Raw genomic sequence first — 57,671 nt, forward strand, 5'->3', positions numbered from 1 at the left:
TGCATCAGCCAAAATCTTTATCAAGAAAAACCTTGGTGCCTTGGTGCAGTATTCGAAAAAAAACAACGTCGATCTTTTTGGGACACTAAAAGTTTATCTACTTCATAATGGCAATGTAAGAGAGGCCTCTAATGCATTATTTATACATCGAAGCACTTTAGAATATAGAATTGACCGTATCTCTGAACTATTAGGTGTCGATTTAAATAATGCAGAAGTGCGGTTTGAGCTATTGATGGCATATAAGCTTTATAGTCTTTTTGATTTTGATTCAACTGAGTTAATGTAAAAAAGTTTAAGCCTTCCCTTACCATTTCAGGCATTAACTGAAGTTAAAAAATTCCGTATAATTGTTGAACTATAAGATAGAGTGCTAAAAAAGAGCTGTTAAATTACGACGGCTTCTTTTTTTTTGCTGTCGTCCTTGTGAATGAGAATGGCTGAACTTGTAAAATCTACTACTAAGCATAAACACGCATTAAATTCACAGGGGGTTTTTAAAAATGAAAAAACAATTTTTTCTTTTTTCCATCATTCTTACTTTTGCTTTTTTTCTAGTGGGATGTGGTGGCACAGATCAAGACAATAATGCTGGAAATGAAGAAAACAACGATACTGAACAAACAGGCTCCTTATTTGACGAAATCAAGGAAAAGGGTGTTCTAACAGTAGGAACAGAGGGTACGTATGCACCTTATACCTTCCATAATGAAGAGGATAAATTAACAGGATTTGATGTGGAAGTCATTAGAGAAGTCGCTAAGCGTATGGATCTTGAAGTGGAGTTCATGGAAACCCAATGGGACTCAATGTTTGCAGGTCTAAATTCAAAACGATTTGATTTAATAGCAAACCAAGTGGGGATCAATGAAGACCGTCAGGCTAATTATGAATTCTCAGAACCTTATACCTATTCCTCAGCTGTCCTTGTTGTAGCAAAGGATAATAGTGATATTGCGTCATTTGAAGATTTAAAAGGCAGAAAAGCTGCGCAATCTTTGACAAGTAATTACGGTGCAATCGCTCAAGAGAATGGCGCTGAAATCGTAGGTGTAGAAGGGCTTGCTCAGTCGATTGAATTGATTAAGCAAGGACGTGCCGAAGCTACTGTTAATGATAAGCTTGCTGTTCTTGATTATATTAAATCACAAGGTGATGAGAGTATTAAAATCGCTGCTGAGTCAGACGATGTTTCGGAAATGGCCTTTACTTTTAACAAAGGGAATGAAGACTTGGTAAAGGCAATTAACGAGCAGTTGGCTGCAATGAAGGAAGATGGAACATTAGCAAAAATTTCGCAGGAATGGTTTGGTGAAGATGTTTCTACAAAATAGTCTAATTTTCACGATTACTGCCAATATGGAGGGATGGGAGTTATTTATCAATTCCCTTCCCTCCATGCTTTCTGGAGCGATTCAATATACGATTCCACTCACACTTATATCATTTATAGGCGGAATTATTCTTGCGTTGCTCACAGCAATCATGCGATTGTCTAAATCTAGATTCTTTCAGATTCCAGCTATTATCTATGTTTCAGCGATTCGAGGAACGCCTTTACTTGTCCAATTATTTATTATTTTTTACGGACTTCCCAATATCGGAGTCAATATTGACCCTTTTCCAAGTGCGGCAATCGCATTTATTTTAAATGTTGGCGCCTATGCATCAGAAATTATTCGTGCATCCATTTTATCGATACCAAAAGGTCAATGGGAAGCTGCGTTTACAATTGGAATGACAAGATGGACAGCCTTAAGGCGCATCATTCTTCCTCAAGCCGCAAGGGTATCCGTACCGCCACTGTCTAATTCATTTATTAGCCTTGTAAAAGATACATCCTTAGCTTCATTGGTGCTGGTGGCTGAATTATTTCGTAAGGCCCAGGAGATTGCTGCAAGGACGTACGATTTCCTCCTATTATATTTGGAAGCTGCTCTAATCTATTGGATAATTTGTTTCATTTTATCACTGTTTCAAGAAGTACTCGAACGAAGGTTAAGTCGACATGTCTTAAAGTAAAGGGGTGAGGGTATGTTTTTATCTGTTAAGGGTTTGGCAAAATCTTTTGGTGAAAATGAAGTATTAAAAAATATTGATCTCGAGATTAATAAAGGGGAAGTTGTCTCCATTATTGGCCCATCCGGATCAGGAAAAACAACGATGCTCCGTTGCTTTAATGGTCTTGAACAACCGGATAAAGGAAATTTTCAGTTTGAAGATGGATTATCCATAAATTTTGGAGAAAAATTGAGTAAACAGAACGTCATTCGTTTAAGTCGAAAATCGGGAATGGTGTTTCAATCCTATAACCTTTTTCCACATAAAACAGCCCTTCAAAATGTCATGGAAGGCCCACTAATTGTTCAAAAAAGAAATAAGACGGAAGCAAGACGTGAGGCAGTGGATTTACTAGAAAAGGTCGGATTAAAGGAGAAAATGGATTTATACCCTGACCAATTATCTGGCGGACAGCAACAGCGGGTAGGAATCGCGAGGGCATTAGCACTAAAGCCGGAGCTGCTCTTATTCGATGAACCGACTTCCGCCTTAGATCCTGAACTAATTGGAGAAGTGTTAAAGGTGATGAAGGACTTGGCTCATGAAAATTGGACCATGATTATTGTCACTCATGAAATCCAATTTGCAGGTGAGATCTCAGATAAAGTCCTGTTTATGGATGGAGGGTATGTTGTTGAGCAGGGCAAACCAGATGCGGTATTAAAAAATCCAAAGGAAGAACGGACAAAACAGTTCTTACAACGAATCTTAAATCCGACGTAAAAAATATGCTTGAATAGAATCTATTAGATATAGGGAAATTAAAACCGTAATGCTTTTCTTAACTACATAGGTGGTGTTAAGTATGGGCTTTTTAGACAAATTGTTTGGCAAAAATACAGCAACGGAGGATCCAAAAATGACTGAAGAAAAATTAAACATTGGAATTATTCTAGGCAGTACACGTGAAGGTCGAGTTAGTCCACAGGTAGGAGAATGGGTAAAGGGTTATGGTGACAAGAAAGGAAATGCTAACTATGAAATTGTAGATATTAAAGAGTACGATTTACCGTTCTTAGGAACAGCTGATGCACCTGGGATTGCGAAATGGAATGAGAAATTAGCAAGTCTTGATGGTTTTATATTTGTTGTTGCAGAATACAATCACAGTATCACAGGGGCATTGAAAAATGCGATGGATTTAGCTCGAGAAGCTTGGTACAATAAATCGGCTGGAATCGTTAGCTATGGTTCAACTGGTGGCGCTCGTGCGGCCGAACATCTTCGTGGAATCTGTGGTGAATTAAACATTGCGGATGTACGCACCCATCCAACTTTATCGCTCTTTTTAGATTTTGAAAATGGTACTGATTTTAAACCGCAAAATATTCATGATGATAATATGAACATGCTGTTAGACCAAGTTGTTTCTTGGGGGAAAGCATTAAAGACAATTCGATAAAATGAAAATGAGGCAATGTCTAAAAAAAAGGCGTTGCTTTTTTTATTTGCCATTTTTCTAAATCTTAAAAATCATCTCTAAACAAATCTATCTAACTGGTATAATATTGATAGAATCATGAATGACAGGACGGGAGATATATCAGCATGGATCGGATTGAAAGATATCAAGTACTTTTTAATAAAATCAATCAATATAACTCTGGTGAAAAAGGAATAACTAGAATTGCCTATACCAATGAGGAACAAACTTGTACACATGCATTTATGCGGATGTGTAAAGCAGAAGGATTAGAAATCAGTATGGACCAGTGTGGTAATGTAATTGCAAGGAGAGAAGGAAAAAACAAGCATTTACCGCCGGTGCTAATGGGTTCCCATCTGGATACTGTCTATCAAGGTGGAAAATATGACGGGGTAGTGGGTGTTACAGCTGCATTGGAAGTTGTAAAAAGGCTCAATGAAAAGGGAATTGAAACCGCTCACCCAATTGAGATTGTTTCATTTGCCTGTGAAGAATCTGCTAGATTCGGCGTTTCTACTGTTGGAAGTAAGGCGATGTCTGGACTATTTGATAAAGAGAAATTTAGATATTTAAAAGATCGTGATGGAATTACAATGGAAGAGGCCCTTTCATTATGCGCTCTTGATATTGATAGTGTTGAAGAAGCCAGTAGAGTAAATGAAGAAATTAAAGCATTCTTTGAATTGCATGTTGAGCAAGGTCCAGTATTAATAAACAATAACAAAAATATTGGGATTGTTACGGGAATAGCCGCTCCGATAAGGTTGGTTATCAAAATTAAAGGAACCGCCTCGCATTCCGGTACAACCCCGATGCATATGAGAAAAGATGCCCTATTAGGAGCGTCTGAGATCGCACTAGAATTAGAGAAAATTGCCATAGATGAACAACATTATGGAACCGTTGCTACTGTTGGAGTCATGGATGTTCATGCAGGTGCAATGAATGTTGTACCAGGTGAAGTGGATATTAAGGTGGATATCCGATCTACCTCCGTAGAGTCAAGACAAAGAGTAGTAGACCATTTATATAAAACGATACAAGAATTGGAAACAAATCGAAAGCTTGAAATAGTAAGCAATGAAATCATTAGTGAAGAACCCGTTTTACTCTCTAAAGATATAAATGATGTTACAGAATCAATTTGTGAGAGTTTAAATCTTTCCTATCAAAGGATGGCAAGTGGGGCAGGACATGATGCGATGAATATGACAAAGCTTTGTCCTACTGGTTTAATTTTTGTACCTTCTGTCGATGGACTTAGCCACCATCCGGACGAGTATACGGAACTTGAAGATATCATGACTGGGATTGACGTGCTTGAAGAACTTATCCTTCATTATTCAGTGCAGGTAGGCTAGTATTCTGAAACCAGTTTGTCTTAAGATAATGTGTCTGTACAGATTAATAGGAGGGGATAATAGTGGTACATGATGGTATGAATTATGCGCCAAAGGGAAAACCAAATCCTGTTGTGAAAAAAGGGGAATTTATATTTGCAGCAGCATGTCTCGATCATGGGCATATTTACGGAATGTGCAATGGATTAATTGAAGCAGGTGCTACTTTGAAATGGGTATATGATCCCGATCCCCTAAAAGTAGCTAAGTTCTTGGAAACTTTTCCTGAGGTGGTGCATGCTGAGTCTTTAGAGCAAATTTTATCAGATACAAGTGTTCAGCTTGTGGCTGGTGCAGCGATCCCTTCAAAACGAAGTGAACTTGGTATCCAGGTAATGAATGCAGGTAAAGACTATTTTACAGATAAAACACCCTTTACTTCATTAAAACAATTGGAAAAAGCAAGGGAAGTTGTAAAACAAACTGGCCAAAAGTACATGGTGTATTATAGTGAGCGTCTTCATGTAGAGGGAGCTGTATTTGCTGGTGATTTAATTAAAACCGGTGCAATTGGTCGTGTCATTCAGGTAACTGGTTTCGGTCCACACCGATTAAGTGCACCTAGCCGACCAGAATGGTTTTTTAAAAGAGAACAATATGGTGGAATCTTATGTGATATTGGCTCTCATCAAATTGAACAATTTTTATATTACACAGGCTGTCAGGATGCAAAGGTGTTACACAGTAAAATAGCAAACTATAACCACCCGCAGTATCCGGAATTAGATGATTTTGGTGATGCAACATTGGTTGGAGATAATGGGGCAACAAATTATCTCCGAGTAGATTGGTTTACTCCTGACGGTTTAAGGACTTGGGGCGATGGGAGAATCTTTATAATTGGTATGGAAGGGACGATTGAAATCCGGAAATACATCGATCTGGCACGTGCGAATAATGGAAATCACGTCTTTTTAGTTAATAAAGATGGAGAGCAGTATTTTAATGTGTCCGGAAAGGTTGGATTTCCTTTCTTTGGGCAGTTCATCTTAGATTGCATGAACCGTACCGAACTAGCCATGACTCAAGCGCATGCTTTTAAAGCAGCAGAATTATGCTTACAGGCGCAAGAGCAAGCCATTGACATATATAGAAATGAGAAATTTAAGATGGGATGACAAGTCAGAGTTCATAAAACTTCCAACTGTCCACAACCCCAATAATCTTGATACAATAGGGACAGAGGGACAGGCCCCTCGTCCCAAAATTAATATCTGATGTGGGACAAGGGACCTGTCCCAGTGACCCAAAAAGGAGCATGTATATGTTCGTACTGTTGATTACGCTATTGGAGCGGTTAGGGATTATTGTTGCAATCGCTTTTATTTTGACTAGATTGAAGTTTTTTAGAGGGATGATGTATCAGGAGGAGCTGAACCGCTGGCAGAAGCTTGTGGCGATTGTCTTCTTTGGTTTTTTTGGAATCATTGGTACGTATACTGGCTTAAGCCTGAACACGGAAAGCCTGCAATTTGACCGGTGGGCATCTGCTTTAACCACCGATGAGGCTTTAGCAAACTCACGGGTAATTGGTGTTGTGCTTGCAGGCCTTCTTGGGGGCTACAAGGTTGGTTTAGGTGCGGGTCTAATTGCAGGAATTCATCGCTTTACCTTGGGAGGGTTTACTGCGTTTTCCTGTGGTTTTGCATCCATTATTGCTGGATTTATCTCGGGATACTTTTATAAGAAAAATAAACATGTGAAACTGAGTACAGCGTTTATTATTGCAGCCTCTGCGGAAGCACTTCAAATGTTGGTTATTTTACTCTTCTCGCGCCCGTTTGAAAAGGCATGGGCTTTGGTTGAGATCATTGGAATTCCGATGATTTTAGCAAATGGTTTGGGATGTGCACTTTTCCTCATGATTATCAAGAGTGTAATTAATGAGGGAGAACGGGTAGGTGCAGTTCAAGCTCAAAAAACACTGCGGATTGCGGACAAGACGCTCGCTTATTTACGGAACGGTTTGAATCGTGAGACAGCTCAGGCCGTTTGTCATATTATTCAGGATGAAATTCAAGCTACAGCTGTCTCGATGACAAACACGAACGAAATCCTAGCGCATGTAGGTCTTGGCCATGACCATCACCGTTCACAGATGCCTATTCAAACACAAATCACGCAGGAAGTTATTCATAACGGGAAAATTGTAATCGCAAACAAAAAGATGATTCAATGTAGGGATGAGGATTGCCCACTCGGTGCGGCTGTGATTGCTCCATTAAAAAGAAGAGAAGAAACGATTGGTACGCTAAAATTCTATTTCCGTTCTGAAAAAGAAATTACACCTGTTGTCACAGAGCTAATCTCTGGTTTAAGTTCACTTTTAAGTAATCAGCTTGAAATTGCGGAGGCGGACAAGGCATTTCAGCTTGCTAAAGAAGCCGAAATCAAAGTGCTTCAAGCACAAATCAGTCCGCACTTTCTGTTCAATACATTAAATACGATTCTCTCATTAGTCAGGAGAGATCCAACAAAAGCTAGGAAACTACTCGTTTCTTTATCACATTTCTTACGCCAGAACCTATCGGTAACGACACAAAATGTAACAACTTTAGAGCAGGAATTGCGGCAAGTTCGAGCTTATTTAGAAATTGAGGAAACAAGATTTGTAGACAAATTGAAGGTATTTTATAAAGTTGAGGAAGCTGCTTTGTATCAGCATATTCCACCACTTACCCTTCAGCCGATTGTAGAAAATGCAATCAAGCATGGCATGAAGAATCATGATGGAGATTTTCAGGTAAGTATTTCAATTCAAAAAGGGAATGACTGTGTTTTTGTTAAGGTTGAGGATAATGGAATGGGGATGAGTAAAGAACGTGCTAGGGAAATTTGCGTTACCCCAATAAAGTCAGAAAAAGGTAGTGGTGTCGCTTTATATAATGTTAATAGAAGGCTTACGATGCATTTTGGTGAAAAGTCCGCATTAGCAATTAAAAGCGAAGTAAATCAGGGAACGGAAATCTCTTTTTCAATCCCAGTTACGGAGGCTATATAAAATGGAATCAAAAATTAAAACACTTATTGTCGATGATGAATTATATAGTCGTGATGAACTGTCACATCTTTTAGAAGCGCATCCATCCATTCAAATAGTCGGGGAAGCCGATTCAGGGGAGGCAGCGATTTTAAAAGCGATCCAACTTCAACCAGATGTTGTCTTTTTAGATATAGAAATGCCAAAGGTTAACGGAATGGATGCAGCAAAAGCCCTTTTGGAATTGAAAAAATCGCCACTCATTGTGTTTGCAACCGCCTACCCGGAATTTGCTGTGGAAGCATTCCGTTTTAATGCAATTGACTACTTATTAAAGCCATTTGATGAGGAACAACTAGAAGAAACAGTAAAACGGATCGAAAAACATTTCCAGACGACTGAGGAAAAGGAAAAAGGAAAGCAAACTGGGAAATTGGCAATTGATTCAAGCGGTGAGATTATCTATCTTGAACCAAAGGATATTTTATATATTGTAAGAGATGAAAAAGTAACCAAACTCATAACTAAGGTGGGAGAATACGAGACAAAAATACAGCTGAAAGATTTGGAAAGCAGACTTGAATCGTTTGGGTTCTTCCGCATCCATAAAAGCTTTCTTGTCAATTTAAAATATGTCACTCGTCTCACTCCATGGTTTAACGGTGCGTATCAATTGGAAATAGAAGGTAGAAGTGAACAGCTCTCAGTTAGTCGAAATTATGTAAAGGCATTACGAGCGAGCTTAGAAATTTAAACAAGAAGGTAGAAATTTTGCGTTTTAGTTCACAATTTGGACACGTTATTGTCGAATTTCTACCTTTTAATCTAAAACCCTCCTAAAATTCACTTTAAATATTATAATTATTGTAAACGCATTCATAAATTCTATTAAAGAGAATAGGGGGAAATAGAATGATTACCTTTTTAGCTAGTATAGCTTTGTTAATTGTAGGGTACTTTACGTATGGTAAATACGTTGAAAAAGTATTCGGTGTGAAGGAAGAACGTGCTACACCAGCATATGTAGATGCTGATGGCGTAGACTATATTCCAATGAGCACAAAGAAAAACTCGTTGATTCAGTTACTTAATATTGCAGGTACTGGACCTGTATTCGGACCAATTATGGGAGCGCTTTACGGACCTGTCGCTTTCATTTGGATCGTAGTTGGATGTATTTTTGCAGGGGCAGTTCATGACTATTTAACTGGTATGATTTCCATTCGTAACAAGGGAGCTCACTTACCGGAACTTGCAACTAAGTTTTTAGGAAAAGCAATGAAACACGTCGTAAACGCATTTGCTGTTTTACTTCTACTATTAGTTGGTACCGTTTTCGTTTCGACTCCTGCTAGTCTATTAAATCTATTACTAGATGGGAAAGTTGCCTTAGGAATTCTGATTGCTGCCATTTTCATCTATTATATCTTGGCAACTTTATTGCCAGTAGATAAAATTATCGGTCGTCTTTATCCATGGTTTGGAGCGATCCTTTTAATCAGTGCTGTAGGTATCGGTATTGGTTTAATAGTTAAGGGAGCACCAATTCCAGAACTTTCATTATCAAATTTCCATCCTGATAATGCACCAATTTTCCCATTATTATTCTTTACAATCACTTGTGGTGCTTTATCTGGATTCCATGCGACACAAACACCAATTATTTCACGTACTACACAAAAGGAAAGCCAAGGACGTAAAATTTTCTACGGTATGATGATTGCTGAAGGGATCATTGCGATGATCTGGGCTGCAGCAGCAATGAGCTTATTCGATGGTTATGGTGGCTTACAAGAACTTCTTGCAGCTGGCGGACCAGGGGCAATTGTAAGTGAAGTTTCAACATTAATGCTTGGTGCTGTTGGTGGAACACTTGCAGTTCTTGGGGTTATCGTATTACCAATCACTTCTGGTGATACTGCATTCCGAAGTGCTCGTATGATTATCGCTGAGTATATTAATATGGCTCAAAAGAAAATGTCTAGCCGTTTATGGATTGCTGTTCCATTATTTGCGATCTCAGTTGTCCTAACACAAATTGATTTCAATATTCTTTGGAGATACTTTAGCTGGGCGAACCAAGCTACAGCAGTAATTGCCTTATTCGTAGGTGCAATGTACCTATACATTGCGAAAAAGAACTACTGGATTTCACTGATTCCAGGAACTTTTATGTTAACAATGGTTATCACGTATATCCTAAATGCACAAATCGGATTCCGATTACCAATGGACATTGCTTGGTACGGTGGTTTTGCAGGAACTGCAATACTTCTAGTGTTATTCTTCCGTCAAGCTAAGAAGTTAAGAGCAGCAAATCATCCGCTTGAAGTAGATATCTCAAACTATAATAAGGTGGCCTAAATGAGTTGCTGTAGTCCTGAATATCGGAAGGTAGTCGAGGCTCAGGAGCAGAAGGTCAATCAGCAAACAAATGACAAAGTTCCTGTTTGGGGAAAAATTGTGAGCATTTCCATTATAGTTGGAGCCATAATCATCTTTGTGCTCTTATAAATGAATCAAAAGTGCATGCATTCTTTTATGAATGTATGCACTTTTTTAATGTTTGAGAAAACTTTCACAAACTTATTGATTTCCTATACATGAAAACTTTAGTACTATAAAAGTAATAAAGGATTTCTTTCTGCACAAAATATCAGAAGGACATCTAGGGAGGTTCATACAGATGGAAATGACAATCAGTGAAGCAGCTGTAAAATGGTTCAAAGAGGATATAAGTGTAAAAGAAGGGGATAGTGTTCGATTTTATCCAATGTTTTACGGAACGAGTCCCGTACAAGAGAAATATTCACTTGCTTTTTCAACGCATGATGAACCCATCCAAATTCATGCAAGTCAAAAGATTGATGACATTGAATTCTATGTAGAAGAGGACGACATTTGGTTTTTTAACGGCCATAATCTCATTGTTGACTATAATCCCGATAAAGATGAACTAGAGTATCAATACCCAAAACCGTAGGCTCACAATAAGTGAGCCTATCTTTATTTTTACAATGTGATTCGAATCACGAACCTTTTCTTTAATCTATGCTATTTTCAAACATAACAGGTATTTTCAATATTGCATTGTTTGAAAGGAGAGATTCGTGTGAGTGAACTTATTAATAACCGTGAACAAAATAAAATCAGTGATCAAGAGCGTGAGGCTCTTATAAAACAAAGCTTTAAAGATTTACATAATGGTAAATCTGTTGAAGAGATAAAATCTCAATTAAAGGATAAAGTGGGCTATATAACCATTGGAGAAGTGTCCAGGCTCCAACATGTATTAATGGAAGAAGAAAATATTCAGGAACATGAGGCTACAGAAATTTGTTCAAAGCATAGAGAGATTTTTAAGGATTTTATAGAAGACACATTAAATCGTCATCCAGATGAACAACCTGGACATCCTGTTTATACGTTTAAGCTTGAAAATAGAGAACTTGAAAAGCAAGTAACTAAAATCAAGGAGCATTTGCAAGAATTCGAAGCAGATGATCAAAGTGAAAATAGATTGAAGTTACTCGGTGATTGTAATCTTTTAATGGATATCAGAAAGCATTATGAACGAAAAGAACAGCTCCTCTTCCCATATTTAGAGAAATACGGCATATATGGCCCAACAAATATGATGTGGAAGATTGATGATTTTATTGTAGACGCGATAAAAGATGCAAAAAGAATGCTTGTCGAATATGATGGGAATAAACAATCCGTTGTGGAGGTCATCAACTTTTTTACCGATCAAATTGACGAAATGATTTATCGTGAAGAAAATATCCTCTTTCCAATGTCGTTAAATAATTTAACAGAGGACGAATGGTTAAAAATTGCTCAAGAAAGTGATGAAATCGGTTTTTGTTTGGTTTCTCCCGAAGATTGGAAGCCTGAGCGAAGTGTGATTGATGATGAGCAAGTGGCGTCAAAAGGATTTATTAAAATGGAAACAGGTATCCTGTCCTTAAAACAACTTGAATTATTATTAAACCATTTACCGGTAGATATTACGTTTATTGATAAAGATGACGTCGTTCGCTACTTCTCAAAAGGAAAAGAGCGTATCTTTGCTAGGACGAAGGCTGTGATTGGGAGAACCGTTCAAAACTGCCATCCTCCTAGAAGTGTTCATGTCGTCGAAGATCTGCTAGATGATTTCAAAGCAGGAAGAAAAGATGTTGAAGATTTCTGGATCAAAGCAAAAGGCAAATATGTGTATATCCGTTATTTTGCGGTCCGCGATGAAGATGGGGAGTATATCGGAACGATGGAATTCTCTCAAAATATTGCTCCAATCCAAGAAATTGAAGGGGAAAAGCGGATTTTATCATAGGGAACATGAAAAATGCTGACATTTTGATGTCAGCATTTTTATGGTACATTGACAAACTCTGTAAATGCAACTTCTTCTCCATTTGCAACAAGAACGCCATGATTGTTCCCATTCAATGTAACTTTTATTTCGTTTGTACCAGATGGTAAAAAGTCCAGATGATAGTATTGCCCATATAAACGATTTACTTTTTCACCGTTTAAATAAATATGGGCGTGCCCTTCATTGTAGGTGGTTTCCTTAGTACCAGCCTTCTTCGGTTCAAATGTGAAATTTTCAGTATGAATTTCTAACAACCATGTTCCGGAAGGGTCTTTTATTACTGAACCAGAAATGGTAGGAGCAAGATGTGAAGGAGGAATAATGATTTGGTTTTCTTGATGCATCATTTCATGGTTACCGGCACTATAGTGGCTGCTCTGATTGTGAAAATATACCATCAATGAAACAGTCCCAAAAATAACAAAAAAACTAATGATTCTATACATAGCCCCCTCCTCATTCAAGAACTAATAGGTGAACTTTGTTTATCTTTTCGTTGTTTAATGAAATAGCCAATTATGAATAACAATAATCCGGATGCAAGAAATGCTAAGTCGTAGGCTAAAGCGTTGGGGTCCCCAGGCTTAACACGGTGGATCTGAAGGAGATGATGATTGACAATCCCCTCAACCATATTAAACACGCCACCCCCGATTAAAAACCAACCAACAAGCAAATGAACTCCCTTTGATAGATTGCTTGGATTTCCTGCCAGCCATAACAGTACACCACCAATGATAAGGGTGATTGTAACAGCAAAATGAAAAATACCATCACTCATGATTTGCCCTGGTCGATCTGTAGCCATATATACACTATGCCACTGTAATAACTGATGAAAAATAATCCCATCAAGTGCCCCTAAAAATCCAAAACCAAAAATAAAACTCCCTGTATTAATCAGTCTTCTTCTAGTATTTGTAGTCAAGATACGTCTCCTCTCTTTCTCTTTTGAACATTAATCTATTTTGTCCCTTTTGCTAGATTTATAAACAGTAACCTAGTAGGAAACTACTATTTTGATTTAAGAGAGAAGGAATCGTGCCCGATTGCCGGGGGAATATCAGTAAAGGGGAACGCAAGGGTAGGAATCGTGCCCGATAGCACGAGAAAGATTGGTAAAGGGGAACGCAAGGGGAGGAATCGTGCCCGATAGCACGAGAAAGATTGGTAAAGGGGAACGCAAGGGAGGAAATCGTGCCCGATAGCACGAGAAAAAGATTGGTAAAGGGGAACGCAAACGGTAGAATCATACCCATTGGCAAGTACTTCCCTAAAAAAGGTAACGCAAACAAAAATGCCTCTCAACTCACACCCCTAAAAATAAAAAAGAACCATCATTTCCATCACTGAATGATTGGTTCTTATGTTTATTGCGGTATAAGTGATCTTTTTTCGTTTTTGTCATTCTTGTTTGCATGTCGAATCCTACAAATGGGCTTCTTCCGTTTTCAGGATTTCGTTTTCCTTCGCGAACAAGCTTCTCGCGAATTTTTCTAGCTTTAGATTTCGCCATCCTCTATCACCTCTTCATCAAATGTGCCTTGGCGTGTTTGCGCCCGATTTTTTTAAAACCCGCGCGATATGGGTCACAAAGACGTTGCCACAGGGACGTGGCGTCCTTAGTCTTTGATCCTATACTCGAAAAATTCCCTTTGAAAAATCGTGGCATCCGCCGGAGGCTTTAACTTTATTCAGTCAGCAGCTGAATAAAGTTAATTATTTACATCTTCAGTATACATGTTTTCCCACATCACTTCCATATAGAAATTTTCAATAAAAATAGGCATTCTCCCATACAGATGCAAATGCCCAGAATAGGATATATACGACAAACAATTTGGGGAGGTGTCGGTATTGACTGATGAGAAAGAAAAAGATACCCGTGATGAGCAGGAGAACCAACGAGTAGATTCGTGGGAATTTTTCTGGGGAAGAAGACCAAGGTCCGAAGAGGAATCAATTGAAGAAGAGTAATATGCCTAGTGCAAAATTAAAAATAGGTCGCTTGGATTGTTTTGATCCACGCGGTCTTTTTTTAATCTAAAAATATGGCATAATAAGAGCAAGCATAATTCGGAGGATTTCCATGCAGGAAAAAATAGTAGATATTTTACTAAATTATGAGGCATATGCAGTAATCATAAGCCTGTTTCTAAATATCGTGATTAGCATATTTGGAGTTCTTCCAAGCGTATTTATTACTGCTGCTAATCTCCTTGTCTTCGGTGTTTGGAAAGGGACTTTCATCTCTTTTATCGGAGAGGTTGTGGGTGCGATTGTGGCATTTTGGTTATACCGTAAAGGATTTAAAAGGTTCATCGATAAGAAGAAACACGAACATTCGCTTATCAATAAACTTCTTTCCGCAAAAGGGAAAGAAGCATTCATGATGATTCTACTATTACGTTTCTTCCCTTTTATTCCTTCAGGGGTGGTTACCTTTACAGCAGCAATTGGTGATGTGAGTTTTATCATCTTTCTATTCGCAAGCTCGCTAGGGAAGCTTCCTTCCTTACTTATTGAGGCGTACTCGGTGCACAATGTCACTGCTGGAACAATGGAAGGGAAAATTATTTTAACAATGGTTTCAATTGTTGGAATCCTCTATATTTGGGCTAAACTAGTAAGAAAGAAAAATACATAGAGATAGTTACATAGAAATGAGGGGTGGATTGGAGATGCAAAAACAACGTATTTTAATTGTGGAAGATGAAGAGAAGATTGCAAGGGTATTGGAGTTGGAATTGACATATGAAGGCTATGAAACTGGGAAAGCCTTCGATGGTAGTACAGGGTTACAACTGTTTCTAGAAGAATCATGGGATTTGGTCCTACTAGATATCATGCTTCCGGGCATCAGTGGAATTGAGGTGCTTAGACGTATTCGTGCTGCAAACTCAGCTACACCGGTCATTCTTTTGACTGCAAAAGACTCCGTAGAGGACAAGGTCTCTGGCCTTGATTTGGGAGCTAATGATTATGTGACAAAGCCCTTTCAAATAGAAGAACTGCTTGCCCGTATTCGAGTAGCACTTCGAAGTAAACCTACTCATTTAACTTCCGGTCAAGAACAAACCGAAGACTGGTTACGTGTGGGGGACTTAAAACTTAATGAAGGAACATATGAGGTCATTCGTAGAGACGATGCAATAGAGCTAACACCAAGAGAATTTGATCTGCTTGCCTATTTAATGAAGCATCCAAGACAGGTGTTGAATCGGGAGCAATTATTAAATGCGGTTTGGGGTTATGACTATTACGGGGATACCAATATAGTGGATGTGTATATCCGATATTTACGAAATAAAATGGATAAGCCATATGACGAGCCATTAATTCACACAGTACGTGGCGTCGGCTATGTGATGAAGGAATCAAAATGAAACTAAGAACAAAGATTAATTTATTCACGGCTGTTTTGTTTATCATTTTGTTAATCCTAATTAATGTTGCGTCTTTTTTTACGTTTAGGCATATGATGTTCCAAAATGAAGTTGAGCGCACACATGCCGAAGCTGTGCATGCTTTAAATGGGATATCCAAATCAATAGATACAATACAGGCACAGACCTTACTTACTACATATATGCCGATTAACGGAATGCTTCGAGTAGTGCACCCGGATGGCGAGGTCGGTCCAAGAGCATATGTCCCAGAGCAGAAAGTGTTAAAAGATTTTCCAACCACCTACCAAAAATCAGAACGTAAACAAGTTGTTAATTATGATGGAAGACCCTACGCTTTTACTTCATTGCCAATCATTTGGAAAAATGGGGAAGTGGCTGAACTTCAGATGGTGGAAGATTTATCACAGACAGCTGCAAACTTGAAAACATTAAGTCTCGTCTTACTTGCTGTAACGATAATTGCAACCATACCTGTTATCGTTTCAACTAGGGTATTGAGTAATGTGATTACAAAGCCTATTACAGCGATGATTCAAACGATGCGGGAAATTCGCAAAAGCGGTCAATATAAACGGATTCGATTAACAAATGAATCGAACGATGAATTGCATGAAATGGGTCAAACCTTTAATGAAATGATGGATTTATTAGAAGTAAACTACGAAAAACAGGAGATTTTTGTCTCAAATGCGTCTCATGAGTTAAAAACACCATTAACCGTTATTGACTCTTATTCAAGTCTTTTAAAACGGAGGGGGCAGACAGACCCAAAACTTTTTCAAGAAGCAGTGGATGCGATACAATCCGAAGCCATTCATATGAGGGAATTAACTCAGCAGCTATTATTAATGGCAAAACATGATGAGCAATGGAAACTACAGATGGAAAACATTCCTCTACTGCAGCTAGTTGATGAGTCGGTAACTTCTTTCCGAGAGGGCTACAAACGCGACATTTCAATCATTGTGGAAGAAGAATCCATTGTAAAAACTGATAAGCAAAAGCTTAAACAAGTATTTTATATTTTAATGGATAATGCTCTAAAATACAGCGAAAAACCTGTGATTGTAGTGATTGGTAAGGAAAGGAATCAATCAAGCATAAAAATTATTGACCAAGGGATTGGGATTCCGTCACAGGATGTTGGAAAAGTATTTGATCGTTTTTACCGTGTTGATAAAGCTAGAGCGAGAAAAACAGGAGGCTATGGATTAGGACTTTCACTTGCAAAAGATTTGGCAGATGCAATCGGGGCGAAACTTGTTCTCGAAAGTGTTGAAGGGGAAGGAACGACAGCCAATATTCTGCTATCCAATGAGGATTCTCATTAATTTCTCATAAAATGCCGGTATTATAGTAGATAAAACGAAATCAATGGAGTGAGTGTAATGAAAAAAGGGACACTTCCTAAAAGTCTACTCGCTGTAGCAGGTATTATTATTGCAACTTTTGTGATTTGGCAGCTAACAAAGACCTTTACATCTGCAGAACCTTTAACTGAAAAGGATGCCGTTGACCTTGTAGAAAAGATGTATAGCGGTGAAAACACAGAAGTGAGCCGTGAAGGAGACATTTATAAAATTAAATTTGAAATAGAATCTGGCATTTATGAAATAGATGTTAATCGGAAATCGGGTGACGTTACTAACCTCACTCAAATTTCACATGAACCTCGGGAAAAAACAGAGGCTGAGATTCGAGATATCTTAGCCAAAGAGAAGGCCGGAGAAATTAAAACGATTGAAAAGAAGAATGAACAAGATAAAGCTTATTATTATGCAACTGTTACAAAAGACAAAACAGAAGCAACTTATAAATTAGAAACAACGACAGGTAAGATTGTGGATGTTGTAGTAAATAAGCAGCAACAACAGACACCACCTGAAACAAAGCCAAATAGCCAAGAGCCTGCACAACGTATCTCTGAGCAACAGGCAATTGAGCTTGCTCTAAAACAGGTAAATGGTGCTGTGGATGATGTTGAACTTGAAGAAGAAGCGGGCCAGCTCTATTACTTTATCGAAATTGAAGATGCCGGGGAAGAAGAATTCACCGTACAAGTTCATGCGATTTCTGGTGAAGTCAAAGCGATTATCTCAGAAGATTAATTCTTAGAAAAACTCATATGTTTCTCATCAATTTCTCATTTTATTATCTGAGTTTCCTCATTTTCATTGTCTATGATTAAGATAGTTCAAATAAAGGAGGAAACAAAAATGAAGAAAAAACTTGTGGTACTAGGAATCGTTGGAGCAGTTGTATTAGGAGGAGCAGTAGGAGTTGGTGCATTTGCAAAGGAAGCTGAAGTTCCATCTAAACAAGCTGAAGAAATTGCAATTCAAGAGGTAAAAGGAGCACATGTTGAAAAAATTGAACTAGAACGCGAAAACGGAGAGCTTGTTTATGAAGTTGAGCTAGAGGACGAATATGGTGACGATCTAGAGGTAGTAGTCAATGCAGCTACTGGTAAAGTAGTGAGAGTTGAGGATGATCTCGACGATGTCGATCGAGTTACTTCTCAACAAGCCGTTTCATCTGTAAAGATTTCAAAAGAACAGGCCATTTCAATTGTAACGAAAGATACCCCAGGTAAAATTGTTGAAATTGAGCTAGATGATGATAACCATTATGAAATTGAAATGATATATGATGGTAAAGAAGTCGAAATGGAGATTTCTGCAATAGACGGAACAATCTTAGAGAAGGAAATAGATGATCGTGACGACGATGACAGAGACTAAATTATTGTAAAGAAGAGGCCAGAACTTAAATTCTGTCCTCTTTTTTTATTTAGGTTCTTTTCTAAAAGCTTGTTGTTTTTATATGTAGGTGCTTTCCGCTCTAGGTACTCGATTTCCGCGGGCGATCCGCAAGCATCCTCGCTTAACTGCGGGTCTCGCCTGGCTCGTTATTCCCGCAGGAGTCTCGTACCATCCTGAAATCACTGAATGTACAATTATATATCCTTTGCATAATCGGATTACGGAAATAGCCTTTATTTATATATTTACAAACTCTCACATGTTTCTCATCAATTTCTCATTTTATTATCTGAGTTTCCTCATTTTAGTTGTCTATGATTAAGATAGTTCAAATAAAGGAGGAAACAAAAATGAAGAAAAAACTTGTGGTACTAGGAATTGTTGGAACAGTTGTATTAGGAGGAGCAGTAGGAGTTGGTGCATTCGCAAAGGAAGCTGAAGTTCCATCTAAAAAAGCTGAAGAAATTGCGATGCAAGAGGTAAAGGGAGCAAATGTGAAGGAAGTTGAGCTTGAGCACCAGAATGGAGAGCTTATTTACGAAGTTGAGCTTGAAGGTACACATGATGACGATGTTGAGGTAGACATCAATGCAACTACAGGTAAAGTTGTGAAAGTAGATGATAATCGTGATGACGACAATGTAAAGGTACAAAATAACGTAACATCTGGAACAGTTGTAAAAGCGGATGATGATGACGATGTTAATGTAAAAAACAATGTATCTTCTGAAAAAGTTGTAAAAGTAAATGCTGATCGTGACGACGACCGAGTTACTTCTCAAAAAGCTGTTTCATCAGTGAAAATTTCAAAAAAACAAGCTATTTCAATTGCAACTAAAGACACACCAGGTAAAATTGTTGAAATTGAGCTAGATGATGATAACCATTATGAAATTGAAATGATATATGATGGAAAAGAAGTCGAAATGGAGATTTCTGCAGCAGACGGAACAATTTTAGAGAAGGAAATTGATGACCTTGACGATGACAGAGACTAAATTTTATAAAAAGAGTGGCCAGAACTGCATTTAACGCGTTCAGATTTGAAGTGCCAAGCAGTAAGCGTGAATTCACAAACGGATTCACGTTTAATTTTTTTGATAAATTAACGTTTAATGCGGCTATTATAATAAATAGTTCAAATTCGTATCACGTTATAGGAATTACTTGACTTCGGACACACCCGCGACGATTTCGCCATAGCAAGTCCGAAGAACGCTAATCTTCGGACACACTCACAACGATTTCGCCCTCACAAGTCCGAAGATCCCTAACCTTCGGACACACCATCGAAGATTTCGCCCTCGCAAGTCCGAAGATCCCTAACCTTCGGACACACCCACAACGATTTCGCCATGGCAAGTCCGAAGATCCCTAATCTTCGGACACAAATACAACGATTTCGCCAACTCAAGTCCGAAGATACTTACCCTTCGGACACACCCTCGACGATTTCGCCATAGCAAGTCCGAAGATCGCTAATCTTCGGACACACTCACAACGATTTCGCCAACCCAAGTCCGAAGATTGCTAATCTTCGGACGCACTCACAACGATTTCGCCCTCGCAAGTCTGAAGATACTAAACCTTCGGACACACCCACAACGATTTCGCCATCGCATGTCCGAAGATACTTAACCTTCGGACACATCCTTGATGATTTCGCCATAGCAAGTCCGAAGATCCCTAACCTTCGGACACCCCCACAACGATTTCGCCAACCCATGCTCGAAGATACTTAACCTTCAGACACACCTACAATGATTTCGCCCTGACAAGTCCGAAGATCGCTAATCTTCGGACACACTCACAACGATTTCGCCCTCGCAAGTCCGAAATACTCAACCTTCTTTGACACCCCCGCGATTTAATGACCGTAACGACGCCCCCGTGAAGATGACAGAAACTAATACCTAAAACAAATGAGGCCAGGGCAATCCTGACCTCATTTTTATTACATATTTTCTTCAAAAACATCAGTTACATCATGTGGACCATATGATTGATTGGAGGGGATGACTAGTGTGATGTCTGTAGCAGGATAATAAGAAGAAGCAAAACTTACTCCAGGATCATACCCCATCACATGATATTTATAAATCTCAGATTCTCTTTTAGAAATCCATACCCCATAGCCATAAAATTCATCATCCTCAGTATGTACGTGAGGTGTTAAAAGCAGGTTAGTAGTTTCCTTGCTTACTAATTTATGGCCAAAGAGAGCATCCCAAAATTTCATCATGTCGGGTGCAGTGACAAATGCTCCACCATCTGATCCTCCCTTAATCGGAATGGAGTACATATTTGTTCGCCATGTTCCATCTTCTTCGTTATCGATATACCCTATTGCTGTGTTTTTCGGAAGATTATCGAGAGAATAGTATCCCGAGCCCTCCATATCACATGGTTTAAAAACATTCTCAATCACATAATCTGTAAATGATTTCCCGGTTTTCTGCTCAATGATTAACCCTAATAAAATATAGCCGGCATTGTTATAGTGAAATCTTTCACTAGGTTCAAACATCATACTGTTACTCTGGAACAATGGAAGAAAATCCTTCAATTCACGAATTAGGTACATCGGATTATCTTTCCAAAGCTCCTCAAAATCATCCATTACGGCTTCATCAAAATAATCAGGGACACCGGAAGTATGAGTTAATAAATGGTGGATGGTAATATTCTCAGCGAAATTTGGAAACTCAATATTCAAGCAATCTCTTAATCGTGTATCAAATGTTACGAAACCTTTTTCAACAAGCTGGCACACTGCGATGGCGGTAAAAAGTTTGCAGCCAGATGCGATTCCAAACCTTGTATTGATCTTGTTCTCTAGTTCTTCAGCTCTATTGGAAAAGCCGTAAGCTGACTGGATCATTATTTCATCGTGTTGTTTGGCAAGAACAACTCCGGAAAACGTACTTTGGCTACAAAATTCATTTATTTTACTGTTTAAGTCTGAATTTAAAGTATTCATTCAATTAACTCCTTAGTCATATTCCAATTGGCTTTTGCAACAAACAACAATTATATTCAGGGACTCTATTAAACACTATCATAATTTTCTAGTTATATGTCGAAAGAATATTCAAACGGTACAAGTATCCTAAATTTAAAGATGAGTAATATTTATGCCTCGGTAAAATATAGTAAGTGAGGATAGTATAAGGAGGAGAATACATGACCTATCTTTTGCTATTAATTGGATTTGCATTATTAATAAAAGGTGCAGACTATTTTGTTGAAGGTTCCTCAAAAATTGCTGGACTTATGAACGTTCCTCCGATTCTCGTCGGGCTTACCATTGTTGCGTTCGGAACAAGTTCACCAGAAGCAACGGTAAGTATTATTGCGGCTATCGAAGGCAATGCCGATGTGGCAGTTGGAAATGTGGTCGGAAGTAATATCTTTAATATCACGTTCGTTGTTGGGATAACAGCCATGATTAACCCGCTGAAAGTTGAGAATGCAACGATTCGAAAAGAAATTCCCTTTACATTTTTGGCGAGCATTGCCCTATTTGTATTGATGGGTGATCTGGCATTACAAAATGCAACTGTTAATACTATTTCACGTACTGAAGGGATCCTCCTCCTCCTCTTTTTTAGTGTGTTTTTGTACTACATTATTGAGGTGGCTCGAAATAATCGTAATTCTGTAGTGGCTGAAACGACAGAAAAAAAATGGGGCAAAAATATTGCATTAACACTCGGTGGCTTAGCAGCAATCATTTTTGGTGGAGATTTAGTGGTAGATAACAGCATAAAAATTGCCTACTCATTTGGAATGAGTGAAACATTAGTTGGCTTAACTATTGTAGCCGTTGGAACTTCCTTGCCAGAGCTTGTGACATCAGTTACTGCAGCCATAAAAAAACAAAGTGAAATAGCATTAGGAAATATCGTTGGAAGCAATATCTTTAACATCTTCTTTGTACTTGGAGCTTCTTCAGTTATTTCACCATTACCGGTCGACGGTAAAATTTTCATAGATGTCATGGTAATGCTTATTTTAACAATCGTACTATTTGTATTCTCTCGAACAGAATTCAAGATTGCCAAATCTGAAGGAGGTATCCTTACAGTCGCTTACATTGCCTATATGGTATTTATCATATTAAGAGGTTAAATTTCACCGTGTAATGCGGTGTTTTTTATTTCAAATATATAGATTATTAGATGAAAAATATGTAAACTAAAGTAATATAAGAGTTAACAAAGCAGATTTATATTTTATTTCAAAACAGGGGGAAAGTTGATGTACAAACTCCGAGGTCACCATCTTTTTTGCCTTTTAGGTTATAGGGGAATGGGTTATTCCAGAGAGTACGTGGAAAATATGACGATTGTTCACCAGACCCTTAGAAACAATCCGAGGACACTTATTCAGATTGTTAAAGGACCAGATCATCTATGCGAGAAGTACCCGAATACGGGTGAATACCATTGCCAAAATGCGTCCATTTTCGAAAGGGATGCTATGATTTTAGAAAGAATGGGACTTCGAGTCGGACAAATTTTAAGATGGGAAGACATTGAAAATAGAATCAAAAAGCATGTCATTCCTGCAGACATTCAAACAGTGTGTGAATCTTGCTCATGGCGCTCCTATGGCGTCTGTGAAGAAGGGTTAAAGGAAATGATTGAAGGTAAAGGACTACGTGAAGTGAAATAAAGCAAAAAAAATGCCTACTACTAGTAACGGGTTCTGTATTGAAGTACAGAACTAAAAATAAAAGGGGAAATTGCAAGTTAAATCTCATACAAAAAAACACCGTATTAATTTCGGTGTTTTTTGTGTATTTATTCTTATTTAACGAAAGTACCTGTTAGTTTAAGTACACTTATTCACAAACCTAGAAGAACATATATGTTTTTACTGTTTGGCATTTCCATTTTTAACTTTATAGAAAGCTAACGTTAAACCAATAATTAAACAAATAAGTCCACCTAATCCTGTTGTAATTATAGATAATTCCTCTTTAAAAATGAACTCACTTATACCCAAAAATATAATAATTAACCAGCCTAAGACATTTATTTGTTGGGTTTCATTCAACCACCCTCATTGGTAGAAAATTAAATCCGTACTTTAACTCTACTACACCCTTAGTTAAATAACATCTCCTTTTATTTTAACAGAAATATCCAACAACCCAATATAATAAATAAGAAAATTAGTGCCTTTTTATCAAATGGATTAGCAAAGAAACACAAACTTCTGTCGCTTTACTGAAAGAGGTGCGAATTAGGTTACTAATTTACTTATAAACAAGCTAATTATCCCATTATATCAACAAAAGGAAGCAGTCAAAGTCATATACGAATTCGACTGCTATTTAATGTGTTATTTAACCATTTGTACTCGAAAACAGAATCCGTTATAGGACTAGGCATTTTTTACATTAAGTAAATAATGATGAAATATCCCATCATAACGCAAAGCCCCATTGGCACTCCGAACTTTGCCCACTCTTTACTAGTAATTTCTAATTTCCCTGCTGCGATAATATTAGGGATATTACCAGGAATAAGCATTCCGCCACTAATTAATAATCCTAAGAGTATCGATTGAATCGTAAAATGGTCCATTGCTGGACTGATTTCGGCCGCTGCTAAAGTGGCATTATCAAGAATAGCTGAAATCATATTTAGCCAGTAAAGAAGTAACGGGTCAAGCCCGATGAAATAACGATTGATCATTGGCTCGAAGCCTGCACCTAGTAAGGTTAACCCCATGACGAAAAAATAGATCTTTAACGCTCGTACAAGAATTTCTTCATACGTTTCAAGATTTGATTCCTTTTCAACCATTCCTTTTTTACGATTTGGTGGTTCCACTACAAGAGTGGCTAATAACCCAAATAGAAGAAGTGCTGCAAAAATTTGAGGACCGATTAAGCTTATTAAAAAGAAAAACTCTTCATTAAGCTTACTGATTGCGATTGTTGATAAGGGCTCCCCTATGGGTGTTAATGCTGCCCCCATGCCAATTGAAAAACAGGCAATTATGACAAAGCGAATCATAGATGCACGTTCTAGTCTAAGTGAAGAAGCAACCAAAACAAGTACAAGTGCTGCGATGATGGCAGTTATGATACTTGAAATAAGCCCTAGGATAATGACGACTAATCCAATAAATAAGCGGAATGGGATTCTCCGACTCAGTCCAACAATGGATTTTTGCAATGGTGTATGAAACCATTTGAATAGCAACCCAGCTATAAAAACAGCTAACGTGATCTTGATGGGATCAACAGCTGCCCGTATAAATAGCTGACTGCTAAATACACCACCTACAACCGCAGCAAGAAGCCCCATAACAAACAGGAATAACTCCAGATTTTTCTCAACAATCCTGACCGAAAATGGTAAAAATAGCACAAAGATTAGAATTACTAAGAGTCCGATAATCATTCACATTACCTCAACTTTTCTTTTTGATGCGCCTAGAAGCAAGTATTATATTCATATGCAAAATTCGGACAAACTTGCTAAACAATTTTTTATCTTGTTTTATCAATGTATTTGATTTACAGAATATAAACACTAGATTAAGCTTTTGGAGAAACAAAAAAATTTAAAAATCGACTGTAACGAAATCGAACCTCAAGGTACTAATACATTGAACAAACAAAAATAAAATAGTGGGGAGAGGAAAATGGAGCTAGAGGAGCTATATAAAGAAATACAACCACGAATATATGCTTTTTTCTTTATAAAAACCTCTAGCAAAGAGATTGCGGAGGATTTAACACAAGAGGTATTTTATGAAGCCATTAAAAGCATGCATTCCTTTTCACAGCAATCGAGTATCCAAACGTGGTTATTCTCTATTGCAAGAAATCGGTTATTAAAGCATTATCGGTCAAAAAAATATAAAAATCAGCTTAACGAAATGCTTAAAAAGGAAACAGGAGAATCAATTACACCAGAGCAAGAAGTACTTAAGAATGAAGCCAAACAAAATCTGATCGAATATCTGAATCAACTAGATGAATTGTCAAAAGAGGTTGTAACACTAAGAATCTACGGTGAATTGTCGTTTAAAGAGATTGGCAGCCTGCTTGGAAAAAGTGAGAACTTTGCAAGAGTCACGTTTCATCGAGCAAAACTAAAGCTTCAAAAGGAAATGGAGGGATACCATGGATAAGCATCCTACACAAGCCATTATTGAAGATTTGCTTCCATTATACAATGAGGGCCTTCTAAGTACAGAAACAACAACATGGCTAGAAGGGCAAATACAAGAAAGTGAAGAACTTCAGAAACTGGTTACTCAATCAACAATACCGCTTGATAAAGAAGAGATTGATTCACCTGTCCAGCACGATAAAATGATTACTACCATCAAAAGAAGGCTTGCGCTTTATCAACTCATTTTTGTTGGGCTATCATTTTATTTAGCTATTCAGACATCCCTACTTAATGAAAGTTTTGGTTTTATTTTATGGTACGCGGTATTAGGATTACTCACTTACTTGTTTTATAAAGATATAAAAATTGTTTTTTATGTCTCTTTTATACCAATCTTTATTTGGTCAATTGGAGGCAATATAGCTGATTATATGAATGGTCAAATAGATACTACAGTTTCTTTAGGCAGATTCTTGTATCAATCCGTAATGGGTTCTACCTTAGTTACACTGATTCATTGTTTATTTGCATTCATTGGTAGCTTGATTGGTTTTTTCTATTTAAAAATAAGGAACGGTGAGGATCAATGAAAAAGCGAAAAGTTATTTATGGTGTGATTATCGGAGTACTCGTTGTGTTCGTCCTTTTCATCTATAATGCTTTTAATGGGAATCCAGTAAGTAAATTTTATTCAACAAAAGTTCTGGAACATTATTTGGAAGAAACCTACCCAGAACGCGATTTCCGTATGGAAGAAGTGTTTTATAATTTTAAGTTTTCAACATATGATTTTAAAGTAATTGAAATCGGCAATGCCAGTCCAAATGGAAATGAACCAAAAACGTATGAATTTACTGTTAGAGGATTTTTGAAGCCATATGTAAACTTAGATACCATTTATATAGAAAATCTTGACGAACCTTTAATGGAAAAATTAAGTGGAGAAGCCCAAAGTGAAATAACAGATTTGCTAATGCAATCAGTACCTGCAGTGAAAGGTATTGGAGTTTCCTTAGAGGTCTTGAAAGGAAAGTACAATTCAAATACCAATTGGAACAAGGACATGGAGCTTGAACGTCCAATAAGTTTGCATATTGTTCTGGATTCAACCAATTCAACGGTAGAAGATGTATTTAATGAGGCTGAAGTCATTCAAAAGATGTTAAACGAAAATGAGTATACCTATGAATCGGTCACAATTAATGGGAACATTATTGATAATCCAAATGCTGAATATGTAAAAGATGATACGGGCTATGTAAAATATTCTGTTTCATTTGAAAAAGATACAGAAATTAACGTACAGAATATTGAAGTGTTTGAATAGTGGAAAGAATAACTGGGGGTTGTCCGAAAAGTCATTGAAAAATGACTTTTGAGGATAGCCCCTCGTTTTTTGTTTTTGGATATTACTTATAAAAGGGTTGTTGATTTCCGCTGCAGGTTACTCGCTTTCCGCGGGCGGTCCGGGAGCCTCCTCGTCGCAAGCTCCTGCGGGGTCTCCCCTGGCCACGCTTTTCCCGCAGGAGTCTCGTACCTTCCGCTCCAATCAACAAGGTTTCATTATTCAGTAATATTAGTATTAAAATTTTCTAAAAAAACACACAAAAAAATCATCCTTTTTAGTAAAATGAAGTTATGACACAACATTACTGAAAGGATGATTCTTTATGAGCAATCAATTGATTACTAAAGATAATTATAACATGGAGATGTCTTTATTTCCAGAGTGTGAAGAAGAGAAACAAGTATGTCAAAACACTGAAACCCAGAAAAGCAATAAACCAAAAGAGCCTAACCCTCGTAAGTTAGCCCCTACTTTCAAACCCTACAATAATCGTCAAGTTCATATGATTTATGATATTGAATCTCTTATTTCAGAACATCACGAAGCTCGTGTAGTAGACGAAATGGTTGAGTCAATCCCTGATGAAAAACTATTTTCGTACTATGTAGGTGGTGGCAGGAGTCCCTACCATCCTAAATTGATGCTTAAAATTATTCTTTTTGGCTATTCCCAAAAGGTTTATTCCTGCCGTGGAATCGCCAAATTAACAGAGGAAAATATCCCAGCTATGTGGTTGACAGCGATGCAACAACCAGATTTTCGTACTATTAATGAGTTCCGCGGTGGACGGATGAAAGATTTAATGGATGAACTATTTGAAGCTATGATTCGCAAATTGATTGAAGAGAACTACATATCATTCGAAAATTACTTTTTGGATGGCACCAAGATTGAAGCCAATGCCAACAAGTATAGTTTTGTATGGAAACGGGCCACTTCAAAATTCGAAGAGAAGTTAAAAGAAAAAATTAAAGAAACACTTCAGCATATCCATAAACTAACACAATCAGAAACTCAACCTGAACAACTATCAACCGATCAAGAACAAGAAATTACCGAACAAGAATTAATAGAAGTTGCGGAGGAATTAGAGGTAAAGGTTGATGCGCTAACAGAGGTAATTGAAAATGAAACGGATAAAGAAATTCGAAAAGAAAAAAGACAAGAACGTAGTCAATTAAAGAAATCAATCAAACAAATCCGTGAGGATTTCATACCTCGCATGACTAAATATAAGGAACAAAATGAAACGTTCGGTGATCGGAATAGCTATTCGAAAACTGACAAAGATGCCACCTTTATGCGAATGAAAGAAGATCATATGAAAAACGGACAACTTAAGCCAGGGTATAATGTACAAATGGGAACAGAGAATCAGTTTATTTTGTATTATACAATCCATCAACGACCTACAGATACACGCTGTTTTATCCCTCATATGGAGAAACTGGCAGCTTCTTCTCTGCCCATGCCTAAAGTAGTGAGTGCAGATGCAGGATATGGTAGTGAAGAGAATTATGTCTATAGCGTTGGGGAAGAGAAAGAGCAACGATTTGAGTTTCTTATTCCTTATGGGAGCTATGTACAGGAACAAACACGCAAATACAAGAAAGACATTAAAAATGCGAAAAACTGGACCTATGTTGAAGAAGATGACTGTTTTATTTGCCCGAATGGAATGAATGTAACATTTAAAAAATATCAAAACAAAAAGAATCAGTCTGGCTATGAGCAAAGCTTCAAAATATATGAATGTGAGGATTGTACAGATTGCCCTCTTAAAGCACAATGCACTAAAGCAAAAGGCAATCGACAAGTTCATTGGAATACAATTTTTGAAGAAATGAAAGCAAAGGCCAAAGCAGCCCTTGAATGTGAAGAAAAGACCGCTATCTACGCTCAACGTAAAGTAGAAGTAGAAAGTGTGTTCGGTCACATCAAGGGCAATCGGTCGTTCCGCAGATTTTCATTGAGGGGACTCAACAAAGTGAATGTCGAGTTTGGGATTGTGGCATTAGCCCACAACATACTGAAAGTAGCAGGCATCCGCCAGCTACTTTCAGAGAAAAATCGAACAACTCGAAAAGGCAAGGGAGAAAAACGACTCGTTTTTCTCCCTTGCCTTATTTTTTAGGACTTATGGGACAGCCCCTTTTTATTGACTTTTAGGATAGTCGGAATTATAGTTAATCATGTTAATAGTTAAAGTGTTTAACTATTTAAAGTGTATGAATCTTATTTTGTGAGGTGATAGTGAAATATGGCTAAAACAAACATTAAGGAATTGGTTGATTTATATGTAGATGTATCATTTTCAGTGAACACCATTGCAGATTCGCTTGTGAAGGAACAACTTGGAACCGAACTAACCAATGAACAGCATTATACACTTCGCTACATAAATAAAGTAGGTTCGTGTACTTCAACTGAACTTGCTGAGGTTTTTGAAGTGAAAAAAAGCGCAATTACTGCCATCATAAATCGCCTTTTTGAAAAAGGGTTAATTGATAGATCACGTGATGAAAATGATCGAAGACTTGTCTATCTAACATTGTCAGATAGAGGGGAAAAGCTGTTTTTAAAGACAGAGGAGCGAGTTAATAAACTTGTAGAGTCTATTATTGGTGAATTCTCTGAAGAAGAGATTGTTCAATTTTTAAAAACGTATGAAAAGCTTAATGGAATCCTTCAAAAGATAAAACAGAACAAGGTGGTGGAATAAGTATGAATTTTATCATTAAACGGAAATGGTTTGTCCTATTAGCATGGGTTGTGATCGTAGCTGGACTATTTCTAGCAGCTCCAAATATGGGAGATCTTGTGCGTGAAAAAGGCCAGATAACTGTACCTGATGAGTACTCATCCTCCATTGCAGGTCAAATATTAAATGATGCACAGACCCAAGAGGGTGGCGGAGATGAAACACAGGTGGCACTTGTGTTTCATGATAAAAAGAAGTTAACTGATGACGAAATCAAAGAAGCTGAAAAAGCCATCCGACTTCTTGAAGAAAAGAAGGATGAAATCGGTATTACTGAAATACTTACTCATTTTAATGAGGAAACACTAAAGGAACAGCTTGTTTCAGAGGACGGAAAAGCAATACTTGCTTCTGTAACAGTTAGCTGGAATGACCGGGAGCCAAAAGAGCTCAGTGATGCTTTGTATCAAGCCATTAAAGATGTAAAGGTTGACCATTATTATACAAGTGAATGGCTCATTAGTGAAGATCTCGTGACTAGTTCACAAGAAGGGTTGAAAAAGACTGAAGGTATTACAGTTGTCTTTATTCTTGTCGTTCTTTTACTTGTCTTTAGATCCCTCGTAGCACCGATTATTCCACTGGTGACAGTTGGTTTTACTTATCTTGCGTCACAATCGATCGTTGCGATGCTGGTTGATAAATTTGATTTTCCAATTTCAACTTATACACAGATTTTCCTAGTCGCTATTTTGTTTGGAATAGGAACAGATTACTGTATTTTGCTTTTAAGTCGATTTAAAGAAGAACTATCACATCGAGAAAGCTTAACAGAAGCAATCGTTGCAACGTATAAGAATGCGGGTAGAACAGTATTTTTCAGTGGCGTTGCCGTCATGATCGGCTTTGCTGCAATAGGTTTTTCTCAGTTCATTTTATACCAATCGGCTGTGGCTGTAGCGGTAGGTGTTGCAATTTTACTAGTTGCATTATTCACGGTCGTACCATTCTTTATGGCCGTTTTAGGGAAAAAATTATTCTGGCCTTCTAAGCAGAATTTAGAACATGGAGATAGTAAAATCTGGGCAGTTGCTGGAAGATTTTCATTAAAGCGACCACTCTTATCTCTATTAATTGTTGCTGCTATCATTGTTCCATTCTTAGTTGTGTATGATGGAGAGCTATCTTATAACTCTTTAGAAGAATTAAGTGGAGATGTAAACTCGATTAAAGCATTCAATGCGATTTCGGATAGCTTCAGACCCGGTGAATCCATGCCAACTCAAATCGTATTGAAAAATGATGAGGCAATGGACTCCACAGAGTATATCGAATTAGCCGAAAAAATCAGCCGCGAAGTGGAAACATTGGACCTTGTTGACGCTGTTCGCTCTGTCACAAGACCAACTGGTGAACCAATTGAGGATTTATTCGTTGCAAACCAAGCAAAAACGCTTGAGGAAGGTCTTGGTGAAGGAAAAGACGGATTAACTCAAATTAAAGATGGGCTTGAAGAGGCTGGTAGTGAACTTGCAAAATCAGAGCCAGAGCTTAAAACCGCTACAGATGGAATCGGTGAATTAATTACTGGAACTAATCAGGTAAAATCCGGCCTAACAGAGATCCAAACAAACCTTTCAAAGATTGAGTCGGGTATCCGTAGCGGTACAGCTGGAATCGATACGATGATTGCTGAAGTTGACAAAGCAAAGGCTGGATCAGAAGAATTATTAAACTATTATAATACGAAACTATTAGTCGGTTATAAAGATGCCCAAAGTGGAATTGCAGGTTTGCAAACTGGCTACTCTGAAATAGCAAATGCGCTCCAACAATTAACCATTGGTGTGAACCAACTAAATGAAGGTGGATTTGCTTATTTAGAAGGCTCCTATATTCATGCAGAGAGTGGCCAAAGTATCGCTGGCGATGATGTGTATAATGGAATGAAGCAATCCTTACAAGGAATCCCACAATTGTCAGCGGGGATTCAAGAACTAAACGGTCATCTTTCTGAGGTAAATACCGGAATGACTCAAGCTAATGCAGGATTTGAACAATTGCTTAAAGAACAAGCAGCACTTCCAGCTGGTCTTGAGCAGTTAATTGCAGGACTAGGAGAACTAAAATCTGGGCTTGTTCAAGCCGCAAATGGCCAAGGTCAAATCGTTCGTGGTATGCCACAAATCACAAATGGCTTAACAGGCATTAATGATGGCCAACAGCAGCTCCTTGATGGATTTGGAAGTTTAGGTGGTCAATTAACACAATTAACGGATGGACTGACTCAAAGTGCTGATGGTCTAGAACAGGTTTCAGATGGATTAGGATCAGCTCAAGAATATTTATCAAATCTTTCAAACTCTGAAGAATTAAATGCTTTTTATATGCCAGAAGAAGTACTAGAGAGTGAAGATTTCGCACAAGTCCTTAATGTATACATGTCAAAAGATCGCAAAGTTATGACATTGGATGTCATCTTTGAAGCGAACCCTTATTCCAACGAAGCAATGTCACAAATAGAGGAAATTGAAGCAGCTGTTGCAAGAGCAACAAAAGATACTAAGCTTGAAAATGCAGATGTCGCACTTGGAGGTATCACAAGTACCAATACGGATCTAAGTAAAATGTCTGACCAAGATTACTCACGTACAATCGTGTTAATGTTTATTGGTATTGCGATCATCTTAATATTCATGTTCCGTTCGTTAATCATGCCACTCTATCTAATAGGTTCATTAATATTAACCTATTACACATCAATGGCCATTAATGAAGTGATTTTCGTCGATATTCTCGGATATTCTGGAATCAGCTGGGCGGTGCCATTCTTTGGATTTGTTATCTTAGTCGCACTCGGCGTCGACTATAGTATTTTCCTAATGGATCGCTTCAACGAATACCGTGACATCCCAGTTGCAGAAGCAATGCTTCTTTCCATGAAGAAGATGGGAACTGTTATTATTTCCGCTGCTATCATCCTTGGAGGTACATTTGCAGCCATGATGCCGTCTGGAATGTTATCCTTGCTTCAGATTGCATCGATCACACTCGTTGGACTCATGCTCTACGCATTTGTGATTCTGCCATTATTTATTCCAGTAATGGTCAAGAACTTTGGAATCGCCAACTGGTGGCCATTCAAACGACCAACCAATTAATCAAAAAACGAGGCTCCCTGTTTTATGGGCCTCGTTTTTTAGAATGAAATTTACTATCACTAACTAAAACTACATTTCTTCTGCATGGTACAATGATTGTATTAGACCCAGTGGAGGTACAAGATGCATTTCATACAAATTGGCTCTCTAGCCATCATGACAAAATGGATCATCCTTGGAGTTGGCATAATCGCAGGCCTTATCGTTGCACGGGTTAGGTTAGTAAAAACAACAACAACTGACAATACAAAAAGTATTATCAATCTACTTACTAACGGCATTTTCATTGGCTTTTTAGCGTGGAAGGGAAGTTTATTCCTTTTAGAACCTGGACTCGTCATAAAAAGTCCGATGTCTTTACTCTATTTTACTGGAGGAACCAAAGGATTAGCGATTGCAGTTGTTATTATCATAGTCTATTTTCTATATCATATAAAAAAGAGGAGCGTAACAACAGTGCACCTCATTCGCTCAATGCTTATTGTCGTCTTCACAACCTCTATGATATATGATTTACTAGCGCTATTTTTACTTAGTGATGACAGCGTTTTTCATTTTATAAAATCTATGGGTGCATTCTTTCTTTTATTGTTGACACTCTATAATAAAGGACAACAAAAAAAGGAAGTGTTTCATGATATGAAAAAAGCAGCGTTAATCGTAGGTTTAACAGGACTCATAGTGTGGACGGTCAATAGCAATTTTTCTTTCGCTAACCCGCAAGAGAATATAAAAGCAACAGAAGTCGAGGTTGGAATTTCGGAAGGACAGTCAGCACCTGATTTTACCTTGAAAACAACAAGTGGAAAGGAAATGAAGCTTTCTGAATTTAGAGGGAAGAAAGTTATTTTAAACTTCTGGGCAAGTTGGTGTCCGCCATGTAAAGCGGAAATGCCTCATATGCAAGAATTTTATGTGGAAAATAAAGAATCAAATGCCGCTCTGTTATCTGTAAATCTGACAACTGCAGAAAAAAAGAGCTCAGATGTTGCGAAATTTGTGGATGAATATGAGCTCACCTTTCCAGTCTTACTTGATGAGGAAGGTCATATTGGACAAATCTATCAAGCTTACGCCATTCCGACAAGTTATTTAATTGATTCCAGAGGTATCATCCGGAAAAAAATTGTCGGGCCGATGGATAAGGAAATGATGACAGAGTTAATCAAAAGTGTGAATTAAAAAAGAAAAGTGAGATGTTCACTTTTCTTTTTTTTCGCCCTGATTTTGAATGAGTTCGTCCACCAAGCCTTCTGCCGCACGACGATAAAATTGGCTTGCTGTAATAAAAGATAGAATTAAAAGCACCTTTTTCAGCTGTTCATCCTCGGAAGAACCGATTTCCTCTGAAACATCTTTCATTTTTGTATCCACATCTTCTTTGAATTCAGTTGCATTTTTTTTATAAAGAGCAAGATAGCTCTTATAAAATTCTTCTAACTCGAACCCCTCATCATTCATGATTTTGTGATTTACACCATCAAGTGTTGACTTGATATCATTGATTGATAGCCCACCTTTTAGTTGGTAAATCAAACTTAGTAAAATTAAATGCTCTCTTGAATATTTTTTGTTTTTAATCGGAATAAGCAATTTACCTTTTGCGTAATTGTTGATCATGGTTTTCGTGAGGACCTTTTCATCCTCATTTCTTTTTGTGGTGTTAAACGTATTTTCAAAAAGTTGGATGACCTGGTCCATGTATAAATCAATTTGTGGAATATCCTCTAAAAAGATATTTTTATCAATATCTATATTCATGGTAACGACCTCATTTATAACGATATTATTTGTTATCTAGTTTACTCTATAACCATCAGAAAGTAAATGTTGACTACGTGGTGGAATGTGTATATGATTATAAGTAGTATTAGAAACTACGTGAAATAGTATCCTTAATAAATTAAAATTAGATGAGCGGTGATAAATATGAAAATTGTATGTTTTGGTGATAGTTTAACCAGGGGTGTTTCTTTTGTGAAAGGTCGCATGCGAATCTTGAAAGAAAATTATCCAGCATTTTTACAGCAATTTGCTTCTGATCACTTCACTATTATAAATAAAGGTGTTTTTAATGATAACTCAGATTTACTGTTGTCCCGAGTTGAAAAAGATGTGGTGGCCGAACACCCTGATTACGTAATCATAAATATTGGTGGCAATGATTGCAATTTCAAATGGGACGAAGTGGCTAAGAATCCTGAAGATGAGCATCAGCCAATAGTTCCAATTGAACGATATATGGAAAATCTGAAAAAATTAATTCTTCGAATCCAAGAAACGAATAGTACTCCAATTTTGATGAACTTACCACCACTTGACCCTGTTCGTTATTACAAGCTACTTGCTCAAACGTATGGGAGCTCAATCAGTCATTGGATTAGTCTTCAAGGAGGCATCGAGCATTGGCACGGTCTCTATAATCGAAGCTTGAATAGTTTAGCAGAGCAATTAAATGTCTTAAAAATTGATGTTCGTACAGCTTTGAAGCAATCTGGTAACTTAAAAGATTTTATTAGTGATGATGGGATTCATTTAACAGGTGAAGGGTATAAAACAATGAGTAGTACCATTTTCTCTTCTCTAGTGAAAACGAAATAAAAGGAGTATGCCACTTGTATAATAGGTGGCATTTTTCTATTCAAAATGGAATACAACAAAAGGAATGTGAAAAACTGTATATCAATGGACATAAGCAAATAGTAAAGTTAAGATAAAAACATGAAAATGAGTAAAGGTAGATGAAAACAAATGAACTATTTTAAATCTGATTACATACTTACGATGAAGGATATTGTTCGTGAGGGACATCCGATTTTAGCTGAGAAAACAAAGGAAGTTCCTGTGCCGCTTGCAGAAGAGGACAAGGAATCACTAATAAGCATGATGAATTATTTGAAAAACAGCCAGGACCCAGCACTTGCGAAAAAGTACGGTTTACGCCCTGGAGTTGGCTTGTCAGCCAACCAAGTTGGTCTCAATAAGCGAATGTTTGTTGCCTATTTTACTGACTTTGATGACAAATTGTATGAATACCACGTAGTGAATCCGAAAATCGTAAGTCATTCGGTTTCCATGACTTATTTGCCAGAGGGAGAAGGGTGCCTATCAGTCGATCGCCCAGTAGAAGGTTATGTTCCTAGGTATGAAAAGATTAAGGTGAAAGCATATGATATCGACGGACAGGAGTTTGTTCTTCGTCTTAAAGGATATGCATCTATCGTGTTTCAACATGAAATTGACCATCTCAACGGAATCATGTTTTATGATCATATCAGCAAAGAGAATCCATTTAAGCTTCCAGACAATGTAGAAATTAAGAGCCTCTATTAAACCATTGGTAATTCCAAAGAATTTTGGAGGGATAGGCGTGAAATATAATTTTGATGAATCAATTAATCGGTTGCAGACGAATTCAATAAAGTGGGATGAGGTAGAGAACCTATTTGGAGATAAAGAAATGCTTCCGATGTGGGTAGCAGATATGGACTTTAAATCTCCAAAGCCGGTCATCGATGCTTTAATAAAACGAGCTGAGCATGGGATTTATGGTTATACAACAAGACCAGATGCCTATTATGATGCAACAGTTGGATGGATGAAACGACGTCACAATTGGACGATTGAAAAGGATTGGATTACTTTTTGCCCTGGCGTAGTCCCGGCATTACATATTATTGTTCAAAACTTTACTAACCCTGGCGATAAAATCTTGATACAGCCACCTGTTTATTATCCGTTCATGAGCGTAATTGAAAAGAATGGAAGGGAAATCGCCTATAATCCTCTACAATTTGAAAATGGTCGTTATACCATGGATTTTGATGACCTTGAGAAAAAAATTGATCCAAGTGTAAAAATGATTATACTTTCAAATCCACATAATCCGGTCGGTCGTGTGTGGACAAAAGATGAATTGTCAAAGCTAGGTGAAATTTGTTTGAAACACAATGTCCTTGTGGTTTCAGATGAAATTCATTTTGACCTCGTTTATAAAGGGAATGTGCATACACCATTTGCTGCGATTTCTGATGAATTTGCTGAGAATTCTATTACATGTACGGCACCAAGTAAGACTTTTAATCTCGCGGGATTAAAAACATCAAATATCATCATTCCGAACAAAGAGTACCGAGAGAAATTTACGAAAGCAGTCGAAGACGCATTCATTAGTATGACCAATACATTTGGAGTAACCGCCCTTATTGCTGCCTATGAAGAAGGTGACGAATGGCTTGATCAACTCATGGACTACTTACAAGAAAATCTAAATTTCCTTAAGGAATATATTCAGACCCATGTTCCAGAGGTAAAAGTGATTGAACCTGAAGCAACGTATCTCGTGTGGCTGGATTGTCGACAGCTTGGCCTAGAAGCCAAGGAACTAGAGCATGTCATTCAAAAACAAGGGAAAGTCGCATTTGACGAAGGCTATATTTTTGGAAAAGAAGGAGAAGGCTTCACCAGAATCAACATCGCTTGCCCAAGAGCTTTATTAGAAGAAGGATTGAAACGATTTAGCCAAGCGGTTAAACAGAAAATTAAATAAAGAGATTCTAAGTGGAAAAAGATCTATTCTTTTTCCACTTTTTTAATATTCGAATAATAATCATCTTCTTAGATATTGTTGGATTTACCTGGTGATTTTTCTATTGAATGTATACGTGTTACATAATGATTATTAAAAGAATAAAGCGTTTTATATATATTTAAAAGCGTTCCCAAAAAATATTTTAGAAAAGGAGTGGAAAAAAATGAAGAAAAAAGCTGTAAAAAAGTTTTACATGATTACTTGTTTGCTTTTAGTAGTTGCGATTATCTTTTCAGGGTGTTCAAGTAAAGAATCCTCAGCTGATCCTGAAGATTTAAAGAACATCACAATGATGGCCAACCTGCATACTCCAGAGGTACCTTCAGACAAGATTGAAAAACTACTAGAAGAAAAGTCTGGTTTTGATTTAACCTTCAGCTGGACACCGGATTCAAACTATGAAGAAAAGCTTAATACTGCTTTTGCAACAGAAACACTTCCAGAAGCAACATTTTTGAAAAACCAGGCATTATTCATTAAATTTAAACAAGCCATACGTGATGGACAGTTCTGGGAGATTGGACCTTATTTAGATGAATACGAAAACCTGAGCAAACTATATGAACAAACTCTAGCAAATACAGCAGTTGATGGTAAAATTTATGCACTTTATCAAGGGAGACCGGCTGCTCGTTCAGGTATTATCTATAGAAAAGATTGGGCAGATAAACTAGGTCTCTCAACACCTGAAACCATTGAAGATGTTTACGAAATGGCACGTGCCTTTACTGAAGATGATCCAGATGGGAATGGTAAGGATGACACAATTGGACTTTCCGATTTCGCTGATTTATATTGGGGAGCTTTTAAAATTATCTCATCTTGGCACGGTACTCCAAATAACTGGAGAGTTAAAGACGGGGAACTTCTTCCTGAATTTATGTTCGATGAATATATCCAAACAATGGACTATATGAAAGATTTACGAAATAAAGGTTATATGAACAGCGATTTTCCTGTTACAAGTAAAGACGACCACAGGGCATTGGTGAAAAACGGTACTGCGGGTATTGTAATTGGACCGATGGGTGATATAAGCAGTATTCACGCTGATACTACTGAACTTAATCCTGACGCAACATTTAATATCACGAATGTAATCACTGGGCCAGATGGAGAGTATGGTATCTGGGCATTACCTGGATATGGAAATGTTGTATTATTCCCAAAATCATCTGTAGAAACAGAAGAAGAATTAAAAGAGATTCTTAAATTCTTTGACTATCTAATGAGCCCTGAAGGCTCTAACCTAGTTTTCTGGGGTATCGAGGGAGAACATTATGAATTACAAGACGGAAAAGCACTGGGTCTAGATACTGATCTGTCAACACGTGATGTAAAACCATACCAGTCTATCGAGATTGGAGAACCTACAACTAATGGAAGATACGATAGTATTTATACGCTAGATATTAAAGAAAAAGCAGAAAAACTAACGGTTGATAATGATCAATATTTAATCATGGATCCAACAGCTGCCCTGGATTCTGCAACCTATATTGAAAAAGGTGAAATGCTGAACCAAAAAATAAATGATGCAACTTATAAGTATATTCTTGGAGATATTGACTTAAATGGCTTTAAGGCTGCTATAGAGGATTGGAAAAAGTCAGGCGGAGACGCGATCATCAAGGAATATAATGAAGCCTATCAAAATATTAAAAAATAGTTTAAATACCCATATTGAAGGGGTGGAAACTAAATTGGTAAATAACGTTGAAACTAATAAAATTGTAGTATCACAGGACGGAACTGGTGACTTTAAGACTGTTCAAGAAGCCATTAACTCTGTTCCAGAGAATAATCTATTTCCGGTAATTATTTATATCAAAAATGGCACCTACAAAGAAGTGGTAACGATTTCAGAAAACAGGAGGTTAATTTCACTTGTTGGAGAGAGTTCGTTAAACACCATTATTACCTATGATAATTTTGCCGGGAAAGTAAAGGAAAACGGAGAAAAAATCGGTACAAGTGGTAGCGCATCAGTGTACCTCCTCGCCGATGACACCCGTGTAGAAAACATTACTTTGGAAAATTCATATGATGATTCTTTTGAAATTGATCCTGTAAAGATTAATGGTAGACAAGCTGTTGCTGTATTTACATCAGGCAAACGTGTATATTTCAATAATGTGAGATTTCTAGGAAAACAAGATACCCTATACGTTCACAAAGGAACGATGTACTTTTACAACTGTTATATTGAAGGGGATGTCGATTTTATTTTTGGTGCAGCTCAGGCTGTATTTAATCAATGTCGAATCCATTCTCTTGATAGGGGATCAAAGATTGATAATGGGTACGTAACAGCAGCTAGCACATTAATTTCAGAACCATTTGGGATAATGATTATGAATAGCAAATTTACAAGCGATGCACCACCAAAGACTGTTTATTTAGGAAGACCTTGGCCAGCTGGCGGGAACCCGGATGCCATTGGTAGTGTTCTAATAAAGGATTGTGAACTAGGCGAACATATTAACATCGAAGGATGGACCTCAATGAACGGGCGCTTAGAACCTGAGGATGCCCGATTATATGAATATAAAAACTTCGGTCCTGGTGCAGTTAATCATATGAAAAGAAGACAATTATTTGAGGAAACAGTAAAAGATTGGTCGATACAAAATGTTTTAAAAGGTTGGGAGATTAGCGAACTAGTAAGTAAATAACAAATGAAGGGGCCGTCCGGAAGTCAATTTTCATGACCTTTTGGACAGCCCCTTTTTAATTTAGTTAATACGCATTTTAGACTTAAAATTCAGGGTTAAATGTTTCCTTTTCTTTGCGTACTAAACAAAGGATTCCTGCAATAAGGTATAGAATACTCGCAATAATGGAGATTAGGAATGTTGCAAGTGTCGAAAGTACAGCAACCACAATTAAAAGAATCCCTGCTGCTTTTGGATGCTTATTCCCTTTAAGAAGAAATAAAGATACAATTCCGAGTATGATGGCTAAAATACTTACAATAATGAAATACCAGCCTCCGGATGTAACCATATCTGTAATGATTCCCATATCAACTCCTTCAAGAGCTGGATCTTCTGCGGCAATACTCTCCATTTCTTGTGTGAACTCATTATTGTCACCAAGACCTACAAACATAATTCCAAATAAAGTTAAAAATACAAAGAAACAAGCTCCAATAATGGTTAAAACAAATTCACCAGTACGTTTCATACATAGTTCCCCCTTAAAAAAAAGTTTCATTTTGATTGTACTATACAGTATATAGTATACAATCTGATTTTCTTCCTAATCCTCTCCAAAAGTGGAATTAGTTTATTTACGAAAAAGAAGAAAAAAGGTTTCAAAATGGTGAAAATAATTTTTTCATACGATTTACGCATAAATAAATAAGGGATATATATTTAATAAGTATTATTACCATTGTATTAAAGAAATATTAAAAAAATTTTGCAAACGGGAGACGATTTATGTTAACCTAGATTTATAGGTTTGTAATTGGTAAATATACCAATTTAAGACAAAATAGTAGTTTGGTAGTAAACCTCGTTCTGGGGGTCTACATAATAAATATATAACTAGGGGGAATGCAAATGCTGAAAAAGTACTCATTTCTAACTTTGCTGCTAGCATTGGTTTTACTCATTGCTGCGTGTAGCAGTGATAACACGAATGGTGACGACAAGGATGATGAAGGAGGAAGCAGCGCTGAATCCGGAACAGTCGATCTTCTAATGGGTACAGGTAGCCAAGGAGGGACCTATTTTCCACTTGGGGCCGAAATGGCGAATGTATGGAACAAGAATATTGATAACGTGAACGTGACATCAACAGAATCAGGCGCTTCTGTTGAGAACCTAGCCAAAATTTCAAATGGTGAGTTTGACCTTGGAATGACTGTTAATCTACCTGCCTACAATGCACTTAATGGGACTGGTGATTTCGAAGGTAAGAAGGTTGAAAACTTCGCATTTATTGGGCATATTTACCCTGAAGTTCTTCAAATCATTACACGTGAAAGCACTGGTGTTGAGACAATTGCAGATTTAAAAGGAAAAAGAATTGCGATTGGACCTCCTGGAAGTGGAACACAAACTGCAACAAAAGCGGTTTTAGCCGCTTATGGAATCAACGATGGCGATTATGATGCCTACCAAGAAGGATTCGGTGATGCAAAATCGAAACTTCAAGACGGTACAATTGATGCTTCATTCGGATTACTTGGATTACCAGATGCAGGTATCGATGAGCTTCAAGCTTCAGTTGGAGATGTGAAGTTCTTAGAGGTAACTGGTGATGAATTAAAAACGGTAGAAGAAACAAGTGGATACACTGGCTATACAATTAAAGCAGGTTCTTACGAATGGTTAAAAGAGGATGCGAATGTTGTATCCGCATACGCTGTTCTTGTTGCAAATACAGACACAGTGGATGATGAATTAGCTTACCAACTTGCAAAAGTCATGCTGGAAAACGCAAGTGAAAATACACATGCTCAAGCAGCCCACATGACAAAAGAAAACGCACTTAGTGGATTAGGAGATTTACCAATTCATCCTGGTGCAGAAAAGTACTATAAAGAAGTTGGAATACTAGATTAATAGCTTTATCTTTATTCAGCGGAAGTCCCCTACTTCTATAAGTGGGGGACAAATGCAATTTTGAGCAGTAAGATCAAAGACTAAGAACGCCACATCATGTGGCAACGTCTTTAAGACCCACATCGTGTGGGCCTAAAATCGGGCGCATATACGCCAAGGCGAATTTGATTAGAAGAAGGGCTTAACACTATGTGTTCTGGCCCTTTTTTTAACAAGTCCTACTCTTCAAATAAAATAGATTTACAGGTGGTGGTAAGAATGAATTGGTGGAAGAAAAAGGAGATGAGGGATTCGAACGAGCCTACTCAAAATAAAGAAAGTGTGTCTGCAGAAGAGATCCTAGAAAAATACGATCGGGAAAGTACCTATCGAAGGAATCTTGGAAAATGGAAATGGATTGTACTCGTTTTGGCTGTTGGCCTGACGCTATTTCATCTTTATACAGGGTATCGCGGTGCTTTTGAAGCTCGAATTCAGGGTCCTATACATCTAGGGACAGCATTGGGATTAATCTTTCTTCTTTATCCAATTAAAAAGGGACTTCATCGTAAACAAAAAGGAATTCCTTGGTACGATGTGATCCTAGCCATTATTTCATTAGGTGTTGGCTATTATAATGTTATTTTCTATGAGGAATTGGTTTCAGAGCGAATTGTATTCGGATATACAACCCCAGATTATATTGTTGGAACATTAGGAGTATTACTTGTCCTTGAAGCGGCCAGAAGATGTGTTGGCCTTCCGATTGTAATCGTATCGAGTGTGGCCATTCTTTATGCATTGTATGGTAACTTGATTCCTACGAAACTATTTGCTCACCGTGGTTTTTCTTGGAATACATTGGTTACTGATTTATATTTAACGACAAAAGGAATCTATAGTACGCCAATCCAAGTTTCCTCGACATTTATCTTTCTATTTTTATTATTTGGTGTCATGTTAATTCGAACTGGTGTTGGACAATTTTTTAATGATATTGCATTTGCGATCACTGGTCGGTTTACGGGTGGTCAAGCAAAAGCAGCAGTCGTAGCAAGTGCCATGCAGGGGATGGTTTCGGGCAGCTCTGTAGCAAATACAGTTGGTTCCGGTTCGTTTACGATTCCAATGATGAAAAAAGCAGGTTATAAACCAGAGTTTGCTGCAGCAGCGGAAGCCTCTGCATCAACTGGTGGTCAAATTATGCCACCAATCATGGGGGCAGCCGCATTTATCATGGCTTCCTATACAAATATCCCATATAGCCAAATCATGTTGGTTGCAATTATCCCGGCAGCCCTTTATTTTCTTGGCGTATTTTTTGGTGTTCACTTCGAATCTAAAAAGATTGGGATTGTGGGGGTTCCAAAGGAGACATTACCTAAAGCGAAGAAGTTAATGCTTGAACGTGGTTACCTATTGCTTCCTCTTATCGTTATTTTCTATACATTACTGACAGGAAAGACGCCAATGCGTGCTGCATTGCTTGCGATTCTTGTCTCATTTTTAGTGAGTCTTGTTCGTAAAGATACAAGAATGTCGTTAAAAAGTGTCATTAAAACACTTGAGGAAGGTGCAAGAGTTGCTTTGCCGGTTATCGCAGCCTGTGCGTCTGCGGGGATTATTGTTGGAGTAGTTGTTCAAACAGGTCTTGGTGGACGTATTGCTGATGGTATTATTGCATTGGGTGGAGGAAGCTTAATCCTTACTTTGTTCTTTACCATGATTGCTTGCTTAATCCTTGGAATGGGTTTGCCAACAACAGCAAACTATGTTGTTACAGCTACAATGGCTGCTCCCGCATTAATCCTTGGATTAGATGTACCAGTACTCGCAGCTCATATGTTTGTCTTCTATTTTGGAATCGTAGCAGACATTACTCCTCCGGTTTGCTTAGCCGCCTATGCAGGGGCTGGCTTAGCGAGGGCAAATCCATTTACAACGGGAGTAACAGCAACAAAGCTTGCGACAGCTGCCTATATTATTCCATTTATCTTTGTCATCAATCCGCAAATGCTATTAATTGACGTCAAGGTTCCATTCTTGGTCATTTCTGTCATAACGGCAATCATTGGTATGATTGGCATTAGTACAGCAATGATCGGATTTTTTATACGCAAGGCATTTGTATGGGAGAGAATTATTCTATTCGCTGCAGGCTTAAGTCTTGTGTCACCGAGTATTTATTTTGGAGCTGCAGGTGTGATTGCATTATTTGCAATTCTATTTATTCAATCTCGCCGACCTAAAGAAAATATTCAAGCACCAACGATGTATTTTAACTAATTTATTACCACCCGTTTAGAAAAGGGTGGTTTTTTTTCTGCTATGTTTAGAGAAATTGAGTTTACTCTGAATAACCTATTTACTTCAAAGCTTGTCTCATTTTATAATGAAATTAATATTTCTTTATTTTTAAATATGAAATATTAATTTCATTAGAGGGGGCTTTTCGATTGACATTGATTCAATCTAACAAAGGTGATATTTCTGAAAAAGTTATCGGGTCTGCAAATTTATTTACGAATGCAAAATCTGTAATTCCTGGAGGAGTTTCAGCAAACATAAAATATTTTCCACCTCATCCCATCTTTATGGAAAAAGCAAATGGAAGTCGATTGGTTGATGTCGATGGAAATGAATATATCGATTATTTACTTTGCTATGGAGCACTTCTACTTGGCCACGGTCACCCAGAGGTTACGGCTGCTGTAAATAATCAATTGACCACAGCAGGAACAGCAGTTTTTGGTGCTCCACACAGATTAGAAGTTGAAATGGCAAATAAATTAATTGAGTATTTTCCCGGTATTGAAATGGTCCGCTATACAAACTCTGGATTAGAGGCTACATTATTAACGATTCGATTGGCACAAGCTTATACAGGAAAAGCAACCATAGCAAAATTTGAAGGACATTATCATGGAGGCTATAATGAGGTTTTGGTAAGTGTGAATCCCACCATTGATGAAGCGGGTGATGAAAACAGGCCGAACTCTGTACCAGAATCGAAAGGGATATCATCACATCACGTCGAAAATACAATAATTCTACCTTTTAACGATTTAAAAGCAACGGAGCAAATATTGAGAAAATACAAGGATAAAATTGCAGCTGTAATTATTGAACCTGTTCAAGGTGGATTTATCCCAGCTGAAGAGGGTTTTATGGTTGGGCTTAGGGAGCTAACCCAGAAACTTGGGATCGTTTTAATCTTTGATGAAGTTAAAACCGGTTTTCGCCTAACGCTTGGAGGTGCACAATCTATTTTTGGAATAAAGCCAGACCTTACAGCTTTGGGAAAGGTTTTAGGAGGTGGCTTTCCAGTTGGAGCAGTAGGTGGACATCAAGAAATCATGGAGATAATGGACCCTACAAAAGGCGGAGATATATTATCTGCAGGTGGAAAGGCTATAAAGAAAGATCATGTGCTATTTCATAGTGGGACCTATAATGGTCATCCAATTGTATTAGCAGCGGGATTAGCGACGATTAAAGTTCTTGAGGGAGATAATGTGTACCCAGGATTATTACAAAAAACGAAGAACCTTCGTTCAAGCCTCGAAAAACTTTATCATTCTTATGGGATTGAAATGCAAACTGTTGGGATGGGAAGCATTTTTAATATTGTCCATACAAATCATCCTATTAGAAATTATCGTGACTTGTTAAAAGCGGATATGAAACTCCGTGAAAAAGTCGATTATGAATTATTAAAGATGGGGATTTATACAAAACCATTAAATCGATATTCAATGTCTATTGTCCATACAGATAAAGACATTGAAGAAACTGTTAGAATGCATGAAAAGGCGATTAAAATTGTGAAAGGAATCGGTTCATAAGATGCAAGAGGTGTATCAAAATATAACGAATAAATTACCTGAAATGAGTAAATCACAACGTAAAATTGCAAAATACGTATTAGGAAATACGGAATCTGTACCATTTTTTACTGTTGGACAGCTAGCTAAAATGGCGGGTGTCAGTGAGGCAACTGTTGTCCGTTTTTCCACATTTCTAGGATATAGTGGGTATCCCGAATGGCAAAAAGCCATGCAGGATTCTGTAAAAAGACAGCTTACCACCGTTGAACGTTTAAAGATTACTGAGGATATTTATGATTCAGAGGATAAAGCTGTTTATGAAATGTTTCAGGCCGAAATTAAACGGATTCAAAAGATGGCAGACCAATTTGATATAAAGGCATTCCATCAAGCAGTCGAGGCTATTATTAATGCAAAACGAATCTTTATAGTCGCAAATCGTAGTGCAGTATCTCTAGGATCTTTTTTGGAGTTTTATTTAGATTTATTATTCGAAAACACCGAATTAATAAGGAACCCGAATGGAATTTCTGAAAAGTTATTTCGAATCAATGAAGAGGATATTGTAATCGGACTGAGTTTCGCAAGATATACAAAAAATACGATTGATGCGGTTTCGTTTGCCAAAGACCGCGGCGCAAATGTAATTGCGATAACAGATACGAGTCTTTCTCCGTTGATTCCATATGCAAACATTGTTCTTTGTTCACCAAGTGAGATGCCATCGTATATTGATTCATTTGTTGCTCCGTTAAGTTTACTTAATGCTTTATTAACAGCAGTAGGTCGAAAGAAGCGGAAAGAAATTGAAAAACATCTTACCGATATAGAGGAAGTGTGGGAAAGGTTTCAAATTTTTTATGGGTAAGCCGAAACGACGTGCGAATGGGCACGTCGTTTACTTTGAATGTTTTTGTAATTTAAGCCGATCAATCGTAGCTGGCGGCTCTTGAATCCACTTACGATTAACAAGAATACCAAATCCTTTAGCAGCGTAAAGGAAAATCTCACCAATGGTTTTTGAGTAAAATGCAACCAAATCTGCCCTCATGGATAATCCTTGGGCATGTCCAAGCAGAGTAATATCGATACTATTTAGAGCATGAAAGAGTGTAACAATGAGTTTATCAGAAAATGGTGAAACCGTAGAACCTGTTACCTCCATTGGAATGGACGTTGTTCCCATTAGATTTTCCTGTTTTAGAAGGTCATTAATAAAAGTAACTTGTTTTTCTGATATTTGTTTTCCTTCACTAATAAAGTCAAAGATTTCTTTATCCTTTACTACCTGCAGGAATCCCATGCAAAGAACAATCGCAAAATAATTTCGTTCGATATTAAAAAACATATCCGTGATTTCCAAGACATTTAATGGCCTTTTATCACCGATTAATCTTGTTAAGTAACTTTTCTTTTCAATATATTCGTTTTCAGTAGGATAGACAACCATAGGCGGTCGGTCATACAATCCTTTATTAAGCATTAACTCAGTCGCTTTATTATATTGTGTTGTAGCATCTGATAAGCATTTAGAAAATAATAATCGAATATCCTCTCTAGCCACACTTGAAGTTATAAAGCTAAAATTGATCATATTCATTCGACTCATAGAATAAACAAAGGTTAAAGAAAAAGGATCATAAAACAGTGGTGGTGCTGACAAATTAATATCCTCATCCGAAAATATATCAGGTAATGGTATGTTCTCATCCGAAAATATTTGCTTTATCTCTTTCATTTGCCCACTATATATTTGAAAAGATTCATTTAATAGCGGTTTAATTTCTTCATCTTTTAAGTGGTGTAGGAAATATTTAATCAAACAAATCGTCATACTGGCCTGTATTAAAGTCGTCCATAATCCACTGATTTCAGCACTGGATAAACGAATATTATGTTTCTCCATGAGGCACCCTCCCCAATACTTCATATATGGGTAGTATTGGTTAAATGAAAATTTCTATTCTTTGACAATTCAACCTTCCATATAGGATAATAATTGATCAAACTCTTTGTTAATGGATTTGATCTGATCATAACCCTCGTCTGTTTTGTTTGAATCCCCATTTATGATCCCCTGAAGCAGAGTATTCATGCCTTCCATATATCGTTCAATCGACGCTTGAATGCGAACTCTTAACTCGTACAAACTTTTATTACTCGGTTTATCATCAAGCTCAATTAGATTAAAAATGTACATCGCTTCCTCATTCGCAATTTGCATGGTTTCAACTGCTGCCTCTAATTCATCCTCTTTTTTCATTTCTTCTAAAAGCATATTTAAATCCTTATTAAGTTGAGTAAATTTTTGAACATGACTTTGAAGACTTTCTAAAATATCCTGATCCTTTTTTGAAAGATTTTGATCAAGGGTACTATATAGGTCTGAAGCATCTCTAGAAGGTGAGGAGCATCCTATTAATAATGTAAGTATGATGAATGGTAGAATGATTTTTTGACTCATATCGTCCCTCCCTAGTAACGTATATAAAAAGATATGAGACTTGTCCTTGTTATATGCTTGCGGTTTGACAAATAGATTCTAGTATATTATCTTGAATTAAAGATAATTTTTCTATTATTAAGTTCTCGTTAGGAGATACTAGAACAAGCATTTTGTTTAGGAGGAATACGATGAAGCATATTTTCCGAGAAGGTAAAGATAAAACAAAACCAACACTTCTGCTATTACATGGTACAGGAGGAACGGAGTCAGATTTATTGCCATTAGCACCACATATTGATGAAGATGCATCCGTATTAAGTGTACGAGGAAATGTATCTGAAAATGGCATGCCACGTTTTTTCCGTCGCTTAGCCGAAGGGGTTTTTGATATGGAAGACCTAATTTTCCGTACGAAAGAATTAAATGAGTTCCTCGACGAGGCTGCAGCAACTTACTCATTCGATCGAAATAATATTGTTGCAATAGGGTATTCAAATGGAGCAAATATTGCTGGAAGCCTACTGTTCCATTACAAAAATGCCATAAAAGGGGCCATTCTGCACCATCCAATGGTACCAAGAAGAGGGATAGAGTTACCCGACCTTACTGGTACACCTGTCTTCATAACAGCAGGTAAAAATGACCCAATTTGTCCAGCACAGGAAACCATTGACCTACAAGACCTTTTACAGAAAGCAAACGCAGACGTTGAGGTACATTGGGAAAATAATGGACATATGCTGACTGGCACAGAGGTTGCTGCAGCAGCAAAGTGGTATAAGAAACAAATCTAAGATTGGGTAGTTTCTTTTTGATTGCGTGTTAATGTATGTAATTGCGTAATAACAGATCTAAGACCCAAGATTGTGTTGCGAAGACACCAATCTTGGGTTATTTGCGTTTAAAATCTTATTTATTGTATTGCCTATAGCAACGCACTTTCGCCAAACTATCTCGCCCCTTACTCCCTTATCCCATACAAAATATTCCTACAAGAATAAAATACCATTTATGGAGGATTATATATAAAAATGTCTCTTTTAACTTTAAACAGCATGTTCTACTTCTCTAAGTGGGGTTTTATTGAAAAAAGAGTAATAAAAATGTTTTGGAGTTTATCCAAGTGCTGTATAAAGTTAAAGCCTCCGGCGGATGTCACGATTTTTCGAAGGATATTTTTCAAGTGTAGGATCAAAAGACTAAGAACGCTACGTCCTGGGGCAACGTCTTTGTGATACACATCGTGTGGGCCTAAAAAAAATCGGGCGCAAATACGCCAAGGCGTATTTGATAGAAAGAGGTATCGAAATGTCTTGGTCTACTATAAAGAGAAGTCCGAAACGAAGAAGTACAAAACTTTCAAAACAACCAGCTGCGACAGCAAATGACAATATGATTCCCCATAAATTGGTTGAAGAACTGCCAACAGATCAGCTGGGTAGAAACCTTGATACCACGATTGAATTACTGAAAAATCTATTAGGGAAAAACGCTGATTTCTTTTGTCGAAAGTTTCAAATGTACGGTAAATTTAATGCGGCGATTATTTATTTCTCTAGTATTGTTGATAAAAACGCAATTAACAGTGGCATTATGAAGCCACTAATGTATGTTCCAGTTCAAACAGACCTTGAAAAGCTTACAGTAACAAATGTGTTGGATTTCATTTTGAATGAGGCCATGTTTCATACTGAAATAAAAAAAGAAGATAGTATTGAAAATATCATAAACGCGCTATTACGCGGAGAAACTTTTATTTTTATCGATGGGGTTAATTCTGGTATTCAATTTGCTGTAAAGAATATTGAAAAACGATCAATCTCTCAGCCAGAAACAGAACAGGTTATATTAGGACCGCGAGAGGGTTTTATTGAATCATTACAAACGAACATAGCATTATTGCGAAATCGATTAAAAACTGCTGACTTTCGCGTTGAAATTATGGAAATAGGTCGCATATCAAAATCTACCACAGCCATTTGTTATCTTGAAGGGATTGCAACTGATGACTTAGTAAAAGAAGTGAAGGATCGTTTAGGGAAAATTGATATTGATGCCATTTTGGATGTAGGCTATATCGAACAATTTATAGAAGATAATCATATGTCTCCCTTTCCACAGATTCAAAGTACAGAACGCCCAGATAAGACAGTAGGTAGTATTCTAGAAGGAAGAGTGGCTATTCTAGTTGATGGATCACCGTTCTCGATCATTGCTCCGGTTGTATTTAATCAATTTTATCAAACCTTTGAGGATTACTCTTCTCGATTTTTAATGGGTAGTTTTGTACGAATTGCACGTATGATTGCATTAGTTTTTTCTTTAATTTTTCCATCTCTATATGTGTCGTTTATCTCGTTTAATCCAGAGTTGCTTCCTACAGAGTTTGCTGTAGCCGTTGCGGGTGGACGTGCAGGTGTACCATTTCCTGCAGTGGTAGAAGTATTAATCATTGAAGTCGCGATGGAGATCCTCCGTGAAGCAACTGTTCGCCTACCTAAGCAGGTAGGCGGGGCTCTTTCCATTGTAGGGGTACTTGTTATCGGGCAAGCCGCGGTTGAAGCGGGAATTGCAAGTCCAATAACAGTTGTTGTAATTGCGATGACTACGATTGGTTCATTTGCTACTCCCGCATATGATGCAGCGTTTGCTCTACGCATGCTTAGATTTCCAATTGTCATAATGGCGGGCTTTTTTGGACTTTATGGAGTTGTTATTGGCGTAATTTTCATTTTTAATCATATGCTTTCGTTAAAATCCTTCGGAGTCCCTTACATGAGCCCAGTAACTCCTGGTAATTTCCAGGGTTTAAAGGATGTCATTATTAGAGCACCATTCTGGTGGATGCCAAAAAGGCCACAAATGCTACATTCTCAAAACTCTGATCGTTTAGGAAAAACAAAGGGAGAATCTAAAAAGGGAACAAGTAACACTTTGGATCCAGTAATGGTTGGGAATGAAAAATGGGAGGAGGACAAGTCTAGTGGAATATCCACGCGAGATAACAGTCATTCAAGCAACAACGATTCTAATTAGTACCATAATTGGAGTGGGATTATTGGCACTTCCACTCTTTGCAGTTCGGACAGCGGATACAGGTGCCCCGCTTGTAACATTATTTGGTATAGCGATAGCATCTACTGGGCTTGGATTGATTACATTTCTTGGAATTCGTCACCCGAGGAAATCTATTATTTTGTATGGAGAAGACATCCTGGGGAAGTGGTTAAGTAGGGTGCCGAACATTGTTATCATTCTCTTTTTTGCAATATTAACTGGATTAACTTCGAGGGAGTTTGGAGCTGTAGTTATTACTGCCATTTTAAAGCAAACTCCGCTAGAAGTGACTGTAATTGTGATGCTGATACTCGCGGCACTGTCTACAAGGAATGACATGAATGTCTTTGCTTATATCCATAATTTTTATGTCCCGTTTATTTTGGCACCTGCTTTAATCATCGTTGCTTTGTCTTTAAAAAACGCAAATAGCTTATATTTACTTCCGGTAGTAGGAAATGAACCTGGAAGTTACTTAGTTGGAGGCCTTACCATTGCGGCATTATTTCAGGGTTCATTTATTTTTACAATGATTATTCCCTTTATGCGGCATCCACGAAAAGCGTTCAAGGCTAGTATTTGGGGAATGGTTATTGCTGGTGGTTTATACTTGTTAATTGTAATTGCAACTGTTGCGGTGTTTGGCCCTGTTGAAATAACGAACCTTCTATGGCCGACCCTTGAATTAGCTCGTACGACCTCAATACCAGGTAATATTCTTCAGAGATTAGATATTGTTTTTTTATCTGTGTGGGTAATAGCTGTATTCACTACATTGTTTTCTAGTTATATGTTCACGGTTCATTCGATTAGCCAGATGGCTGGATTACGTGATCATAAAATGCTTTCCTTTTTTATTTTGCCGATTGTTTTCGTGATTGCGATGATTCCACAAAATATATTGCATTTATACGATGTAATTGAAATATTTGGTAGATTAGGACTGATTCTAACAGTGGGTTATCCTTTGTTGTTAGTTAGTGTAGACCTTGTAAAGAAAAAGGTGAAAAAAAGTGGGAGTATCAAAGCATAGTTGGAAAACTTGTTTAAAAATTATACTTATCGCTTTGGTGCCTGGTCTATTCTTAACAGGTTGCTGGGATAGTGATGACATTGAACAACGAGCGACGGTTTTAGGTATTTCAATTGATAAGGTTGATGATGCAGACGGTGCAGACCTTGCTCAAATAACAGGTTTAGGAAATCAATTTCCAAAGCCGAAAGAAGGACTAATTAGATTAAGTGCTCAAATTGCTGTTCCAGGAAGAATTCCACTGGGACCGCAAACGGGTGGGGCTGGAGTAGATCAAAATCCACTTTGGGTAATCAGTGTAGTGGGATATACCTTAGATGACACGATAGCTGTGCTTCAACAAGAAGTGGCTGACCGGCTTTTTTTTGGCCACCTACGGACCATTGTCATTAGTGAAGAAGTTGCGAAGGATGGGGTAAAAAGGTTTAACGATTATCTTCGAAGAAATCCTGAGATTAGAAGGACTGCTTGGATGGTGGTATCGAAAGGGGAAGCGAAAAAATTTATGGAGGTGGCACCAAAACTAGAGCGGGTCCCTACTCTATATTTATCTGCAATGGTCGAAAATGCTGTTAGATTAGGTACATTTCCGGAAGATTTTATCGGTTTGTTTTGGACAAGGCTACAAAGCAAAGGGCAAGATACGTTTCTTCCATATCTTGAATTGAAAAAAGAGGATAATATACAAATTTCCGGTTTAGCGTATTTTAAAGATGATCGAATGATAGGTCGTACAGAACCAGTTGAAATAGGCTTATTTATGGCTGTAACAGGAGAGAAAAGAGGTGGTTATGAGGTCTTTGTTAAAGTACCTGATACAGATGTTAAGGTGATTGTGCGGGCAGAACATCGCAGGACATCAATAATACCAACCCTACGAAACGGGAAACCTCATTTTGTCATCAAGATTCATTATGAAAGTACAATCGCCGAAGGAGCGGTTGGAATCGATTTAAACAATGCGGAAATTGTTCGAAAAATCGAGGAAGAGGCTACAAAGGGAGTAATTGAAGGAACCAATAGGTTAATTAAGAAAATGCAGGATGAACAATCAGATATTTTTGGATTTGGTGAATACTTCCGAGCAAAACAACCTGCTTACTGGAATAAAAAGATTCAAACAAAAGAGAAATGGCGTGAAGTATACAAGGATTTAACCTTTGATATTCATTGTACAACAAAAATTCGAAGAGTGGGTACAAAGGCAAAATAGCCTAATCGTACCGAAGGAGTACTATATGATCTTTATTGGGTATTTAAATTACGTAGTTGTACTATGTGTCATGACTGGGGTCTTTATACTCATGTTTGATGTGAAGGGATATAAAACTAAGAACATGCAAAAAGAAAAGAAGATAAGCACGTTTCTAGGATGGTTCAATATAACTGCTGGGATATTTGCCTTTTTAATAAATTGGGCGTATCAGCAGATTTTCTGGTGAAAATCAAAACAAGCCCCTAGTCTTTAAATATTTTAGGGGCTATCTTCATTTAGATTTCCAACGGTCGTAAATTTGATTCAATTTCACTTCGCTTTGGTTCTAAAAATGCAGGAAGTGCAAGTTTTTCTCCTAACGTTTCCAATGGTTCATCTATATCAAACCCAGGAGTGTCAGTTGAGAGCTCAAATAAAATACCATTTGGTTCTCTGAAGTACAATGCTTTGAAGTAATAGCGGTCTACCTTACCGGAGTTGGGAAGGCGTGTTTGTTTTATTTTTGTAACCCAATCTTCATATTCCTCATCGTTCGGAATGCGGAAGGCCACATGGTGCACACCACCACGACCCAAACGTTCTTTTGGTAGATCAGGTCGTGTTTCAATATGGAGTTCGGCTCCAGATCCACCCTCACCAGTTGCAAAGACTAGGATTTCAGGATAATCACCTGCAAGCGATGGGTAGCTGCCAACCTTCCGAAAGCCCATTACATCTGTCAAAATTTCCACGGTAGGTGCAGCGTTGGCAACGGTTAATGTGACTGGTCCAAGCCCAATTATCGCATGTTCAGCTGGGATACCGCTTATTTCCCATGGTTCACCTGCAGGAACTCCCGCTTCGCTATTATCTGCAACAAGAATGATTCTTGAGCCTTCGTAGTCTTGAAATGCCATAGTATCACGACTAGCTCGCTTCGTGATTTCTTCAGTTGAAATGTGATACTCTGCTAAACGCTTTTTCCAAAATTGCAAGGATTCAGATGACTTCACACGTAGTGAAGTAGAAGAAATGCTTGAAACTCCAGGGTGTGTTCGTCCAAGCCCAGGTATATCGAAGAATGTAATTTCGGTCCCCGGATTTCCTTTTGCATCTCCATAGAAAAGATGGTAGGATTGCGTATTATCTTGGTTAACTGTTTTCTTGATTAGGCGCATTCCTAATACTTTTGTATAAAATTCAAAGTTTCGCTCCGCTTTGCCAGTAAGTAACGAAACATGATGTAAGCCTAGTAATTGCATGCCCATTCCCCCAATAAAATAAATTATCTTGAATTCAAGATAATTATATCACAGAATAGATGATATAGAAAAGGCCAAGGAAAGGAAACCCCTGGCCTAAGTTGATTATTTCTTTTTCTTCTTTTGAACGTTTTGTTTTTCTGCCTCTACTTCCGTATAGGATGCGAATTCAACAAGCTCTTCACTAATTCTATTTCCTTTTTTTGCATTATTATTTCGTTGTGCATTTGCATTTCCACGCTTTGTCCTTCCCAATTCGTTCATCTCCATTCTTAATATTTCATTTTGTAGTATGAGTAGTTTGCCTCTTATAATGTAAGGCCTGAAGTAGGAAATTTAGCCAGTTAACTTGCTAAAAATACCCTCACAGGTGTGAGGGTATTTTTATTGGTAGGTGTACTAGCGATTTTTATTAGCCTGGGACTGCTGGTTCTGTTTACGAACTTCAGCAACATCCGTTTCGCTAGCAAATTCGGTACTGAAAGAGGAACCGGTTGAAGTGAATTGTTGTTGCCCAACAGATTGTTGGAGCTGCTGTGCGGACTGCTCTATCTGATTTAACTGCTGAGCAGCATTCAATTCACGTCCAGCAAATCCAGGGGCAGATTGTTGCACTTGTGGTGAGCTTTGTTGGAACTGCTGTGCATTCATTTGCTCTGTTTGAGCCAACTGCTTAGCTGTTTGTTTGATTTGATTAAGTGCAGCTTGAGCCTGTGCTGGAATTTGTTGATTGTTGTTGTTTTGCATTCGGAACCCTCCCAGACGAATTTTTGTGGATTCTCAAAAGGCCTTCCCTTTCAAAAATCCTTTCTTAATTTGTGTCTTACTAACCTTTTTAATGTATTGAAAAGAATGTTAAAAGAGTGACATTTTTCAGTGAATATAAGGAGATTTGTTTGTTCTCATTTTTTAAGGCTGTTATCATAAACTTTGTTGCTTTTTGATCCGATTATGCAAGGGGTTATTATTGTCCATTCACTGATTTCATTGATGGTACGAGATCCTCGAAAATGCTGGCATTTTCTTCGTTAGATGTATGTTCAAGGAAGCAAATTCAACGTCCTGCGGGAATAGCGAGAAAGAAGAGACCCCGCTGCGACATAACGACTTGTCCAGTTGCAGCGGCTAGAAACTCGAGAAATTTCAACTCCTCCTTCAGAGGCAAAATACGCCTCTTTGTCGGAGTCTCCGACGCACAGGACGTGCTAGTGCCGACTTCGCCACAGGACGTGGCGCTTTAGTCGGCCAATTTTCTCGTTTCTGTGCAAGCCGCCTTCACATTTCGTTGAGGAGGCTTGTGGATCGCCCGCGGAAAGCGAGTGCCAGGAGCGGAAATCACCCTACATTTAAAAACAACAATCTGTTAGAAAAAGCCTTTTTTAAAACATCTATAGTAGGCTTACCGAGTTTTTTGTTGTTCATTTCAAACCATCCATTATATAATTCAAGTAATGGAAGAGGTGATTTGAATGAAACGAATCGATTTTTGGGGTAGAGATGAATATGATGAAAGACTTCTTGAAGAAGTACTACGTGGTGTGAAGACAGTCACCTGTACCCCAAAGGTTTGGTATGATCAATTGCCAGATGAAGAAAAAAGCGAAAAAGGCGATATCATACAAGCTTTTACGAAGCGGAATGAACATGTGGCAAACATCCAAATTACCGATTTTTATGAAATACGATTTGGTGAAATTCAAGGTGATGTGGGTAGAAGAATCGCGCAGGGCGAAAATTCCACGCTTGATGAATTTATAGAGGATCATATTTTCAGCTGGGAGAAACCACTACAAATGGATGGTTACGAACTGAATGAAGATACGGTGATAGTCGTTGAACATTTTACACTTAAGGACGTTTTTATAGATGTTAAGATAGATTTACACTTTGTCCCAATGTCCGAGGCGGAACGGTTTAAGGTCGCCAATTGGACAGATTTTGAGTTGTTTGGGATAGCTAGTGATTACTTTTATTCCGTATATAAAGAGAAAGATTTTGTGGCATTTGTTCGTTTTCGACAAAATGAAGAAATCACATTTATATACTACAAAGTAAATCCCGTCTTTGAAGGGAAAGTGGACGAAAAAGAACTCTTGATTAAAGCTGAAAAGTACGCCAAAGATAACCTATTGGCAACCCAGTTGATTCATGAATGGAGCTCCATTTACACCTATCATAAATAAGAATACAAAAAGACGCTTTGCGTAATATACGCAGAGTGTCTTTTTTAAAAGATAAGAAAGTATAAAAATTTGGGTCTACCACAGTCATTTAAGCTGTGGTATTTTCATTTTATGGAGACCAATATATTGAGAAGAATATTTTTTGATAAACACCAACATTGGGAAGCTTTCAAAAGAAAACACGGTGCTAAAATCCGCCCTATCGTAATTAAGGAGGTTGAGAAATTTCGAGATTGTGGGGATATCAAAAATGGATTTAAGTTATTTGTGTGTGAAGGTTGTCATGATGTGCGAAAGGTTCCTTACCGATGTAAAGGTCGATTTTGTACCACGTGCTCTGTTGGAGAAAGTGAAGAATGGAGTAGGTTACTTACTGAAGATGTTCTTCAGGTTAATCATCGGCACGTAATTTTTACGATTGATGAAGGACTAAGAGATGTATTTCTCCTTCACCGACATCTATTAAAAGATTTAATGGATGCTTCTGCAAGACTACTTACTGACTTCTTCAAAAAGAAAGCAAAGGTAACACCTGGGATTATTGCTGGACTCCACACTTTTGGTTCAAGGGTCAACTTCAATCCTCACGTACATATGTTAGTTACAATGGGTGGATTAACAGAAAAAGGAGAATGGAAGCAGTATGATTTCTTGCCATTTACGATGCTTCGTAAACAATGGCAAACGGTCGTATTAAAATTAATTAGAAACGGAGTTTCACCAAGAGAAAAGAAAAGAATCCAACCAAGACTTCAAAA

Annotated in this window: 57 protein-coding genes (2 of these 57 running past the window's edge); 44 read left to right on the plus strand and 13 right to left on the minus strand. The window is 37.7% G+C overall.

Annotation, left to right across the window (positions count from 1 at the left end; genetic code table 11):
* From NST91_RS05950 to NST91_RS06010, 13 genes are all read left to right on the plus strand, one after another.
* Nucleotides 1-289: the 3' portion of a helix-turn-helix domain-containing protein gene (locus tag NST91_RS05950; RefSeq protein ID WP_341330414.1), read on the plus strand. It extends 1,910 nt beyond the left edge of the window; 289 of the gene's 2,199 nt are visible here — the last part of the coding sequence; its start codon lies beyond the left edge, outside the window; the stop codon is at nt 287-289.
* A 214-nt stretch (nt 290-503) separates the two neighbouring features.
* Nucleotides 504-1,334 (plus strand): amino acid ABC transporter substrate-binding protein, encoded by an 831-nt coding sequence (locus NST91_RS05955; protein ID WP_341330415.1) that lies wholly within the window; start codon nt 504-506, stop codon nt 1,332-1,334.
* A complete protein-coding gene (locus NST91_RS05960; protein ID WP_341333493.1) occupies nt 1,318-2,022 on the plus strand; it encodes an amino acid ABC transporter permease in 705 nt (234 codons plus the stop codon). The genes NST91_RS05955 and NST91_RS05960 overlap by 17 nt, the downstream gene beginning before the upstream one ends.
* 12 nt (nt 2,023-2,034) lie before the next feature.
* Entirely contained in the window at nt 2,035-2,784 is a 750-nt protein-coding gene (locus NST91_RS05965) for an amino acid ABC transporter ATP-binding protein (protein WP_341330416.1), read from the plus strand.
* Nucleotides 2,785-2,866: 82 nt separating this feature from the next.
* A complete protein-coding gene (locus NST91_RS05970; protein ID WP_341330417.1) occupies nt 2,867-3,463 on the plus strand; it encodes an NADPH-dependent FMN reductase in 597 nt (198 codons plus the stop codon).
* Nucleotides 3,464-3,609: 146 nt separating this feature from the next.
* Nucleotides 3,610-4,848, plus strand: a complete 1,239-nt coding sequence (locus NST91_RS05975; RefSeq protein WP_341330418.1) for a Zn-dependent hydrolase — start codon at nt 3,610-3,612, stop codon at nt 4,846-4,848.
* 77 nt (nt 4,849-4,925) lie between these two features.
* The gene (locus NST91_RS05980; RefSeq protein WP_445724509.1) at nt 4,926-6,005 is read left to right on the plus strand and encodes a Gfo/Idh/MocA family protein; all 1,080 of its coding nucleotides are present in this window, start codon (nt 4,926-4,928) and stop codon (nt 6,003-6,005) included.
* 146 nt (nt 6,006-6,151) lie between these two features.
* Nucleotides 6,152-7,888, plus strand: coding sequence for a LytS/YhcK type 5TM receptor domain-containing protein (locus NST91_RS05985; RefSeq protein WP_341330419.1), 1,737 nt, complete (start codon nt 6,152-6,154; stop codon nt 7,886-7,888).
* Nucleotide 7,889: 1 nt separating this feature from the next.
* A complete protein-coding gene (locus NST91_RS05990; protein WP_341330420.1) occupies nt 7,890-8,621 on the plus strand; it encodes a LytR/AlgR family response regulator transcription factor in 732 nt (243 codons plus the stop codon).
* Between the two features lie 158 nt (nt 8,622-8,779).
* Entirely contained in the window at nt 8,780-10,231 is a 1,452-nt protein-coding gene (locus NST91_RS05995; RefSeq protein WP_341330421.1) for a carbon starvation CstA family protein, read from the plus strand.
* Entirely contained in the window at nt 10,232-10,381 is a 150-nt protein-coding gene (locus NST91_RS06000; protein ID WP_341330422.1) for a hypothetical protein, read from the plus strand.
* A gap of 172 nt (nt 10,382-10,553) precedes the next feature.
* Entirely contained in the window at nt 10,554-10,850 is a 297-nt protein-coding gene (locus NST91_RS06005; RefSeq protein WP_341330423.1) for a HesB/YadR/YfhF family protein, read from the plus strand.
* Nucleotides 10,851-10,979: 129 nt separating this feature from the next.
* The gene (locus NST91_RS06010; protein WP_341330424.1) at nt 10,980-12,203 is read left to right on the plus strand and encodes a DUF438 domain-containing protein; all 1,224 of its coding nucleotides are present in this window, start codon (nt 10,980-10,982) and stop codon (nt 12,201-12,203) included.
* A gap of 38 nt (nt 12,204-12,241) precedes the next feature.
* Here the strand turns inward: NST91_RS06010 and NST91_RS06015 are convergent, their stop codons facing one another.
* The 3 genes from NST91_RS06015 to brfA all read right to left on the minus strand — a co-directional run bounded on the left by NST91_RS06015 (nt 12,242) and on the right by brfA (nt 13,761).
* On the minus strand, nt 12,242-12,691 hold the full coding sequence (locus NST91_RS06015) for a hypothetical protein (RefSeq protein WP_341330425.1): 450 nt from the start codon (nt 12,689-12,691) through the stop codon (nt 12,242-12,244).
* 14 nt (nt 12,692-12,705) lie between these two features.
* Entirely contained in the window at nt 12,706-13,173 is a 468-nt protein-coding gene (locus NST91_RS06020; protein ID WP_341330426.1) for a DUF2243 domain-containing protein, read from the minus strand.
* 381 nt (nt 13,174-13,554) lie between these two features.
* The gene (gene brfA, locus NST91_RS06025; protein ID WP_341330427.1) at nt 13,555-13,761 is read right to left on the minus strand and encodes a ribosome rescue factor BrfA; all 207 of its coding nucleotides are present in this window, start codon (nt 13,759-13,761) and stop codon (nt 13,555-13,557) included.
* A gap of 573 nt (nt 13,762-14,334) precedes the next feature.
* Between brfA and NST91_RS06030 the strand changes: the two genes are divergently transcribed.
* The 6 genes from NST91_RS06030 (at nt 14,335) to NST91_RS06055 (ending at nt 19,415) form a co-directional block, all read left to right on the plus strand.
* Nucleotides 14,335-14,892, plus strand: a complete 558-nt coding sequence (locus tag NST91_RS06030) for a TVP38/TMEM64 family protein (RefSeq protein ID WP_341330428.1) — start codon at nt 14,335-14,337, stop codon at nt 14,890-14,892.
* Nucleotides 14,893-14,926: 34 nt separating this feature from the next.
* Nucleotides 14,927-15,631 carry a response regulator transcription factor gene (locus NST91_RS06035; protein ID WP_341330429.1) on the plus strand — a complete coding sequence of 235 codons (705 nt, stop codon included), beginning with the start codon at nt 14,927-14,929 and terminating at the stop codon, nt 15,629-15,631.
* Nucleotides 15,628-16,986, plus strand: coding sequence for a sensor histidine kinase (locus tag NST91_RS06040; protein WP_341330430.1), 1,359 nt, complete (start codon nt 15,628-15,630; stop codon nt 16,984-16,986). Before NST91_RS06035 ends, NST91_RS06040 begins: the two co-directional genes overlap by 4 nt.
* Nucleotides 16,987-17,043: 57 nt before the next feature.
* Nucleotides 17,044-17,763: a PepSY domain-containing protein gene (locus tag NST91_RS06045; RefSeq protein WP_341330431.1), complete on the plus strand. Its 720-nt coding sequence runs from the start codon at nt 17,044-17,046 to the stop codon at nt 17,761-17,763.
* A gap of 108 nt (nt 17,764-17,871) precedes the next feature.
* Complete coding sequence (locus NST91_RS06050) at nt 17,872-18,396, plus strand: PepSY domain-containing protein (protein ID WP_341330432.1); 525 nt, start codon at nt 17,872-17,874, stop codon at nt 18,394-18,396.
* A 371-nt stretch (nt 18,397-18,767) separates the two neighbouring features.
* On the plus strand, nt 18,768-19,415 hold the full coding sequence (locus tag NST91_RS06055; protein WP_341330433.1) for a PepSY domain-containing protein: 648 nt from the start codon (nt 18,768-18,770) through the stop codon (nt 19,413-19,415).
* Nucleotides 19,416-20,371: 956 nt separating this feature from the next.
* Here NST91_RS06055 and NST91_RS06060 read toward each other — a convergent pair.
* Nucleotides 20,372-21,397 (minus strand): serine hydrolase domain-containing protein, encoded by a 1,026-nt coding sequence (locus NST91_RS06060; protein WP_341330434.1) that lies wholly within the window; start codon nt 21,395-21,397, stop codon nt 20,372-20,374.
* Between the two features lie 203 nt (nt 21,398-21,600).
* On the opposite strand from NST91_RS06060, the gene NST91_RS06065 reads away from it, so the two are divergent.
* Complete coding sequence (locus NST91_RS06065; RefSeq protein ID WP_341330435.1) at nt 21,601-22,548, plus strand: calcium/sodium antiporter; 948 nt, start codon at nt 21,601-21,603, stop codon at nt 22,546-22,548.
* A 129-nt stretch (nt 22,549-22,677) separates the two neighbouring features.
* Complete coding sequence (locus NST91_RS06070) at nt 22,678-23,094, plus strand: DUF1284 domain-containing protein (RefSeq protein WP_341330436.1); 417 nt, start codon at nt 22,678-22,680, stop codon at nt 23,092-23,094.
* Nucleotides 23,095-23,295: 201 nt separating this feature from the next.
* On the opposite strand, the gene NST91_RS06075 is transcribed toward NST91_RS06070, so the two are convergent.
* On the minus strand, nt 23,296-23,478 hold the full coding sequence (locus tag NST91_RS06075) for a hypothetical protein (RefSeq protein WP_341330437.1): 183 nt from the start codon (nt 23,476-23,478) through the stop codon (nt 23,296-23,298).
* A 341-nt stretch (nt 23,479-23,819) separates the two neighbouring features.
* A complete protein-coding gene (locus NST91_RS06080) occupies nt 23,820-24,836 on the minus strand; it encodes a DUF1646 family protein (RefSeq protein ID WP_341330438.1) in 1,017 nt (338 codons plus the stop codon).
* Nucleotides 24,837-25,080: 244 nt separating this feature from the next.
* Between NST91_RS06080 and NST91_RS06085 the strand changes: the two genes are divergently transcribed.
* From NST91_RS06085 to NST91_RS06115, 7 genes are all read left to right on the plus strand, one after another.
* Nucleotides 25,081-25,572, plus strand: a complete 492-nt coding sequence (locus tag NST91_RS06085) for an RNA polymerase sigma factor (protein ID WP_341330439.1) — start codon at nt 25,081-25,083, stop codon at nt 25,570-25,572.
* Complete coding sequence (locus NST91_RS06090) at nt 25,565-26,146, plus strand: hypothetical protein (RefSeq protein ID WP_341330440.1); 582 nt, start codon at nt 25,565-25,567, stop codon at nt 26,144-26,146. The genes NST91_RS06085 and NST91_RS06090 overlap by 8 nt, the downstream gene beginning before the upstream one ends.
* Nucleotides 26,143-26,883: a YfjL-like protein gene (locus NST91_RS06095; protein WP_341330441.1), complete on the plus strand. Its 741-nt coding sequence runs from the start codon at nt 26,143-26,145 to the stop codon at nt 26,881-26,883. The genes NST91_RS06090 and NST91_RS06095 overlap by 4 nt, the downstream gene beginning before the upstream one ends.
* 343 nt (nt 26,884-27,226) lie before the next feature.
* Complete coding sequence (locus NST91_RS06100) at nt 27,227-29,038, plus strand: IS1182 family transposase (protein ID WP_341330442.1); 1,812 nt, start codon at nt 27,227-27,229, stop codon at nt 29,036-29,038.
* A 126-nt stretch (nt 29,039-29,164) separates the two neighbouring features.
* Complete coding sequence (locus NST91_RS06105; RefSeq protein WP_341330443.1) at nt 29,165-29,626, plus strand: MarR family winged helix-turn-helix transcriptional regulator; 462 nt, start codon at nt 29,165-29,167, stop codon at nt 29,624-29,626.
* 2 nt (nt 29,627-29,628) lie between these two features.
* Entirely contained in the window at nt 29,629-32,766 is a 3,138-nt protein-coding gene (locus NST91_RS06110; protein ID WP_341330444.1) for an MMPL family transporter, read from the plus strand.
* A 123-nt stretch (nt 32,767-32,889) separates the two neighbouring features.
* On the plus strand, nt 32,890-33,948 hold the full coding sequence (locus tag NST91_RS06115; protein WP_341330445.1) for a peroxiredoxin family protein: 1,059 nt from the start codon (nt 32,890-32,892) through the stop codon (nt 33,946-33,948).
* Nucleotides 33,949-33,966: 18 nt separating this feature from the next.
* Here the strand turns inward: NST91_RS06115 and NST91_RS06120 are convergent, their stop codons facing one another.
* Nucleotides 33,967-34,527: a DUF1836 domain-containing protein gene (locus NST91_RS06120; protein WP_341330446.1), complete on the minus strand. Its 561-nt coding sequence runs from the start codon at nt 34,525-34,527 to the stop codon at nt 33,967-33,969.
* A gap of 168 nt (nt 34,528-34,695) precedes the next feature.
* Between NST91_RS06120 and NST91_RS06125 the strand changes: the two genes are divergently transcribed.
* The 5 genes from NST91_RS06125 to NST91_RS06145 all read left to right on the plus strand — a co-directional run bounded on the left by NST91_RS06125 (nt 34,696) and on the right by NST91_RS06145 (nt 40,032).
* Nucleotides 34,696-35,367, plus strand: a complete 672-nt coding sequence (locus tag NST91_RS06125) for an SGNH/GDSL hydrolase family protein (protein WP_341330447.1) — start codon at nt 34,696-34,698, stop codon at nt 35,365-35,367.
* A gap of 150 nt (nt 35,368-35,517) precedes the next feature.
* Nucleotides 35,518-36,099 (plus strand): peptide deformylase, encoded by a 582-nt coding sequence (gene def / locus NST91_RS06130; protein WP_341330448.1) that lies wholly within the window; start codon nt 35,518-35,520, stop codon nt 36,097-36,099.
* Nucleotides 36,100-36,136: 37 nt separating this feature from the next.
* Nucleotides 36,137-37,315 (plus strand): MalY/PatB family protein, encoded by a 1,179-nt coding sequence (locus NST91_RS06135; protein WP_341330449.1) that lies wholly within the window; start codon nt 36,137-36,139, stop codon nt 37,313-37,315.
* Nucleotides 37,316-37,520: 205 nt separating this feature from the next.
* Nucleotides 37,521-39,026 (plus strand): extracellular solute-binding protein, encoded by a 1,506-nt coding sequence (locus NST91_RS06140; RefSeq protein WP_341330450.1) that lies wholly within the window; start codon nt 37,521-37,523, stop codon nt 39,024-39,026.
* Between the two features lie 34 nt (nt 39,027-39,060).
* Complete coding sequence (locus tag NST91_RS06145) at nt 39,061-40,032, plus strand: pectinesterase family protein (RefSeq protein WP_341330451.1); 972 nt, start codon at nt 39,061-39,063, stop codon at nt 40,030-40,032.
* 82 nt (nt 40,033-40,114) lie between these two features.
* Here NST91_RS06145 and NST91_RS06150 read toward each other — a convergent pair whose 3' ends face one another.
* The gene (locus tag NST91_RS06150; protein ID WP_121446265.1) at nt 40,115-40,543 is read right to left on the minus strand and encodes a DUF4064 domain-containing protein; all 429 of its coding nucleotides are present in this window, start codon (nt 40,541-40,543) and stop codon (nt 40,115-40,117) included.
* Between the two features lie 380 nt (nt 40,544-40,923).
* On the opposite strand from NST91_RS06150, the gene NST91_RS06155 reads away from it, so the two are divergent.
* The 4 genes from NST91_RS06155 (at nt 40,924) to NST91_RS06170 (ending at nt 46,605) form a co-directional block, all read left to right on the plus strand.
* Nucleotides 40,924-41,931: a TAXI family TRAP transporter solute-binding subunit gene (locus tag NST91_RS06155; protein WP_341330452.1), complete on the plus strand. Its 1,008-nt coding sequence runs from the start codon at nt 40,924-40,926 to the stop codon at nt 41,929-41,931.
* Between the two features lie 258 nt (nt 41,932-42,189).
* Nucleotides 42,190-44,196, plus strand: a complete 2,007-nt coding sequence (locus NST91_RS06160) for a TRAP transporter permease (protein WP_341330453.1) — start codon at nt 42,190-42,192, stop codon at nt 44,194-44,196.
* Between the two features lie 170 nt (nt 44,197-44,366).
* A complete protein-coding gene (locus NST91_RS06165; protein ID WP_341330454.1) occupies nt 44,367-45,755 on the plus strand; it encodes an aspartate aminotransferase family protein in 1,389 nt (462 codons plus the stop codon).
* Nucleotide 45,756: 1 nt separating this feature from the next.
* Nucleotides 45,757-46,605 carry a MurR/RpiR family transcriptional regulator gene (locus NST91_RS06170; RefSeq protein WP_341330455.1) on the plus strand — a complete coding sequence of 283 codons (849 nt, stop codon included), beginning with the start codon at nt 45,757-45,759 and terminating at the stop codon, nt 46,603-46,605.
* 30 nt (nt 46,606-46,635) lie between these two features.
* On the opposite strand, the gene NST91_RS06175 is transcribed toward NST91_RS06170, so the two are convergent.
* Both NST91_RS06175 and NST91_RS06180 read right to left on the minus strand, forming a co-directional pair.
* Nucleotides 46,636-47,643, minus strand: a complete 1,008-nt coding sequence (locus NST91_RS06175) for a DUF3231 family protein (protein ID WP_341330456.1) — start codon at nt 47,641-47,643, stop codon at nt 46,636-46,638.
* Nucleotides 47,644-47,712: 69 nt separating this feature from the next.
* The gene (locus NST91_RS06180; protein ID WP_341330457.1) at nt 47,713-48,201 is read right to left on the minus strand and encodes a hypothetical protein; all 489 of its coding nucleotides are present in this window, start codon (nt 48,199-48,201) and stop codon (nt 47,713-47,715) included.
* Nucleotides 48,202-48,371: 170 nt separating this feature from the next.
* Here NST91_RS06180 and NST91_RS06185 point away from each other — a divergent pair, with 170 nt between their 5' ends.
* The 5 genes from NST91_RS06185 (at nt 48,372) to NST91_RS26290 (ending at nt 53,715) form a co-directional block, all read left to right on the plus strand.
* Nucleotides 48,372-48,977: an alpha/beta hydrolase gene (locus NST91_RS06185; RefSeq protein ID WP_341330458.1), complete on the plus strand. Its 606-nt coding sequence runs from the start codon at nt 48,372-48,374 to the stop codon at nt 48,975-48,977.
* Nucleotides 48,978-49,491: 514 nt separating this feature from the next.
* Nucleotides 49,492-51,219 carry a spore germination protein gene (locus NST91_RS06190; RefSeq protein ID WP_341330459.1) on the plus strand — a complete coding sequence of 576 codons (1,728 nt, stop codon included), beginning with the start codon at nt 49,492-49,494 and terminating at the stop codon, nt 51,217-51,219.
* Nucleotides 51,167-52,273, plus strand: coding sequence for a GerAB/ArcD/ProY family transporter (locus NST91_RS06195; RefSeq protein ID WP_341330460.1), 1,107 nt, complete (start codon nt 51,167-51,169; stop codon nt 52,271-52,273). The genes NST91_RS06190 and NST91_RS06195 overlap by 53 nt, the downstream gene beginning before the upstream one ends.
* A complete protein-coding gene (locus tag NST91_RS06200; protein ID WP_341330461.1) occupies nt 52,254-53,486 on the plus strand; it encodes a Ger(x)C family spore germination protein in 1,233 nt (410 codons plus the stop codon). Before NST91_RS06195 ends, NST91_RS06200 begins: the two co-directional genes overlap by 20 nt.
* 25 nt (nt 53,487-53,511) lie before the next feature.
* The gene (locus NST91_RS26290; protein WP_440273602.1) at nt 53,512-53,715 is read left to right on the plus strand and encodes a CLC_0170 family protein; all 204 of its coding nucleotides are present in this window, start codon (nt 53,512-53,514) and stop codon (nt 53,713-53,715) included.
* Between the two features lie 49 nt (nt 53,716-53,764).
* On the opposite strand, the gene NST91_RS06205 is transcribed toward NST91_RS26290, so the two are convergent.
* The 3 genes from NST91_RS06205 to NST91_RS06215 all read right to left on the minus strand — a co-directional run bounded on the left by NST91_RS06205 (nt 53,765) and on the right by NST91_RS06215 (nt 55,477).
* Nucleotides 53,765-54,730 (minus strand): ring-cleaving dioxygenase, encoded by a 966-nt coding sequence (locus tag NST91_RS06205; protein ID WP_341330462.1) that lies wholly within the window; start codon nt 54,728-54,730, stop codon nt 53,765-53,767.
* Nucleotides 54,731-54,835: 105 nt separating this feature from the next.
* Nucleotides 54,836-54,985, minus strand: a complete 150-nt coding sequence (ypzF, locus tag NST91_RS06210) for a protein YpzF (protein ID WP_165918145.1) — start codon at nt 54,983-54,985, stop codon at nt 54,836-54,838.
* A gap of 144 nt (nt 54,986-55,129) precedes the next feature.
* Nucleotides 55,130-55,477 carry a gamma-type small acid-soluble spore protein gene (locus tag NST91_RS06215; RefSeq protein WP_246006388.1) on the minus strand — a complete coding sequence of 116 codons (348 nt, stop codon included), beginning with the start codon at nt 55,475-55,477 and terminating at the stop codon, nt 55,130-55,132.
* A gap of 722 nt (nt 55,478-56,199) precedes the next feature.
* Here NST91_RS06215 and NST91_RS06220 point away from each other — a divergent pair.
* Together NST91_RS06220 and NST91_RS06225 are read left to right on the plus strand one after the other, a co-directional pair.
* Complete coding sequence (locus NST91_RS06220; protein WP_341330463.1) at nt 56,200-56,913, plus strand: ASCH domain-containing protein; 714 nt, start codon at nt 56,200-56,202, stop codon at nt 56,911-56,913.
* Nucleotides 56,914-57,024: 111 nt separating this feature from the next.
* Nucleotides 57,025-57,671, plus strand: partial view of an IS91 family transposase gene (locus NST91_RS06225; protein WP_083967595.1) — the 5' portion only. It continues 658 nt past the right edge of the window; 647 of the gene's 1,305 nt are visible here — the first part of the coding sequence; it begins with the start codon at nt 57,025-57,027; its stop codon lies beyond the right edge, outside the window.

This window comes from Ferdinandcohnia sp. FSL W7-1320, from assembly GCF_038050315.1.
Classification (GTDB): Bacteria; Bacillota; Bacilli; order Bacillales; family Bacillaceae_L; genus Ferdinandcohnia; species Ferdinandcohnia aciditolerans.

Bases quoted from the DNA above. Each gene is read 5' to 3' on its own strand.
- NST91_RS06120 (WP_341330446.1), bottom strand. From the start codon at position 34,527: ATGAATATAGATATTGATAAAAATATCTTTTTAGAGGATATTCCACAA.
- NST91_RS06155 (WP_341330452.1), top strand. From the start codon at position 40,924: ATGCTGAAAAAGTACTCATTTCTAACTTTGCTGCTAGCATTGGTTTTA.
- NST91_RS06125 (WP_341330447.1), top strand. From the start codon at position 34,696: ATGAAAATTGTATGTTTTGGTGATAGTTTAACCAGGGGTGTTTCTTTT.
- NST91_RS06115 (WP_341330445.1), top strand. From the start codon at position 32,890: ATGCATTTCATACAAATTGGCTCTCTAGCCATCATGACAAAATGGATC.
- NST91_RS06080 (WP_341330438.1), bottom strand. From the start codon at position 24,836: ATGATTATCGGACTCTTAGTAATTCTAATCTTTGTGCTATTTTTACCA.
- NST91_RS06110 (WP_341330444.1), top strand. From the start codon at position 29,629: ATGAATTTTATCATTAAACGGAAATGGTTTGTCCTATTAGCATGGGTT.
- NST91_RS06045 (WP_341330431.1), top strand. From the start codon at position 17,044: ATGAAAAAAGGGACACTTCCTAAAAGTCTACTCGCTGTAGCAGGTATT.
- NST91_RS06180 (WP_341330457.1), bottom strand. From the start codon at position 48,201: ATGAGTCAAAAAATCATTCTACCATTCATCATACTTACATTATTAATA.
- NST91_RS06000 (WP_341330422.1), top strand. From the start codon at position 10,232: ATGAGTTGCTGTAGTCCTGAATATCGGAAGGTAGTCGAGGCTCAGGAG.
- NST91_RS06160 (WP_341330453.1), top strand. From the start codon at position 42,190: ATGAATTGGTGGAAGAAAAAGGAGATGAGGGATTCGAACGAGCCTACT.
- brfA (WP_341330427.1), bottom strand. From the start codon at position 13,761: ATGGCGAAATCTAAAGCTAGAAAAATTCGCGAGAAGCTTGTTCGCGAA.
- NST91_RS06090 (WP_341330440.1), top strand. From the start codon at position 25,565: ATGGATAAGCATCCTACACAAGCCATTATTGAAGATTTGCTTCCATTA.
- NST91_RS05985 (WP_341330419.1), top strand. From the start codon at position 6,152: ATGTTCGTACTGTTGATTACGCTATTGGAGCGGTTAGGGATTATTGTT.
- NST91_RS06050 (WP_341330432.1), top strand. From the start codon at position 17,872: ATGAAGAAAAAACTTGTGGTACTAGGAATCGTTGGAGCAGTTGTATTA.
- NST91_RS05960 (WP_341333493.1), top strand. From the start codon at position 1,318: ATGTTTCTACAAAATAGTCTAATTTTCACGATTACTGCCAATATGGAG.
- NST91_RS06035 (WP_341330429.1), top strand. From the start codon at position 14,927: ATGCAAAAACAACGTATTTTAATTGTGGAAGATGAAGAGAAGATTGCA.
- NST91_RS05965 (WP_341330416.1), top strand. From the start codon at position 2,035: ATGTTTTTATCTGTTAAGGGTTTGGCAAAATCTTTTGGTGAAAATGAA.
- NST91_RS06100 (WP_341330442.1), top strand. From the start codon at position 27,227: ATGAGCAATCAATTGATTACTAAAGATAATTATAACATGGAGATGTCT.
- NST91_RS06070 (WP_341330436.1), top strand. From the start codon at position 22,678: ATGTACAAACTCCGAGGTCACCATCTTTTTTGCCTTTTAGGTTATAGG.
- def (WP_341330448.1), top strand. From the start codon at position 35,518: ATGAACTATTTTAAATCTGATTACATACTTACGATGAAGGATATTGTT.
- NST91_RS06220 (WP_341330463.1), top strand. From the start codon at position 56,200: ATGAAACGAATCGATTTTTGGGGTAGAGATGAATATGATGAAAGACTT.
- NST91_RS06205 (WP_341330462.1), bottom strand. From the start codon at position 54,730: ATGCAATTACTAGGCTTACATCATGTTTCGTTACTTACTGGCAAAGCG.
- NST91_RS06085 (WP_341330439.1), top strand. From the start codon at position 25,081: ATGGAGCTAGAGGAGCTATATAAAGAAATACAACCACGAATATATGCT.
- NST91_RS06015 (WP_341330425.1), bottom strand. From the start codon at position 12,691: ATGTATAGAATCATTAGTTTTTTTGTTATTTTTGGGACTGTTTCATTG.
- NST91_RS05970 (WP_341330417.1), top strand. From the start codon at position 2,867: ATGGGCTTTTTAGACAAATTGTTTGGCAAAAATACAGCAACGGAGGAT.
- NST91_RS06040 (WP_341330430.1), top strand. From the start codon at position 15,628: ATGAAACTAAGAACAAAGATTAATTTATTCACGGCTGTTTTGTTTATC.
- NST91_RS06030 (WP_341330428.1), top strand. From the start codon at position 14,335: ATGCAGGAAAAAATAGTAGATATTTTACTAAATTATGAGGCATATGCA.
- NST91_RS06005 (WP_341330423.1), top strand. From the start codon at position 10,554: ATGGAAATGACAATCAGTGAAGCAGCTGTAAAATGGTTCAAAGAGGAT.
- NST91_RS06185 (WP_341330458.1), top strand. From the start codon at position 48,372: ATGAAGCATATTTTCCGAGAAGGTAAAGATAAAACAAAACCAACACTT.
- NST91_RS06175 (WP_341330456.1), bottom strand. From the start codon at position 47,643: ATGGAGAAACATAATATTCGTTTATCCAGTGCTGAAATCAGTGGATTA.
- NST91_RS05995 (WP_341330421.1), top strand. From the start codon at position 8,780: ATGATTACCTTTTTAGCTAGTATAGCTTTGTTAATTGTAGGGTACTTT.
- NST91_RS06215 (WP_246006388.1), bottom strand. From the start codon at position 55,477: ATGCAAAACAACAACAATCAACAAATTCCAGCACAGGCTCAAGCTGCA.
- NST91_RS06140 (WP_341330450.1), top strand. From the start codon at position 37,521: ATGAAGAAAAAAGCTGTAAAAAAGTTTTACATGATTACTTGTTTGCTT.
- NST91_RS05980 (WP_445724509.1), top strand. From the start codon at position 4,926: ATGAATTATGCGCCAAAGGGAAAACCAAATCCTGTTGTGAAAAAAGGG.
- NST91_RS05990 (WP_341330420.1), top strand. From the start codon at position 7,890: ATGGAATCAAAAATTAAAACACTTATTGTCGATGATGAATTATATAGT.
- NST91_RS06060 (WP_341330434.1), bottom strand. From the start codon at position 21,397: ATGAATACTTTAAATTCAGACTTAAACAGTAAAATAAATGAATTTTGT.
- NST91_RS06105 (WP_341330443.1), top strand. From the start codon at position 29,165: ATGGCTAAAACAAACATTAAGGAATTGGTTGATTTATATGTAGATGTA.
- NST91_RS06065 (WP_341330435.1), top strand. From the start codon at position 21,601: ATGACCTATCTTTTGCTATTAATTGGATTTGCATTATTAATAAAAGGT.
- NST91_RS05975 (WP_341330418.1), top strand. From the start codon at position 3,610: ATGGATCGGATTGAAAGATATCAAGTACTTTTTAATAAAATCAATCAA.
- NST91_RS26290 (WP_440273602.1), top strand. From the start codon at position 53,512: ATGATCTTTATTGGGTATTTAAATTACGTAGTTGTACTATGTGTCATG.
- NST91_RS06150 (WP_121446265.1), bottom strand. From the start codon at position 40,543: ATGAAACGTACTGGTGAATTTGTTTTAACCATTATTGGAGCTTGTTTC.
- NST91_RS05955 (WP_341330415.1), top strand. From the start codon at position 504: ATGAAAAAACAATTTTTTCTTTTTTCCATCATTCTTACTTTTGCTTTT.
- NST91_RS06095 (WP_341330441.1), top strand. From the start codon at position 26,143: ATGAAAAAGCGAAAAGTTATTTATGGTGTGATTATCGGAGTACTCGTT.
- NST91_RS06055 (WP_341330433.1), top strand. From the start codon at position 18,768: ATGAAGAAAAAACTTGTGGTACTAGGAATTGTTGGAACAGTTGTATTA.
- NST91_RS06190 (WP_341330459.1), top strand. From the start codon at position 49,492: ATGTCTTGGTCTACTATAAAGAGAAGTCCGAAACGAAGAAGTACAAAA.
- NST91_RS06170 (WP_341330455.1), top strand. From the start codon at position 45,757: ATGCAAGAGGTGTATCAAAATATAACGAATAAATTACCTGAAATGAGT.